This window comes from Sphingobacterium sp. SYP-B4668 (assembly GCF_027627455.1).
GTDB lineage: Bacteria > Bacteroidota > Bacteroidia > Sphingobacteriales > Sphingobacteriaceae > Sphingobacterium.
Map to the genome: position 1 here is coordinate 5,190,430 of NZ_CP115483.1, position 57,671 is coordinate 5,248,100.

General features: G+C 41.0%; 45 protein-coding genes (2 of these 45 only partly in view). 26 read left to right on the forward strand and 19 right to left on the reverse strand.

Translation table 11 applies throughout. From position 1 onward, the window contains the following. The 10 genes from OQ289_RS21120 to nagA form a co-directional block, all read right to left on the reverse strand. Positions 1-2,419 carry the 5' portion of a SusC/RagA family TonB-linked outer membrane protein gene (locus OQ289_RS21120; RefSeq protein WP_270088706.1) on the reverse strand. Its footprint begins 1,046 nt before the window's first position, so the window shows 2,419 of its 3,465 coding nt (coding positions 1-2,419); the start codon lies at positions 2,417-2,419; its stop codon lies beyond the left edge, outside the window. A 108-nt stretch (positions 2,420-2,527) separates the two neighbouring features. Beyond that, positions 2,528-3,751: an exo-beta-N-acetylmuramidase NamZ family protein gene (locus OQ289_RS21125; RefSeq protein ID WP_270088707.1), complete on the reverse strand. Its 1,224-nt coding sequence runs from the start codon at positions 3,749-3,751 to the stop codon at positions 2,528-2,530. A gap of 497 nt (positions 3,752-4,248) precedes the next feature. Continuing rightward, positions 4,249-4,908, reverse strand: a complete 660-nt coding sequence (locus tag OQ289_RS21130) for an N-acetylmuramoyl-L-alanine amidase (protein ID WP_270088708.1) — start codon at positions 4,906-4,908, stop codon at positions 4,249-4,251. Positions 4,909-5,014: 106 nt separating this feature from the next. Further along, positions 5,015-6,637, reverse strand: coding sequence for a SusD/RagB family nutrient-binding outer membrane lipoprotein (locus OQ289_RS21135; protein WP_270088709.1), 1,623 nt, complete (start codon positions 6,635-6,637; stop codon positions 5,015-5,017). Positions 6,638-6,642: 5 nt separating this feature from the next. Beyond that, the gene (locus OQ289_RS21140; RefSeq protein ID WP_270088710.1) at positions 6,643-9,729 is read right to left on the reverse strand and encodes a SusC/RagA family TonB-linked outer membrane protein; all 3,087 of its coding nucleotides are present in this window, start codon (positions 9,727-9,729) and stop codon (positions 6,643-6,645) included. A 472-nt stretch (positions 9,730-10,201) separates the two neighbouring features. Continuing rightward, positions 10,202-11,068 (reverse strand): hypothetical protein, encoded by an 867-nt coding sequence (locus OQ289_RS21145; protein ID WP_270088711.1) that lies wholly within the window; start codon positions 11,066-11,068, stop codon positions 10,202-10,204. 55 nt (positions 11,069-11,123) lie between these two features. Then, positions 11,124-12,986: a SusD/RagB family nutrient-binding outer membrane lipoprotein gene (locus OQ289_RS21150; RefSeq protein WP_270088712.1), complete on the reverse strand. Its 1,863-nt coding sequence runs from the start codon at positions 12,984-12,986 to the stop codon at positions 11,124-11,126. 16 nt (positions 12,987-13,002) lie between these two features. Further along, on the reverse strand, positions 13,003-16,098 hold the full coding sequence (locus OQ289_RS21155) for a SusC/RagA family TonB-linked outer membrane protein (RefSeq protein ID WP_270088713.1): 3,096 nt from the start codon (positions 16,096-16,098) through the stop codon (positions 13,003-13,005). Positions 16,099-16,416: 318 nt separating this feature from the next. Further along, the gene (locus OQ289_RS21160; protein WP_270088714.1) at positions 16,417-18,030 is read right to left on the reverse strand and encodes a glycoside hydrolase family 10 protein; all 1,614 of its coding nucleotides are present in this window, start codon (positions 18,028-18,030) and stop codon (positions 16,417-16,419) included. A gap of 101 nt (positions 18,031-18,131) precedes the next feature. Continuing rightward, positions 18,132-19,265 carry an N-acetylglucosamine-6-phosphate deacetylase gene (gene nagA, locus OQ289_RS21165; protein ID WP_270088715.1) on the reverse strand — a complete coding sequence of 378 codons (1,134 nt, stop codon included), beginning with the start codon at positions 19,263-19,265 and terminating at the stop codon, positions 18,132-18,134. A 121-nt stretch (positions 19,266-19,386) separates the two neighbouring features. Here nagA and OQ289_RS22100 point away from each other — a divergent pair, with 121 nt between their 5' ends. The 7 genes from OQ289_RS22100 to lipB all read left to right on the forward strand — a co-directional run bounded on the left by OQ289_RS22100 (position 19,387) and on the right by lipB (position 26,006). Continuing rightward, positions 19,387-19,527: a DUF6728 family protein gene (locus OQ289_RS22100; RefSeq protein ID WP_333485558.1), complete on the forward strand. Its 141-nt coding sequence runs from the start codon at positions 19,387-19,389 to the stop codon at positions 19,525-19,527. 11 nt (positions 19,528-19,538) lie between these two features. Next, positions 19,539-19,925, forward strand: coding sequence for a RidA family protein (locus tag OQ289_RS21170; protein ID WP_033565640.1), 387 nt, complete (start codon positions 19,539-19,541; stop codon positions 19,923-19,925). Beyond that, the gene (locus tag OQ289_RS21175; RefSeq protein WP_270088716.1) at positions 19,913-20,860 is read left to right on the forward strand and encodes an EamA family transporter; all 948 of its coding nucleotides are present in this window, start codon (positions 19,913-19,915) and stop codon (positions 20,858-20,860) included. Before OQ289_RS21170 ends, OQ289_RS21175 begins: the two co-directional genes overlap by 13 nt. A gap of 99 nt (positions 20,861-20,959) precedes the next feature. Then, positions 20,960-21,670, forward strand: coding sequence for a hypothetical protein (locus tag OQ289_RS21180; protein ID WP_270088717.1), 711 nt, complete (start codon positions 20,960-20,962; stop codon positions 21,668-21,670). A gap of 53 nt (positions 21,671-21,723) precedes the next feature. Then, on the forward strand, positions 21,724-23,829 hold the full coding sequence (gene recG / locus OQ289_RS21185; RefSeq protein ID WP_270088718.1) for an ATP-dependent DNA helicase RecG: 2,106 nt from the start codon (positions 21,724-21,726) through the stop codon (positions 23,827-23,829). A 131-nt stretch (positions 23,830-23,960) separates the two neighbouring features. Beyond that, positions 23,961-25,151, forward strand: coding sequence for a GTPase HflX (hflX, locus tag OQ289_RS21190; protein ID WP_270088719.1), 1,191 nt, complete (start codon positions 23,961-23,963; stop codon positions 25,149-25,151). A gap of 159 nt (positions 25,152-25,310) precedes the next feature. Continuing rightward, positions 25,311-26,006 (forward strand): lipoyl(octanoyl) transferase LipB, encoded by a 696-nt coding sequence (gene lipB / locus OQ289_RS21195; RefSeq protein WP_270088720.1) that lies wholly within the window; start codon positions 25,311-25,313, stop codon positions 26,004-26,006. A gap of 78 nt (positions 26,007-26,084) precedes the next feature. Here lipB and OQ289_RS21200 read toward each other — a convergent pair whose 3' ends face one another. After that, the gene (locus tag OQ289_RS21200; RefSeq protein WP_033565645.1) at positions 26,085-26,495 is read right to left on the reverse strand and encodes a hypothetical protein; all 411 of its coding nucleotides are present in this window, start codon (positions 26,493-26,495) and stop codon (positions 26,085-26,087) included. A 201-nt stretch (positions 26,496-26,696) separates the two neighbouring features. On the opposite strand from OQ289_RS21200, the gene OQ289_RS21205 reads away from it, so the two are divergent. Together OQ289_RS21205 and OQ289_RS21210 are read left to right on the forward strand one after the other, a co-directional pair. Further along, positions 26,697-28,037, forward strand: a complete 1,341-nt coding sequence (locus OQ289_RS21205; RefSeq protein WP_270088721.1) for a hypothetical protein — start codon at positions 26,697-26,699, stop codon at positions 28,035-28,037. A gap of 25 nt (positions 28,038-28,062) precedes the next feature. Then, complete coding sequence (locus OQ289_RS21210) at positions 28,063-28,593, forward strand: hypothetical protein (RefSeq protein ID WP_270088722.1); 531 nt, start codon at positions 28,063-28,065, stop codon at positions 28,591-28,593. 33 nt (positions 28,594-28,626) lie between these two features. Here the strand turns inward: OQ289_RS21210 and OQ289_RS21215 are convergent, their stop codons facing one another. Both OQ289_RS21215 and OQ289_RS21220 read right to left on the reverse strand, forming a co-directional pair. Continuing rightward, a complete protein-coding gene (locus OQ289_RS21215) occupies positions 28,627-29,454 on the reverse strand; it encodes an MBL fold metallo-hydrolase (RefSeq protein WP_270088723.1) in 828 nt (275 codons plus the stop codon). Between the two features lie 48 nt (positions 29,455-29,502). Beyond that, positions 29,503-30,930, reverse strand: a complete 1,428-nt coding sequence (locus tag OQ289_RS21220) for an L-serine ammonia-lyase (RefSeq protein WP_033565649.1) — start codon at positions 30,928-30,930, stop codon at positions 29,503-29,505. A 229-nt stretch (positions 30,931-31,159) separates the two neighbouring features. Here OQ289_RS21220 and OQ289_RS21225 point away from each other — a divergent pair, with 229 nt between their 5' ends. Further along, a complete protein-coding gene (locus OQ289_RS21225) occupies positions 31,160-32,692 on the forward strand; it encodes a glycoside hydrolase family 10 protein (RefSeq protein WP_270088724.1) in 1,533 nt (510 codons plus the stop codon). A 60-nt stretch (positions 32,693-32,752) separates the two neighbouring features. Here OQ289_RS21225 and OQ289_RS21230 read toward each other — a convergent pair whose 3' ends face one another. Beyond that, positions 32,753-34,462: a glycoside hydrolase family 3 protein gene (locus OQ289_RS21230; protein WP_270088725.1), complete on the reverse strand. Its 1,710-nt coding sequence runs from the start codon at positions 34,460-34,462 to the stop codon at positions 32,753-32,755. Positions 34,463-34,582: 120 nt separating this feature from the next. Continuing rightward, on the reverse strand, positions 34,583-35,125 hold the full coding sequence (locus OQ289_RS21235) for a TetR/AcrR family transcriptional regulator (RefSeq protein WP_033565652.1): 543 nt from the start codon (positions 35,123-35,125) through the stop codon (positions 34,583-34,585). Between the two features lie 113 nt (positions 35,126-35,238). On the opposite strand from OQ289_RS21235, the gene OQ289_RS21240 reads away from it, so the two are divergent. Further along, complete coding sequence (locus OQ289_RS21240) at positions 35,239-37,965, forward strand: TonB-dependent receptor domain-containing protein (RefSeq protein ID WP_270088726.1); 2,727 nt, start codon at positions 35,239-35,241, stop codon at positions 37,963-37,965. Here OQ289_RS21240 and pncA read toward each other — a convergent pair. The 3 genes from pncA to OQ289_RS21255 are packed head-to-tail and all read right to left on the reverse strand — an operon-like array spanning position 37,962 to position 40,673. Then, the gene (gene pncA, locus OQ289_RS21245) at positions 37,962-38,570 is read right to left on the reverse strand and encodes a bifunctional nicotinamidase/pyrazinamidase (protein ID WP_270088727.1); all 609 of its coding nucleotides are present in this window, start codon (positions 38,568-38,570) and stop codon (positions 37,962-37,964) included. The two genes, OQ289_RS21240 and pncA, sit on opposite strands and share 4 nt — an antisense overlap. Positions 38,571-38,576: 6 nt before the next feature. Beyond that, entirely contained in the window at positions 38,577-39,257 is a 681-nt protein-coding gene (locus tag OQ289_RS21250) for a response regulator transcription factor (RefSeq protein WP_270088728.1), read from the reverse strand. A gap of 3 nt (positions 39,258-39,260) precedes the next feature. Further along, positions 39,261-40,673 (reverse strand): sensor histidine kinase, encoded by a 1,413-nt coding sequence (locus OQ289_RS21255; protein ID WP_033565655.1) that lies wholly within the window; start codon positions 40,671-40,673, stop codon positions 39,261-39,263. A 208-nt stretch (positions 40,674-40,881) separates the two neighbouring features. On the opposite strand from OQ289_RS21255, the gene OQ289_RS21260 reads away from it, so the two are divergent. Together OQ289_RS21260 and OQ289_RS21265 are read left to right on the forward strand one after the other, a co-directional pair. Next, a complete protein-coding gene (locus OQ289_RS21260) occupies positions 40,882-42,159 on the forward strand; it encodes a DUF4270 family protein (protein ID WP_270088729.1) in 1,278 nt (425 codons plus the stop codon). A 6-nt stretch (positions 42,160-42,165) separates the two neighbouring features. After that, positions 42,166-43,161, forward strand: a complete 996-nt coding sequence (locus OQ289_RS21265; protein WP_270088730.1) for a Kelch repeat-containing protein — start codon at positions 42,166-42,168, stop codon at positions 43,159-43,161. Positions 43,162-43,397: 236 nt separating this feature from the next. On the opposite strand, the gene OQ289_RS21270 is transcribed toward OQ289_RS21265, so the two are convergent. After that, positions 43,398-44,387 carry an aspartate-semialdehyde dehydrogenase gene (locus tag OQ289_RS21270; protein WP_270088731.1) on the reverse strand — a complete coding sequence of 330 codons (990 nt, stop codon included), beginning with the start codon at positions 44,385-44,387 and terminating at the stop codon, positions 43,398-43,400. Positions 44,388-44,544: 157 nt separating this feature from the next. Between OQ289_RS21270 and OQ289_RS21275 the strand changes: the two genes are divergently transcribed. From OQ289_RS21275 to trhO, 13 genes are all read left to right on the forward strand, one after another. Further along, on the forward strand, positions 44,545-46,374 hold the full coding sequence (locus OQ289_RS21275; protein ID WP_270088732.1) for a lamin tail domain-containing protein: 1,830 nt from the start codon (positions 44,545-44,547) through the stop codon (positions 46,372-46,374). Positions 46,375-46,396: 22 nt separating this feature from the next. Beyond that, the gene (locus OQ289_RS21280; protein ID WP_270088733.1) at positions 46,397-47,362 is read left to right on the forward strand and encodes an NAD-dependent epimerase/dehydratase family protein; all 966 of its coding nucleotides are present in this window, start codon (positions 46,397-46,399) and stop codon (positions 47,360-47,362) included. Positions 47,363-47,367: 5 nt separating this feature from the next. Further along, a complete protein-coding gene (locus tag OQ289_RS21285; protein WP_033565660.1) occupies positions 47,368-48,093 on the forward strand; it encodes a YebC/PmpR family DNA-binding transcriptional regulator in 726 nt (241 codons plus the stop codon). A 158-nt stretch (positions 48,094-48,251) separates the two neighbouring features. Then, entirely contained in the window at positions 48,252-49,454 is a 1,203-nt protein-coding gene (locus tag OQ289_RS21290; RefSeq protein ID WP_270088734.1) for a hypothetical protein, read from the forward strand. A 67-nt stretch (positions 49,455-49,521) separates the two neighbouring features. After that, positions 49,522-50,265: a DeoR/GlpR family DNA-binding transcription regulator gene (locus OQ289_RS21295; RefSeq protein ID WP_033565662.1), complete on the forward strand. Its 744-nt coding sequence runs from the start codon at positions 49,522-49,524 to the stop codon at positions 50,263-50,265. 263 nt (positions 50,266-50,528) lie between these two features. Further along, positions 50,529-51,968, forward strand: a complete 1,440-nt coding sequence (locus OQ289_RS21300; protein WP_270088735.1) for a lipopolysaccharide biosynthesis protein — start codon at positions 50,529-50,531, stop codon at positions 51,966-51,968. Continuing rightward, a complete protein-coding gene (locus tag OQ289_RS21305; protein ID WP_270088736.1) occupies positions 51,965-53,047 on the forward strand; it encodes a DegT/DnrJ/EryC1/StrS family aminotransferase in 1,083 nt (360 codons plus the stop codon). The genes OQ289_RS21300 and OQ289_RS21305 overlap by 4 nt, the downstream gene beginning before the upstream one ends. Positions 53,048-53,049: 2 nt before the next feature. Continuing rightward, positions 53,050-53,682, forward strand: coding sequence for an acetyltransferase (locus OQ289_RS21310; RefSeq protein WP_270088737.1), 633 nt, complete (start codon positions 53,050-53,052; stop codon positions 53,680-53,682). Further along, positions 53,675-54,823 (forward strand): TDP-N-acetylfucosamine:lipid II N-acetylfucosaminyltransferase, encoded by a 1,149-nt coding sequence (locus OQ289_RS21315; protein WP_270088738.1) that lies wholly within the window; start codon positions 53,675-53,677, stop codon positions 54,821-54,823. The genes OQ289_RS21310 and OQ289_RS21315 overlap by 8 nt, the downstream gene beginning before the upstream one ends. Positions 54,824-54,847: 24 nt before the next feature. Further along, entirely contained in the window at positions 54,848-55,759 is a 912-nt protein-coding gene (locus OQ289_RS21320) for a glycosyltransferase (protein ID WP_270088739.1), read from the forward strand. 5 nt (positions 55,760-55,764) lie between these two features. Further along, positions 55,765-56,523 carry a glycosyltransferase family 2 protein gene (locus OQ289_RS21325; RefSeq protein WP_270088740.1) on the forward strand — a complete coding sequence of 253 codons (759 nt, stop codon included), beginning with the start codon at positions 55,765-55,767 and terminating at the stop codon, positions 56,521-56,523. Next, positions 56,523-56,738 (forward strand): DUF3820 family protein, encoded by a 216-nt coding sequence (locus tag OQ289_RS21330; protein ID WP_033565669.1) that lies wholly within the window; start codon positions 56,523-56,525, stop codon positions 56,736-56,738. Before OQ289_RS21325 ends, OQ289_RS21330 begins: the two co-directional genes overlap by 1 nt. 86 nt (positions 56,739-56,824) lie before the next feature. Next, positions 56,825-57,671 carry the 5' portion of an oxygen-dependent tRNA uridine(34) hydroxylase TrhO gene (trhO, locus tag OQ289_RS21335; protein ID WP_270088741.1) on the forward strand. The gene runs 134 nt beyond the window's last position, so only the first 847 of its 981 coding nucleotides appear in the window; its start codon is at positions 56,825-56,827; its stop codon lies off the right edge, out of view.

Below are 57,671 nucleotides of genomic sequence, written 5' to 3' on the forward strand. Positions count from 1 at the left end.
AAGTAGCTGGCAGCGATTCTCCAGAGATAATCATATCTTGGGTCGACCTTTGAAACCACTCCCCAGTAACTCCAAGCTTATCATTAAAGAATCTCAAGTCAGCACCAATATTTAAGTGTTCGATATTTTGCCAGCTTAATCCATCTCCCACAGCTCTAGGTGTGCTTAATTCGAAAAAAGGAGTTCCAGCGCCAGAAATCCAACTACTACCGCCAATAAACATTTCGGCTTTATAAAGGCCATTATCTATTGATTGGTCACCAATAGATCCCCACGAAGCACGTAGTTTGGCAAAGCTTAGAATAGGGTTCAGGGATTCCATGAAATCCTCCTTTGAAATCACCCACCCTCCAGAGACAGATGGATACCACTGCCAACGCATATAAGACGGAAATAGAGAGGAAGCATCATATCTCAAATTTGCCTCAACCAAGTACTTATCTTTAAAAGCGTAATTAGTCCTTCCAAAAAAACCAATCTGCGAATCCCAATCTCTATTCCCATTGGCTGTTTGTGTTCCCACCGCAAATGGAAATTGAGGGTTTTCGTTATTCACAACTTGTGTCTTATTCGACCAATGATTATTCCACTTGTTCGTCACCAAGTTAGTCCCAGCCATAAACTTAAATTCGTGCTGATCGTTTAGATTTAGCCGATAGGTTGAAAATGCATTTAAGGTTTGTTTTCTTGCAACATAAGAGCTTTGATAGTAATACGTTGCACTTGGCAACACATAGTCAGTCATTGGAAATTGATAAGCCTGCATACCACCATTATCGACAGGCAGACCATTCTCATCTACAAACACATTATTTCCGCTTGCATCCTTCAGCGGTTCGACTCCATACCAATGTGTCTTACCTTTTACTGCCACAAGCGAAGAGACAGACTCTCGACTATCTGTACTATACGAATAGTCAGCTTGCAAATCCCAATTCTTAGTAAAATTTAGGGTAGTGCCCAGATTCAAGTTCATATATCTTTTAGTATCTTCTGCCGGAGTTGAAGTCCGCGCAGAATATGCTGGATCGATAATATCTTGGCCATTTTCCTGCACGCCTATTGGGAATAAACGGCTCCAACGGTATAAGTAGAGCCATGGGTCTGCCCCGAAACCTGCCGAGTTGTTTGAATTAGGGTACCGCTTCGTTCCTTCAGAATACATCATCCCTCCACGCATCGTAAGAAAATCCGACACTTTAGTTGATACATTTAAAGTAGGGTTGATACGGCGAAAGTCATCTTTGACCGCAGGTTTCATCATTCCTTTTTGTCCAAGGTATCCCAGACTAAAATTATAAGTAGTATTTCCTGATTTACCATTCAAACCTAAATTGTGTAAATGTGAAAACGCATTATTCTTAACCATCGCAGCAACCGGATCGTATATACGATAACCAAATTTCTGCGTGCCATCCCACATCCAATCCCGGCCATATACGACAGGATCATCATTTCCAACCACTCCTCCATACTTATCTTGCCATTCCTTAATTTTTTCGAAACTATTGCGGTCTATACGCCAGAATCCTCCAGCAGGGCCAGCAGTCTTCATATTTTCGTGGGCATCTAGGGTATACTCTAATCCATCAATCCCGGCCACCTCAATTTTCTTAAAAGGGGATTGCCAAGATAGGTTGTTGGAGTAAGTCACTTTGACACCGTCCGTTTTTGCTCCCTTTTTTGTAGTAATCAAGACTACACCAAACGCCGCTTTTGCTCCATAAATTGAAGCTGATGCAGCATCTTTTAGTACAGTAACGGTTTCAATATCATTGGGATTAATCACCATAATACTTGGTACTTCCACATTATCCACCAAGATTAGCGGGTTACTACTTCCATTGACTGAACCAACTTGTCCCCGTATCCTCATAATAGGATCAGAACCTACCTCACCACTTGGCACAACCACCGAAAGACCTGGCACAGCACCCTGAAGCCCTCGTCCTGCGTCCGAGATTGGACGTCCGCCCATTACCTTTTCTACATTTACCGAAGAAACAGCACCTGTCAAATGTGCTTTCTTTTGTGTTCCGTAACCAACAACAACGACCTCCTCAAGCGATGACTCATCCGTCGCCAAGGTAACATTCAAATTGTTCGAAGAGACGTTCACATCCCTCGACTTATACCCGACACTGGTAAACCGAAGTGTACCCCCCAGTGCTGCATTAATCCTATAGTGTCCATTGGCATCTGTCTGAGCGGAAGTCGAAGACCCAACAACCGTTACAGTCACCCCTGCCAAAGGACCGTCTGCTCCTGTCACTGTACCTTGTACAGTATTTTGCACTAGCCTTTCCGAAAAGTAGCCAGTAGCAGCTGATAGATTAGAGAAATTTGCTACTCGATCAGCATGGACATCTGTAGACAAAACTAATCCCAAAGCAACAGAAAAAAGTATAGTTTTCCTCATTCGTTAGTTTGTTAAATAATAGGTTGCAATCATATTTAGTTCAAAATTGTAATAGACCCTGTATCTGAGAACCCAATTCAAACACCATTAATAGGTATTTCTCAACGATTACTCAAAATCCTTATATAACAGATATTTCTTCCGCATCTGTTTGTATTTCCTCAACTCGTCATTCCAAGAATCTTTGATCTCCTGCTCAGTCTTTCCCGCCAATATTTGCTTTCTCAACGCATCTGTACCAGCCAGTTTATCAAAAAAATCAGCCCTTGCAAAGAATTTAGTTTTATCTGGCATCTTGTTATAAAAGTCCAACAGGTACTTTAAGGTGAATTTCTGCTCAGCTGCAGAAAGCTCCCTAAGGTCAATTCCGTAGTTGATGACACCTTTACCTTCTACATGCTTAGACATCCCTGCCCGAGAAGTAGGTGTAAATGTAAAATCACCATATACAGGATTTGTATATCCGATCACTTGAAACGGCCAGTCCGTACCTCGCCCCACTGAAATATCAGTACCTTCAAATAAGCATAAAGAGGTATATAAACGTACAGAAAGGGGATTGGGTAGACTAGGAGAAGGTATCACCGGAAGGTCATACATCATGGAATGATCGTAATTTTCAACCGCTATTACGGTCAATTTGCATTCGACTCCGCTCTCCAGCCATTTCTCTCCGTTGATCATTTTCGCAAGCTCCCCTACGGTCAAACCATGAATCATAGCAATTTTATGAAAAGAAACATTCGACTTGAACTTATCATCCGTACGAACCGGACCGTCTACTTGATCCCCATTAGGATTCGGGCGATCGAGCACAATCAATTCTTTCTTATGTTTAGCACAAAGTTCCATCACCCGATGAAGGGAAGTAATATAAGTATAGAATCGAGCCCCCACATCCTGCAAATCAAATATCATCACATCTATAGACTGTACAATAGAGTCTTGCTTTTCGTTCCCTCCATATAAGGTATAGAGCGGCACACCTGTCTTCCTATCTACATCATTACTCACCTTTTCCCCTCTTTCAACATCCCCTCTAAACCCATGCTCTGGCGCAAATCCGAATTTTAAATTAACCTTCTCCCGCAGTAGCACATCTAATAAATGTTCGTCACCGACAACAGAGGTCTGATTACCCATCAAGCCCACCTTCTTTCCTTCTAAAAGAGGTAAATACACCGATACACGATCTGCTCCGGGGATAATTTTCATTTCGGGCCTATCATTTTGGTCGACCCTTTGCCTGCGCGAATCTTTAGATTTCCCAATACAAGCATAGGTTAATATGCACAAACAAATAGTCCCTAAAATGACGGTGTAGTTTCTCATAATCTAGTGTTAATAAAAAAGTAAATGGTCATTATTATGCACAATTACCTCGCAAACTCTCATAAAACAGAATAAAAATAAGCGAATATTGTCGATTTAAGCAAAATAAAAAATCAAAAATGCATAATGAAGTTTAAATTATTTCCAAAAATAAGAGATGAAGTAACTTTTACAAATAAACCAAAAAATCATAAACAACACAAAATAAGCAACTTAAATAATAAAAAGCTACACCAACAGTGTATAAGAAACACCTAAATGTAACAAATAGAATACAAATAAGAAAATGTAAAATAACGCACAATAATGCACATTCTTTATGCAATCATTTGATGAAGGTTGGAACCTCGCGTCGAAATAAAAAAAGAGTGATTCAATAAGAAAAGGATAGTGGCTTGAAAAGAGGCTTTAAATATTTAATTTCAGGACACCGTAGTAGACAGTATTAGAGAAATGACCCAACATAAAACAGATACCGGAGCCTCATCTGCCAGTCTCTATTTAGAAACCCTAAAGTTTCGAAGGTGTTCGCGGTTCAACTGACTGCGCAACCGCTTCATGAAGTCCAGCCCAGGGTCAGACTTCGCCGTGATGTAGTTCGGATCAACCTCTTTCCACCACGTTGTATTCTTTAGTTGCTTATATTCCAAGTGACCAATTACCATCTCTATGGGATACTTTTGAGCCAACTTATCGATCAGCTGCTTATTGGCCTTAAGCTGAGCATCCGTCAGCGGGTTTTTCTCACTACCTATATTTTCAATTCCAATAGCACAGTAATTCAATCCTATAGTATGCCTAGCAAATACCGTATCCGACAGGAACTGATAAATGGTACCATCACGATCGACTACATATTGGGAGGAGACATTCAATTTACTAGCCTTTGTCAACTCTGGCCGCCCTGGCAACAGTACAGGATTAAACGTGTTAAAAGTCGCCTTTACGCTATTATTTGCGGTCCAGTGCACCACGATTATCTGCGGAGTTATGCTAGCAGTCTCTTGTTTAAGCCCATGCCTAATCTGTAGATATTCCACCGAAAGTCGTTCACGCTCCGCATTCCATGTAATCGGTGTCTGGATAATTTTGAGCTTTTGAGCTTCAGTAGAAAAATACGATAAAATTAGAAGGGTGACGAGCATTAAATTTTTCATATCAATCCAATATACGAAGAAGTTCGTCAATTAACGACCTTCTTCGTACAACTCAAAAACCTTTGCTAACACACTTCTTTATTAATGGATAAGTACAACACTCGTTTTACTTATCCCAAAATATAGGCTTTGCCAAATACCCAACTTTAGTTGCCTCAGGATCTTGCTTTAAAACCTGATCGATGTTATAATTTATCGAATACGATGCCACAGCAAAACGTCTCGGCCACATAGTTGTATTTGGAAATTCTTGGGTAAATACATGTCCGGGACGCTTGAACCCCTTATAAATACCTGTGGCTTCATTATACTCATTAGTAGCATCTGTACAATAATTCATCCTACGAACATCAGAAAATATTTCTGGAGAATAGGACAAGGCAATATACTTTTGGATCATAATGTGGCTCAATGTCAATTGTCCCGCATTCTGCACGACTGAAGTGCTATTTAAGTAAGGTCCAGCATTGAGCCCCATTTGCTCTATATGTGCACGAATCCCTGCTCTATACGCACTCAATGCCGATGCCTGCTCCCCCTTTTTGAGATAAACCTCAGCTTCAATAAATCGCATCTCCGCATTTGTCAACAACAATCCCTTTGCACCTTTTTCAGTATACCATGTTCCAAACACACTGGATGCACCGACAGCCGCTGTATTTAAATCAAGAGGATTTTGTCTTCTCATCACAAAATAATCTGGATTACTAGACAGAATACCCGCATCCGTTATTGTTGCCATGTCAACCCCTTTAGACCAAACAGTATCCAAACGCTTAGTATTCGTCAACGGATCAAGCACCACAATAGCTTTACCTGGAATCAATAATTTGAACCGAGGGTCTTGAACATTATTGTTGCCAGAGGGAGCTCCTGTATAATTATTTAGAATGTAATCGACATATAACTTTGTTACTCTATTTGCACTATTATTTTGATACTGCAGGGAATGAGTAGCTGAACTTTTAGAATCAATTTCATCTTGATACAGATAAACTGCACTTTCCAAATTCAATTGAGGCCCACTTCGAAGTGCATCCAGAACTTTAGCACTATCAAAACTAGATGTTTTAGATAGATGATTTAAGTGTCTAGCTTTGATTCCGTATGCCAGTTTTATCCATTTATCCACATCTCCTTGATACAAAACATCACCAAGGCTCAAAGAAAGCGCTGCATTCCCTTGTGTTTTTTTCAATTCGACAATTCCTTCATCAAGCAAAGCAATAGCTTTTTCATAAATCAAAGAAGCATCATCATATTTAGGATTCATAATTTCAGTATTGAATGCCTCGTCATAAGGCAACATACCATAGATGTCAGCCAGCGTTAAATATCCCCAAGCATACAGAATCTTTCCAACACCTATGTAATGATAAGATTCGGTCTCCTTGGCCTTGTCCATCATCGGCTGTATATTGACTGCGGTATTCACAAACCACGCTTGATAAGGCCAACCTACACTAGCCGGCGTAGAATACCAGCGAGTGAAATTAAAATTATTACCAGTACTTCCTGTTGTGGCCAATTGTCCAGAAAGAAGGGCAATACGCGTTCCCGCACTCTCGTAACCATCGACAAATTGCGCTAAAATAGATGGCAATCTCAAGTCAGGTGTAGGTACAGTCGAATTGGCAGAATTCGGATTCTCATTTACATCCAACCATTTTTCGCAAGAAGACAACATCAAGCTGACTACTAAAGTGTATATAGAGAAGATTTTTTTCATTTTTTTTAGAATTTAAGATTAACACCAAAAGTTACACCCCGCGTATTTGGAACACCTGCATAATCGATACCTACAGAGCCTGAGCCCACAACACCAGCACCTGCAGCGCTAACCTCAGGATCCATTCCCGAATAATTAGTAAACAGGAGTAAATTAGTCCCTGACAAATTAAAAGTAGCTCCTTTGAAAACCTTAGATTTTGCCAAAACCGAAGAAGGAAGATTATATGAAAGATTTACAGACCTAAGTCTAACCCAATTAACTTCCTCTAAGAAATTTGAGGTTTGCTTCACATAGTAGTCTTGATAAAATTTTTGATCAGCGACTACTTCGCGAGAAACTTGCTCAAATTGGCCAGTAGCAGGATTTTTCGCTACCCCTGTCAATGTAATCATATCCCCCCTACCCTCAGTCTGTTTACTTAGGCCAAATTGCGTAAGTAAATATTCTGTACCGTTTAAAACCTGCCCCCCTTTTCTGAAGTCAAACAGGAACGAGAGGTTCCAATCTTTGTAAGTAAAACTATTGTTTAGTCCCCCAATAAAACTGGGCTCTCTATTACCCACGTTATTAGTCTCCAATGCGGATGGAGTTGGCAGCCCCGTATTCCAATCCAAAATGGTATTCCCCTGCTCGTCAGTATTCCATTTTGTGCCGCTAATACCCATAAAATTACCATTTTCAAAAGAAGCAGCCTTCCCTCCGGCAACCTGCACATCAGTGACATACAAAATTGATATATCTCCAGGCAAATCTTTCACAGTACCTTTATTATGGGAAAAGTTCAGATCTATATCCCACTTAAATTCTGACCGTTTAATAGGTGAATAATTCAATGTTACTTCAACACCCTTATTCTCAAGAGTTCCAGCATTGACATATTTCAATATATATCCAGTTGCATTATCAACCCTTGGTTGCAAAATCTGGTCTACCGATCTATTATTATAGTAAGTAAACTCTAATCCCAATCTATTGTTTAAAAATTTCAAATCCGTCCCGACTTCAAACGACTGCGTTTTCTCCGGTTTCAGATTTTCATTTCCTGCCGTCCATTCGTTCCTAAAACCTCCTCCTACGGTCAACTGAACCTCCTTCAAATAAGTGTTAGTTTGATAGGCAGGGGCATCCTTACCAACCTCAGCCCATGATGCCCTCAATTTGCCATAATTGAAAAAATCGTTTTTTCCAATCATCTCAGAAAAAACCAAACTTCCACTGAAAGAAGGGTACATAAAAGATTGATTCTTCTTTGGCAATGTGGACGACCAGTCATTTCTTAATGTAACACCTAGGAATGCAATATTTCTAAAATCGACTTTCGCATCTCCAAAAACCCCAACTCTCCGAATACGAGTTAGATTTGTATAGGAGAATTTATCCTCAACCTTTGCGTTATTTAATGACATAAAGTCGGGTAAAATAAATTTTTGAGCTCTATTACCTGTTACTTTCAATTCTATATCTTCGGTCGCCAAACCGGCCAAAAAGTTAAATCCCCAATCCTTCGCTACTGTTGTATTATAATTCAATAATAGATTATTGTTAAAAAAATTGTATTGCCTTATATTTTCAGACATCATCCCTTTTTGCCAATCTAGTTTTACAGCCGACCCCCGCGAAATTTTAGAGACATAATTACTCGTATATGTATCAATTCCCAATCTATAAGTAAAATCTAACCCCTTAGCTAATTTTGCTGTTGCATAGACAGTTCCTAAAAACCGATTGGTTTTATCGTCTTGGGGATTTCGGTTAATTATCCAATATGGATTATCAGTGTTGTTTTCCAACAAGATATCTGGGAACATGAGATTTTGCGACCCATCAGATAATTGCCAATCTTTCATATCTCTATTTCTAGGCCAAGCTATAATAGACTCCATATAACCCGACCCACTACTTCCCCAAAGCCCAGAACCTGTTAATGTCTTTCGAGTCTTTGAAGTAGAATATGATGTATTTGCACCAATTGTAAAAATTCCATATTTCTGCTCTCCGTTAAACCTAAACGTGGTGCGATTATAATCTGTGGTCGGAACAATTCCAGATTGATCTATATTAGAACCTGATAGATAGAAATTACCTTTTTGGTTACCTCCTGTCACATTAAAACTATTATCATAGGTATAGCCTGTTTTGAAAAAATCTCCCAAATTGTCATACACCTGCTCACCTTCGACAAATGGCTTTCCCCAAGACCAATAAGTCTCTTCCGTATAGTTGTTATTATAATTCGACCCCTGTCTATATTTTGATTGTTGTTCAGGAAGTTTATTGACCCAATTCGCCCCGAACCTAGAGTTCACACCAATCGACACGCCCCCGTCTTTACCCCTTTTTGTGGTAATTACAATAGCTCCCGCAGCTGCACGAATCCCATACAACGCTGCTGCAGTAGGTCCTTTTAACACTGAAATAGACTCGATATCTTCTGGGTTGATATCCATAGCCCGATTCCCATTAGTAGTAGAAATATTCGTACTCCCATCAAAGGCTGAATTATCACCCTGACCCGTAGAGTTGTCCATTGGCATACCGTCAATTACAAATAAGGGTTGATTATCTCGCTCCAGAGACGTCCCTCCTCGAATGATAATAGACGCGGATGCTCCTGGGGACCCTCCCGAATTAGTAATATTAAGTCCAGCTATCTTGCCATTCAAAGAATTAATTAGATTCGGGTTTTTATTTTTCATCAATTCGTCGCCTTTTATATCTTGGACAGCATACCCCAAACTTCTTTTCTCCTTCTTTATACCCAGAGCTGTAACCACTACCTCTCCCAATGCTTCCTCAGTTCCGACCAGCGATATATTGATGCTATTTCCAACACCTACCGTCTGCTGCACCTCTTTAGCTCCAATGGATCTAAAAATGAGTACATCTCCTGGACTTGCTTGAATAGAAAAACTTCCATCGGCATTGGTTTGCGTGCTTATGGACTTACCCTTGATAAGTACCGTCACATTGGATAATGGCGTACCGTCGGTTGAACTGGAAACGTTCCCGGTAACGGTTTTCTGTTGCGCCATCAAACTGGCTGATATGAGCATCAGCCCAAAAAATAATAAGAGTAATTTTCTCTTCATGTTTGACAGTTTGTTTTATGGTTTATTAAAAATAATTCTATGTAGGTCTATAACAGCTCGATTTTACATTCAAGATATTAGGATACACAATTGTATGAAATTATTTTTAAACATTGCACATTCATGCAATATTTACTCAAAAAGACAACCAAATTGTCACAAAAAAAACCAATATTTCATAAAAACATGTCGAAAGCCACGAAAAACCGCATCAACGTCCTTATTCACGCTTCAAACAGAAGAGAGGAGCTCTCTAACCCACTACAGAAATATTCCCCGTTTGGAAACCCAATTACTCGATTTGAATTTGCATTATTTAACCACGGACTCATGACAAAGACAACCATACTTCTAGCAAACATTCTTACCATTCAAGTCCCGCAAAGACGTGACATCGTCATACCTTATGAATCGACATAAAAAAAAGAAGATGCAAAAGCACCTTCTTTCACCAAAAATAAAAACCTCAAGATTACAATACGCCCGCAGATCGTACAGATGCTATCGGTGTAGCAGCTCTAAACCCAGCCAGTGTATGAAGATAAATCCGGCCAATATTAGCATTCCACCAATCGGCATAATCAATCATATTACCCGCACTATTTCTCACCTTTAAACTACCTTGATCAGACCCATCTGCGCCTATCAGCCTAATCCGATAGTCAATGCGGGCACTACCTGAAGAGATCTCCACCGTTTTGTTGACAGTCACTGGCTCCCAACCCGTTGCCTCACCAAAAGCGACAGGAGGTCCCAAATTTGCCCAATCACTTTTCTGATTGGTAGTATTATCTACTATATACTGAAACTGATACTGCAATTTCAGAGATGTAGGTACGCCAGTAGTTTCGTATAGAAAATTAGAAAATTTTACCCAAGCAGTAGTACCTGTAAATTCGGTAGTCACTTTAGGATAAGGCGTCTCATTCTTAATAATTACTGGGGGTTTGTTAAAATCATGAACAACGAGATTGTATTTACCAGCAGGCAGATCAAAACTCTGATCATAGGCAAGCGTTAGACTATTAACAGCTCCTCTATACAGCTTTAGACTAACTGCTCCGGGTTTCGTCGTAAAGAATCTCCCTACCGCACCACTAGGTATAAAATTATAGGTAGACAATGGCGTCGTCTCATTGGTCAATAATTCACCGTTTAACTCGACCTTATTTATATTATTTGCTGTTCCGGTAGTTAGAGGCACCATATAGAAGATTTGGAACTGCGCTGTGGTTTCGTCATCCACTAATGTTGCTTTATATTCTACAACATGTTTTTCACAGGCAGTCGAGAATAGTACACACGTTAGGATTAACAATAATTTATTTAGATTTTTCATTTGAAATATATTTAAATTGCAACAAAAGCTGCGGTATATATCATAAAACACTTCTCTATTTTGGCATATCGCCAGGATAAGCAAACCAAGGTATCGACGTCTGATAGTTGTCGGCCGTACCCGGAATAGGCTTTAATCCTTCCAATGCAGGAAGATTCCACATGTATTCAGAATTAAAACGTGGTCTCAACCTATAACTTGGCGAACCTTCATTTCGAATATCATAAGCCCCTTTTCGACCTTCAACTTGAGCGGGTGCCAGATAAAGCCCCTTATATACTTTAGAGGAATTAGTATCCCATTTTTGCTCCAGTTGCGCTTGAATCCATCCATTTCCGTTACTCGGATACTCTCCATTATAGTCAATATCGTAATGATATTTACGCATATCAACCCAAGCCTCGGTAGCACCCCAAGGATAAAGTGCCACCCATTTTTGCATCATGATATGAGAAAGCGTTAATTCAGACAAACCACCCACAAACGGGCCATTAATGTACTCACTCCCCAATGTATTGAACAGTTCCTTGGTGATTTTATCACCGCCTGTAGGACTACCTTCTTTTCCCGGGTAAATATATCGAGCTGTAGTTTTCACATCTGCGTCAACACCTTTTTTAAACGATTCAAATGCTTCCGACACACGACCTAATTTCCAGTAAGCTTCGGCCAAACATAACTGAATCTCCGCATATGTGGTCAGAATATACGGAGCATCATCTCGATAAATCCAACGGCCAGTTCCATCGTGTACAGCCCCACTAGGTACAGAAGCTATCGTTCTTCCATAAAAAGATGGAGCCTGTCCTACTGGCCCCACTTTGGCCGTAAACGTTCCTCCGTAATACTTGTAAGTTTTTACACTATCTGCATTATTCAGATATAGGTAATTAGGGTTGCTGACCGTCGATAATTTCACAGCCACTCTAGGATCAAAATGCCCTTTAACTTTCAATAAGGTATCTGCTACGATTTGCTGTGTTGCGAGTTTGAAAGGATAGTACGGGTTATTGGTTTCTCGAATCTTATCCCCTGTAGATTGGTCGTATTCAGGCACCGTACCCGTGAGCACCTGCACTGCATACTCATGCTGAAAATAATCATATGTCAAACTTCCTCGCGCGGTACCCCAAAAATTGTTGTAACCCGTATAAGGCGCCCCTTGCGAACCACCTGCGATTTTCAGCGTAGCGTCATCATCCGGACTTTGGAAAGATTTCATAGCTGCCTCGATGAGCTCTTGCGCATACTTATCTTTGAAATCGCTTTTATTACTCAGGGAAGCTAGATTACGTACAATCACTGCGTAGGCAAACTTAATCCACTTGGATTTATCGCCACCATATATATAATCATTACCACTAATTTTCGTTCCATAATTATGATTATCTTCACGCTCTAACAGCTCAACTGCGGTATGAGCCCACCCCCTTACCTGCTCATAAACAGCGTCCTGATAATCATAATTATGAGAGAGAAGTTCCGGCACAAAAGCATCCTTCATTGGTACCTCTCCATGAATCTTCGTCAGGGCATCCCAACTGAACGCCTTAATAGCATAGCCAATCCCCGCCAATGTCCAATCTTCTGCTTCTAAAGATTGATTAATCATATTCTCCAAATTCATTCCTTGGTTCCAATAGACCACCCTCCACATTTCCCCTCCTGCATCACTTCCCAATGAATAAAAGTGATTGGCAAAGGATGTGTACGCTGTTGTCCCCATCATCTGCGTCATGGGACCAATAGCACGACCATCCCAGTATATCCCTTGGTACTGCTGCGTAATATTCGCCAGATACAAGTAGCCTTCCACATAATCGGGTGCATCGATATTTTTATTTACATCTAAGTATTTTTCACAGCTCCCCATTACCAATAGAAAGGGAATGAGTATATATATTAACTTCTTTTTCATGTTTTCCTATTTAACTTTAGTTCAATGTTAGACTCAATCCCACTGAAAAACCACGAGGGTTAGGTATAGACCAAATATCATATCCCTCGCCCCCAGTCCCTCCGGCTGCAGCTGAGACTGTATTGCCCACTGCATCTATTCCCGAATAATTAGTCCAGGTCAACAAGTCATTTCCCACAAAGTAAACGTCCATCGCAGAAATTATCTTCCCACGACTTAAGAACTTTTTCGGAAGCCGATAAGAAAGCCGCAGTTCTTGTAACCTTACATAGTTTACATCTTTCTCTAACCAATCCTCATCTCCTCCTCCAAATATCGTGGTTCCGTAAAGTCGATAATCAACTCCAATATTATTCTTGGTAGGCGTATCTGTATTTTCGTTTCCATCCCTTAACACTCCATTAAAGACATAGGGACCTCTTTCGCGCAAATCGACCGACTCCCAGCTTGTCCCATTCGTCATCATCGTCCGTTTGGTACCATTGATAACGGTTGCTCCAAAGCGCCCAGCAAACAGCCCAGAGAGTCGAATATCTTTGTAGGTCAATGCGGTCGTCACACCGAATCTAACTTTAGGTTCTCTATCACCAATTACAGACCATTGAGCTTTAGTGATAGGCAGCCCTGTACTTGGACTGACCAACACCTCTCCCTTGTCATTTCTTTCGTAAGCTAATCCCGTCAAAGTAGTAATAGGTTGTCCCACCATTATACCATTACGCACATTTCCTGAATTCCAGGTATATGCATTATAATATTCTGTCACATTTTCTGGAAGATACAAGACTTTAGACTTTCCTTGTGAAGCGTTAACACCTAGATTCCAAGTCAAGCCATTCGTTCTCTTTATAATATCTCCATCTATATGACCTTCCCATCCCCAAGTCTTAAACGTCCCCACATTCATATTGTTCAATACAAATCCAGTTGCATAGCTCAATCTAAAACCCTTTACAATCTGATCGGCATTTCTCGTCCCGAAATAGGTGAAACTCGCATTGACTCTATTGTTGAACAATCTCAAATCTATACCACCTTCATGTGCTGTCGTCATTTCTGGCCGTAGATTTGGGTTAGGCCCAGTAGTCCCATATTGAAACCCTCCACCTGTTAATTCGCTATATACAAGCTGAGGTGCTATTTCAAGAGGCCCTGCATCCTTACCCACTTGCGCCACGGACCCCCTTAGCTTAACATAGTTAATCGCTGGGATAGCTTTCATAAATTCTAAATCAGATAGAATGAATGACCCCTCAATAGCAGGATAAAAATAGGTATTGTTGTTCGTCGGTAAGGTAGACGACCAGTCGTTACGACCTCTTAGCGTAATGAAAGCAATATTGTTGTATCCAAACTCCATTTGTGCAGAAAGAGCTTGTATCCGCCTTTTCGTATTTCTTTGAGACCCTGTTTGAGTAAGCGGATTCGTGTTGTTAATCGACTGAAAATCTGCGACAGTAAAGCCAGTACCATTGACTGCCGATCGTGTCACGCCATTTTCCATCTGGTGATACCCCACCTGTCCTGAAAAGGAAAGCTTATCATTTAGGAACTTATTATTATATCCCGCTAGGATATTGATTGTAGGGTCCGAAAAATTGGCTTGTACTAAATTATATTGCCCAACTCCAGCATTTTTATTCGCATAGTAAGGATGAGTGGATGTTTCAAAAGTCTGCATTCCGACATCCCAACCAACTTGTGCGCGAAGAAAAGTGTTTTCAATAGGCGTAAAATTCATCGCAATATTACTTAGAAATCGATCTGATTTGTCATAAAACTTATTCTTATTCATCGCAAAAAGCGGGTTTAGAAGATCTTCATCCAAATAATAGTCTGGCTTTCTCATATGACTCCCATCAGCAGCAAGATAATTGCTTACATCATCCACTATCGGCCACAGCATGGCCCGATACAATGGTCCATCAGTCCCTCTCAGCACTTTATCATTCCCGATTTTAGTATACTGCATCGAGCCTTCAAATTTAAGCCATGGGGTTACCACAGCTTGCCCCGACAAACTTAAACTGGTTCTATCATATCCAGTACTCTTCAATACACCATCTTGCCCCAGCTGTGAGAAACTAGCCCGTATTGTTGCTTTCTCCGACCCTGCATCAACCGAGACATTATGCCTTTGCTGTGTCCCAGTTTGAAGTATAGCGTCAATATTATCGTACAATCGCATCCCCTCTGGATACAGACCTCCGAAACGAGCAGTATTATAATAATTTGTAGTTCCATAGTTACCATTGGCATATTTGGTCTGCATATCCGGATAGCCGTATGCTTTGTCCCATTTGAAATAATTACTGTAAGTAATAGTTCCTTTACCTGCTTTACCTTTTTTTGTGGTGATAATTATTGCACCATTGGAAGCATCAGAGCCATATAGCGCAGCAGCTGCAGCACCTTTCAAAACCGTTATAGACTCGACATCCTCAGGATTAAAATCACTCCCTCTAGATGCAAAATCAAGATTTCTGACGGAATAGGTATCCCCACCGCCACCAGCCATACCCAGCGGATCGAATGTCGAATTGTTCATCGGCACACCGTCGACAACATAAAGAGGTTGGTTATTCCCTGATATGGATGTGATATTTCTAAGTACTACCGTTGATGACGACCCTGGAGATCCACCCGTAGAAGTAACATTAAGTCCCGGAACTCGTCCAGCAAGAGCAGAAATAAAGTTCTCTCTCCCCGACTCGCTAATCGTTGATCCGTCAATTTGCTGTACAGAAGAACCAATAGCACGGCTCACCCGCTTCATGCCAAACTCCGCTGTAACCAGCACTTCATCCAAGGCTTGTTCGGACAAAGCCAGCGATACGTTGATACTGTTCCCAGCACTTACCGTCTGTTGCACCTCTTTAGCTCCAATGGATCTAAAAATAAGCACGTCCCCAGGGCTTGCCTGGATAGAAAAACTTCCGTCCGCGTTCGTCTGCGTACTCGCCGACTTACCCTTGATAAGGACCGTCACACTTGATAATGGCGTACCGTCGGTTGAATTGGAAACTTTCCCCGTCACGGTTTTCTGTTGCGCCATCAAACTGGCTGATATGAGCATCAGCCCAAAAAATAATAAGAGTAGTTTTCTCTTCATGTTTGACAGTTGGTTTTTAGGTTAATAAAAAACTTGATAGGAGCAAAAGGTTAATGTGGCTTTTGTTCATATACTCAGGCAATTAGTCTCACAATGTTATGAAATAAATTTTAAAAAATGCATTTTTATGCAAAACTTTATTAAAAATAATAACAAACAAAAGCAAATGCATTTATTTGGACACATCACATTGCTATCAAAAACTAACCTAAACAATCAAATTCAACGATTAAACATAAAAAAGCCTGATAATTTAAATTATCAGGCTTTTTTCTTCAAAAACGCAAAAATGTCACAACGGCGCAAAAAAATGCAAACCTATTTAACTTGATATATCCCCATCTCTCCTTCGTTTTCCAATGGATCTACCGCTTTCACAACAATCATCTTCAATTTCTTCCCGTTTTGTTCCTTTGCAAATTCTTTACTCAATACATCCGGCATCACTATATCATATTGCCACACCCCTCCATAATTGACATACACCAACCATTTGCTTACCTGTGCAGAGCGTGGATGCGACCATTTTACAAATACCGAGGTCTTATGAGATTCGCCATGCACAAATGGAGCTGACAAATAAAAAGAAGTCAACCAAGGAGTCCTTGGAACCAACGCCTCTTTACGATATGGCCCTTCAGACACCGCATTGGTCATTCCCGGATTTTTGGTCAGTCCAGCTATACTCCAATGAATTGCACCAATACTATTGGGTATTTCCTGTCTCGTGACTGCGATTTGACGTACAATTTCACTTGAGTATTCTGGCGCTCGTTTACCCACCGTATTAATCCCCGGCCACAAGTGGCGGCCCATGGTATTTTCACTCTGCCACCAACGTAATAAAGTCGTAAAACTTTGCTTCGCTGGCTCTATTGGCCAATACAGCTGTGGAGCGAAGTAATCAATCCAACCTTTATTTAACCAAAGTTTGGCATCCGCATACAACTGGTCATATTGACTAGACCCCTGTATTCCTGACGGGTATCCGGGTTTCCAAATCCCAAAAGGGCTAATACCAAATTTCACGTGATTTTTTTCAGCCTTGATTTCTTTGTAAATTCGTTCCACAAACGTATTCACACTATTTCTCCGCCAATCGGCACGTGATAGTCGTCCACCACTCTTAACATAAGCGTTCCAACTCTGTGTATCAGGAAAATCCTGCCCTCCATTATACTCCGCATAAGGATAGAAGTAATCATCGAAATGGACACCATCAATATTATACCGTTTGACAATATCCAATACTACTCGCGATGCATGGTCCTGCGTAGATTTCATTGACGGATCGAACCAATAGTATCCCTGCTTCAATTTGACAACTGACTCTGGCATTCTCTTCACCATAGACGACTCTGTCACCTGACCACTTGTCCCGTGATGTGCTCGGTAAGGGTTGAGCCACACGTGAAGCTCTAGCCCTCTTTTATGTGCCTGTTCCACCCAAAATTCCAATGGATCGTAATATGGAAAAGGCGCCTGGCCTTGTTGCCCAGTCAGAAATACCGACCAAGGTTCATACGCACTCTTGTACAATGCATCTGCAGCTGGACGCACCTGAAAAATCACAGCATTGAAGCGATTGGCTTTCAAAAAGTCAAGAAGTGAAATTGCTTCCTGCTTCTGCTCCTCCGTAGACAGGTTATTCTTACTTGGCCAATTTATATTAGCCACAGAGGCTACCCAAGCCGCTCTAAATTCACGCGGTATCTCTGGAAGATTTATTTGCTCCATGTCAATTTTCTCTTTCTCTTTTTTGACAATTGGTGCCTCTACTTTAGAAAGTTCGACAGGAGTAGTATCTATCTGCACCACCGTTGTAGGTGCGACAAGTACAGGCTGGCTTTTGCCTCTTTTCTTTGATGAACACGCACTTATCACAGCGACCACCAAACCCAACACAATAAAATAGACTACCTGTTTCTTCATATAATTTCAATAAACGATGCCAGAATCGACAAAATGTAAATGACAAAACTACACTTTTCGACGTTAACCTAAGATCAAAATCTTAAATTTCAAGAATCAAGCTATTGAAAGACAGGAACTCCTTCATAAAATACTTGCTCTAGATTAAAAGAATCATCAAATACAATAATATTTGCACGCGCGCCTTTTTCTATCCTTCCCAAATCTGCACGTCCGATAAGATCCGCAGGATATTGTGTGGCCATCCGCAATGCTTCATCCAAAGGCACCCCCACTTTATTTACGGCATTCTTCACCGCCCCAAGTAGTGTTAATGCGGATCCAGACAACGTCCCGTCTGGAAGTACATAATGGTCTTCGTTCAGTATATGACGGTAGATTCCCTTATCACATGGAGCTACCGCATCTGTAATCATAAAAAGGCGGTCCCCCATCAAGCGTTTTGCCACTCTAGCGGCTTCAAAACTCACATGTATCCCATCAAGAATAATACTTGCCTGAGCTTGGCCATGATTAAATACCGCCCCAGGAAGCCCTACCTCTCGATGGTGAAAACCAGACATTGCATTAAAAAGATGCGTCGCTGCAACAATACCTTGGTCAAACGCGCTAGTGGCCTCTTCAAAAGTTGCATCGCTATGTCCCGCACTTATTCGCACACCCTTTTCAAGCAAAAGCTCTAGGCTATCGGTATCCAACAATTCAGGAGCTACAGTCATCATCTTGACCAATCCCAGTTCATCTTCATTCAACAAATCCGCTATTCTCTCCTTACTCGGCGTGATTATTAGCTCAGCTGGATGCGCCCCTCGCTTCTTAGCATTCAAAAAAGGTCCCTCCAGATGCAATCCCAAAGCAACTTTAGGAGGATTTGCATTTACAATAGCGATAGCTTGTTTAAAAACATCAATGGTATTTGTTGCCAAGCAAAGAAGATAAGATGTACAACCTTGCCCCAATAATGTTTGGTCAATCTTCTGAATGGACTCACTGCACAGCTCCGCAGAAAAAAGCTGATCTCCCGCACCATAAATTTGTAAGTCAATCAGCCCAGGCGCGATATTAGCTCCTTTAACATCTACAATAGTTGCATCAGGAGGAAGCATATCAATTCCCACGACCTCAGCAATATGCTCATCAGTTAGCAAGAGAACCTGATCTTTTAGTACTTGAGTTCCCGTATAGATAATTCCATTAATAAGTGCTGTATCCATTTCTTGATTTTTAATTATCATTTTTTTAATAGGGCTGCAATAAAGGAACCAACCATCCCCCAATTCTTTAGATCCGCGTACGATTCCATTAGATATAAAGATAGCCATTGGTAATATCAATTAAGGTCCGTAAATTAGCATTATGGATTCTTTTAACAAAAAAGATAGCGAAAAACCTGTCAATTCAAACATGAGATTAATGCGTAGCATTAATATTATTGCAATTTCGATTTTCGTTCTCGCTATTCTTTTTAAGGTCATTCAATATCTCTTTTTTAAATAACCGAACGATAAATGTCACAGAAAATCATTTTAAATACCGAAAAAGCACCATCGGCCATCGGCCCTTACAACCAAGCAATCAAGGCAGGAAATACACTATATGTCTCGGGACAAATCCCACTCATTCCAGAAACGATGGAATTAGTCTCAACAGGCGTCCGGGATGAGGCACATCAGGTCCTCAAAAATGTAGAGGCCATTTTGAGCTACGCAGGCTACACGTTCAAAGATGTTGTAAAATCGACGATTTTCCTAAAAGATATGGATGATTTTGCCACCGTAAATGAAGTTTATGCACAATACTTCACACTAGACCAACCGGCACGTGAATGTGTTGCTGTGGCCACGCTCCCAAAACACGTTAATGTAGAAATCTCCGTCATTGCTTGGAAAGACTAGCGAACAATCATCCACAAGATAGCGAAAGCCGCGAAAAATACTTTTTAGCGGCTTTTTTAGCACCCGTGATATGGGGATTCATGTCCGTACCCGTCAGACTGGTCAAAGCTTGGCCTGCCGAAGATATTCTATTTTACAGGATTCTAGTTGCCGTGGTAGTATTATGGAGTTTTATCTTCATCTTCAGAAAGAAAAAGCTACATCAGGACTATTTTCATTTTCGCTCTTTGCCTCCCCTGGAAAGGAAAAAGGTCATTTATCTAACGCTAATGGCTGCCTTCCTTATTTTCGGAAACTGGTACACCTATATTTACTGCATTAATAACGTAAGTGTACAGGCAGGTGCTTTCGCCTATATACTCTGTCCATTGATCACGACCGCAGCAGGGTACTTTCTCTTAAAGGAAGAGCTTTCAAAAATCAAAAAAACTGCACTCTTTTTAGCCTTTGGCAGCGTGATTATGTTGGCTACAGGCTCATTGACCGAAGTCCTATGGTCCATCACCATTGGCGGCCTATATGCTTTTTACTTGGTCATACAGCGTGTGGTGCAGGGCTTTGACAAACTCAATGTCCTCGCCATACAGATGGCTATATGTACATTGACCGTCATCCCAAGCGTATTGACCAATCCCCACCCCATCCCAGATACCCCCTCATTTTGGATTGTCATTGCCACCATCGCAATTGCCTTCACGATTATCCCTTTGCTATTGAGTATGTACGCCTTAAAAAGAGTATCTTCTTCTACTTTAGGCGTGATGCTATACGTCAATCCTATCATTGCCTTCGTCTTGGCCATTACCTATTTTCATGAAACCATCGACTCTTATAAGTATTGGGCATATGGACTATTGGTCATTGCCGTATTTTTATTTAATTCGAAAACACTATTTCAACTCGTCAATCCACCAAAAAAGCAAAATAAAAGCTAGAGGAAAAAGCAACAGTCTTCGCACATGAACAAAAATCCATGCCCGACTGTAGCGTGTCTTCAGCATCTAGCGTTATACTCTTAAAACCTATATTATATTATGAACAAAAAAAATATACTTGTCCTACTTGTCCTACTTGGCCTCACTTTTACATTTCTATTTACCAGCTGCAAAAAGGAAGACTCTTATGAAGAGCTGTCCAGGATTGCTGACCTCAAATTACAAGAAGCAGTCAAGCTCACACAAGATCGCCCTTGCGGAGATATAGACGAATGGAGTATAGAAACACTATACTACAGGTATGTACCCATACATCCAAGTTTCAAACAGGAGTACGAAAATCTAAAGGCCGAATATACGACCCTCCGTCAACGAGCGGACAAAGCCTTTAAAGGTCCTGTTCCTTACAATACTGCCCTGGTCGACATATACACATACCTCCCCCCACATTTTGGACTTCGCTGCGTAGAGGGCAAGATGAAGGTTATGATGGCGAATGACCTCAGCTTATCAGAAATCAATACGCGCCTTGAACAGTTACTCCCCGAAATTTTGAACTTTTTCAAAGAGGAGAGCTGTAGTGACAATACCAAATGGCATATATTGACCATCCGTAAAGACTGTGAGTTTATTCCCCTTGTCACCACCCAAACCCCTAATTTTAGAGTATTTGGAGAGAAAATGGAACGTTACTCCCAGTTATATCAAGCCAAAAGAAATTTGGACACTACCATGAACTGCCTAACCGTCAATGACAAACCCGCTAAAGGCGTAGTCTGTGAAAATGGTAAGCCTGTATTACAATACTAGTCTATTTTAAAGCATTTTTCTTAAATTAGCCACTTAGCGAAATAATACTTGCAGTGGCTGATTTAAGTTTAATTACTCCTATTGAATATCTGAAAGGTGTAGGTCCTCAAAAGGCGGACATCCTTAAAAAAGAGTTACAGGTTTTTACCATTGGTGACCTATTGGAGTATTACCCTTTTCGTTATATAGACCGGACTCAATTCCACAAAATCAACAAACTTCATCCCGATATGATCGGCGCTCAAGTACTCGGGAGATTAATAGGCCTCCAAGAAGTTGGCGAGAAGAGAGGCCGAAGATTAGTAGGCCAATTTAAAGATGATACCGGATCTATAGAGTTGGTCTGGTTTCAGAGCCTTACTTGGCTAAAAAAATCCTTAAAGGTGGGCAGCCCATATATTCTCTATGGCAAGCCAACCACATTTAACGGGCACATCTCTATCACCCACCCCGAAATGGAGTTGTACAATCCACAGGAAAAAAAAATCGGCAACCAAACATTACAGCCTGTTTATTCATCCACCGAAAAACTCAAAAAATTTAATCTGGATACCCGTGGTCTTCAACAACTACAGCAGACAGCACTAGAGACCGTATACAAAAATATTACCGAAACCATGCCTGCCCATCTGACCTCTGCACATCGACTGGTTTCCTATCCTCAAGCTCTATTAGCTATCCACTTTCCAAAGTCAGAGTCGGAACTACAAGCGGCTATCAGAAGGTTGAAATTTGAAGAGCTCTTTTTTATACAACTGCGCTTGCTTAACAACAAGCAGCTTAATACCCTTAAATTCAAAGGGCACCGTTTTGATCAAGTCGGGGACAAATTCAACATCTTCTTCAATGAAAAACTTCCATTTCCATTAACCACTGCCCAGAAAAGAGTTATTAAGGAAATCCGCATAGACACCAACACCGGAGCTCAGATGAATCGCTTGGTACAAGGCGATGTGGGCTCTGGAAAAACAGTCGTTGCACTGATGACTATGCTACTCGCTATAGATAATGGATACCAAGCCTGTATGATGGCTCCGACCGAAATTCTGGCCACTCAGCATTATGTTGGCATTAAGAAACTTTTGGGAGAAGGATTTGTCAATATAAAATTGTTGACCGGATCAACGTCCACTAAAGACAGGCGTATTATCCATCAGGAACTGGAAGAAGGAACGCTCGACATATTAATCGGTACCCATGCCCTTATTGAAGACAAGGTCAAGTTCATGAACATTGGTTTTGCTGTCATCGACGAACAGCACCGATTCGGAGTAGAGCAACGTGCAAAACTATGGCGAAAGAATGTCATCCCTCCTCATATGTTAGTCATGACAGCCACCCCCATCCCGCGTACATTAGCTATGACCATGTATGGTGACCTTGACATCTCGGTTATTGACGAGCTTCCGGCAGGCCGCAAACCTATCAAAACAGTACATTTCTTCGAAAGCTCCCGACTGCGCATGTTTGGATTCATGAAAGAAGAAATTGCGAAAGGACGCCAAGTATATGTCGTATTCCCATTAATCAAAGAAAGTGAAAAACTGGACCTCCTCTACTTAGAAGCGGGTTTAGAAAATCTACAACGCGAATTTCCCCTTCCCCAATACAAAATAAGCATTGTCCACGGTAAAATGCCTGTAAAGGATAAAGACTTTGAGATGCAGCGCTTCATTAAGCACGAGACCCAGATTATGGTCGCTACCACCGTCATCGAAGTCGGGGTCAATGTCCCTAACGCGTCGGTTATGATTATTGAAAATTCCGAACGATTTGGCCTCTCACAGCTGCATCAGCTCAGAGGAAGGGTGGGACGCGGAGCCGAACAATCCTACTGTATCCTCATGTCGGGCAACAAGCTTAGCAAAGAGGGAAGATTACGATTGGAGACAATGGTCCGTACAAATGACGGCTTTGAAATAGCTGAAGTTGACCTTCAACTACGAGGACCGGGAGACATCTCCGGCACACAGCAGTCAGGTGTCCTAGATATGAAGATTGCCAACCTCGCTAGTGATCAAGCCATTTTAACGGAAGCCCGTAGTACCGTAATCCAAATATTCAAAGAAGACCCGCAGCTGCAACATGCCGAAAACATTTTACTTAGGGATTATCTACGCCAACGTAATCCAGGAATCTCTTGGGACAAAATTTCTTAAAAAACGCTTATCTTTGTAACGTGTTCAATGCAAGAAACCCTTGAGCATGGGATGGATGAGGAATGCCCCTAGAGATATTAGGTCTACTTAGTTAAACTTTCCTACACTTACTTTACACGAAAAACCATCATATGGCTTGGACTAGAATACACGACACCGCTATAAAACCCGAAACAGCAATACTTGTATCCGTAATTACACCTGATACAACAGAAGCAAAAGCACGGGAATATTTAGAAGAGCTTCAATTTTTAGTGGAGACTGCCGGCGGTATTACCAAAGGCATTTTTACCCAAAAACTGTCCTATCCTGACAAAGCCACTTTCATCGGAAGCGGCAAGATGGATGAAATCAAATCATTTGTAGACGCCGAAGAGATCGATATTGTTGTGTTTGATGACGAATTGAGTCCCTCACAACTCCGCAATATCGAAAACCACTTTAAGGTAAAGATATTGGACCGTTCTAACTTAATATTGGACATCTTTGCTAGCCATGCAAAGACCGCACAAGCAAAGACTCAGGTCGAATTAGCCCAACTACAGTACCTTCTGCCGCGATTGACACGTATGTGGACCCACTTGGAGCGCCAGCGAGGCGGCATCGGGATGCGTGGACCTGGCGAATCTCAGATTGAGTCCGATAGACGGATGATTTTGAACAAGATATCCCTCTTCAAGGAGCGGCTCAAATCTATCGACAAACAGAATGAAACCCAACGTAAAAACAGAGGAGAGATGATTCGCGTTGCGTTAGTGGGCTACACCAACGTTGGGAAATCGACCATCATGAATATGATATCCAAATCAGATGTACTGATCGAGAACAAACTCTTTGCAACACTAGACACAACTGTCCGTAAAGTTGTCATTGACAATCTCCCCTTTTTGCTATCAGACACTGTCGGTTTCATCCGTAAGCTTCCGCATCATCTAGTGGAATGTTTCAAATCGACATTAGACGAAGTCCGTGAGGCCGACGTGCTGATTCACGTTGTAGATATTTCGCATCCAAATTTCGAGGACCATATCCATGCTGTCAACGAAACGCTGAAAGACCTTGGCGCATTAGACAAGCCTGTCGTGACTGTCTTCAACAAGATAGATGCCTATAAGCCAGCCGTCGAGGAGGGAGATGAAGGAGAAGAACGGCAAGTAACACTGGATGAATTCAAAAATAGCTGGATGGCAAAAAACTCTGCCCCTGCCATTTTTATCTCCGCTACACACAAGACAAATGTAGAAGAGTTCAAGCAACAGCTGTATGATATTATCGTCAAAATGCACAACGATAGGTATCCATATAATAACCTGTTATATTAATTTTGGGTTCTACGGCATGGGGGATAGGCAATAAGCTTAATTTCAAACACAACGAACCACCTATTCCCGATGACTTATCATCAGACTCTTTATTGAAACAAGCTGGATAAAAAAATAGTTATTTACATCAAAAAATAAACGGCTTATAGCACATTGCCGATGAACAAAAAAGTACAATATATCGACTGGGGCCTAGTAGATTACCAAGATGCTTGGGATAGACAAGAAGGAATTTTTAAAACTTTGCTGGACATAAAACATCAAAATCGTGTGCAACATACGGACCTTCCCACGGACAATTACTTGATTTTTACCGAGCACCCACACGTATATACCCTCGGGAAGAGTGGCCATGTAGACAATCTATTATTGGATAATTTAGGGTTAGTTGAAAAAAACGCTACTTTCTATAAAATTAACCGAGGAGGGGACATCACTTACCACGGCCCTGGACAGATTGTAGGATACCCTATCCTTGATTTGGACAACTTCTTTACGGATATCCACCTATATCTCCGTACACTCGAAGAAGCCATTATCCTGACACTCCAAGACTATGGAATTGTAGCTGGACGCTATCCAGGATATACGGGCGTGTGGTTAGAACCTGACAATGATAGAGCACGAAAAATTTGCGCATTGGGCGTCCGCGCCAGTCGTTGGGTGACCATGCATGGCTTTGCATTCAACGTCAACACCGACCTAAGCTACTTTGGCAACATTGTTCCATGTGGAATTGACGACAAGGACGTCACCTCTATGGAGCGCGAGCTAGGTCACAAACTGGAAATGAATGCGGTAAAAGACAAACTAAAAGGACATATCGCTGACCTTTTCCATATGGAGCTTGGCTAGGAACCCCTCAACAGTAATAAAAAGCAATCCAAAACCGACTTTTCTTTTAATCCAATGGGCGTTGAAAAAAGCAACGTCCTACAGCCCTTTCAAGCTATTCAATTGCTCCACAACACTTAGCTGTCTTTCCAAAGAAGAGATTGTCTTTTCCTGCGAGCGCACCGTTTGCTCTAAAGCAGCAATTGCCGTCTGCAATGCCTCTACGACACTTAAGCCACTATTACTGCCTGCAGCGACCGGAAGATATTGTTCTCCGCCATCTCTCACCACATTAGCCGTATACATTTCACCCACCCCCGTCAATAACCAAGTCGGGTTCACTTTGTTATATTTAGATAAAATAACAACCATTGCATCCGAGCTTAAAGCCGAAGATTTTTGAACGCCCTTAAAATTTGCATACGAAAGGCCTAAATCTTTAAAAAAATCAACTTTATTTCGCCCACTTTCTTCCGCAATTAATAGTACGCGTTCTTTTACACTAGACATTATTTTATCTTTTTATTTGCATAAGATAAAATTATATCTTATGTTTGATTAACAATTATAAAATACTGGCCTTAGCAGAGGGCCATACTCAAATTAACAATTATAAACCGTCCATGATCAAAATTGATCACCACACATGGAAATGCAAATTTTAATCGTGGTAAGCTTCATATGACCGATGAAACAAAAAATTATTTATAGATGAAAAATACGCAAAAGAAACTAAAAGCAAAACATTTTAGGTATTTATCAAAAGATATCATCAAAAATCCAATGATTTATATTCGAAATTTTTATCGATATAAAACAGACATCACAAATTGGAGAAACCATATAAACCTATTTGTACAGGCAGGAGGCTATCCCGAAATGGCTAACACCCGACATGCCGAGAACGGCTTCCAATGCAAGCAAATGATCGAACAAATTGAAGTCGCCTATGTCATCTTCAAACAATGTCGTATTCCGAAACAAGCCTACCCATTGCAATTTGTAGCGCAACGAGAAGATTATTCTAATTATATCCTCCACACAGAATATACTAGGAACGGAAAACGGGATGTCCAAGATATCATCAGTAAATTCTTCTCGTACCAGAGTCTAGACAAATGGTACAGGACAATGGACGAACTCATGACCAATATGTCCAAAAGGGAATCTGACAACTATGACAAATTTGGAGATAAAATTCTTGCAATTAAAGAGTTACTCATTCGCCTAGCCTTCGCCCTCCACTACATTTACGAAGATGAGCATTTGTTGGTTCTGGTACCTCCTTACGTCAAAGCCGACCCAACACCTGCGCATGACACTACAGATCCGCTATCTAAACTTGGCGAATTGGTACACGTCGGCATAGGTGAACAATACGAAGAGAAAGAAAAGACACTTGATAAAGACCAAGAACAACAACTCCCGTTGAGCTGTCCATCCAAATTCCATCCTAAAAAAAGGGTCACAGTACCTCCTTGGCTAGCTCCGCAACCGTATTCCACAGAAGCCCTTCGCGCATTCTTTGATAAGGATGATTTGCTAGGGTGGCGAGACAATATTCGGAATTGGTATCAAGCAATAATCGCCCAGGAGCAATACTGGTCTACTAACCGCGATAAGAGATTTTCCGGAGCGAATCTATTATACCTGTATTCCTGTATACATTCTTTCCTCGAAATGTTCTTTGATGAATTGACTGACGATCATATTGTACAACAGGATTCTAAAAGCAAGGATACCCTGGCCATTTTTCAAGAAACTCCGTCAATCCATATTCATCATAAAAACGGCAATATTGTATTCTACTATATCGACTCAACCGAAATCGAGAACCCATTTAATGCGATTCTAAATTCCTTACAGCCCTTTAGCAATTATGAATGGGAAGAAATTTTATATGCATGGTTAGAATATGGTTTGTCGCACAATGGATATTCTGGTAAATATCACGAATACAGTACATTCATTTATCAATCCTTAACCAAAATAATTGAACTGAGCTATATCCTAGCCTTCGCCGACGAAATAGAATTTATCATCGCCGAGTAAATATTCTCCACGAAAAACAATTAAAATGAAAAGTCAAATTGACCATCGATATTTCGCTTATTTATCTAAAAGCGAGTTAAAAAACATCAACAAAACAATAACTAACAACACTTTTTCTGTGACAGGAGATATCGAAAATCTTCAACAAGATATACAAAAGATGTTTCTACAATCTACAACGGCCAAAGAATTACATCTAGACAACAGGTCTTTAACTTGGACCCACAAGAATATCAAAACCCAAATCGAAGTTGCTCACCTTGCTCTCTTGACGTATAAGTTAATTCCATATAAAAAACCTTTCAAACCCAACAGAAATCACGCGCTTCTTAGTGGGCATTTGGACGTGGACAAAGTAATAGCACCTTCAAAATTTCTACGCATTTTTTTTGGTTTCAAAACCTTCGCACAATGGAGCTATTTGATGGATCAGCTACTCGCATGCGCTTTTGAAAAACTTTTCATATTCGACATTATCGACGCAAATGATTTATTTATCTGCAAAGCCTTGCTGACCAAACTTCCCGTTATAATGCGAGACTTTCAAAAAGGGTAAATCTATTTGGTACAATTATACCTCCGAGGTTTACTAAAAAAGAGCATTCTGCTGATAAGCTAGTGGACGGCTTTCTATGTCCAAAGGACGTCCTGTCAGAATATGGGTCACATCAAATAGCTCTGTCTCTTCGTATCGCGTAGCGATAGAAAGCTTGATATCAGCACAATGCGAGCAAAATGTATCCTGCACCAATGTTAGGCTATTATTCTCACCAGAAAGGTGTCCCAGAATCAGGTGCTTGAGACGGGTAGTTCTATTTTCTAAAAAGAGCTCAAGAGCCACCTTGTTAGAGATGTGTCCCCAACCACTGCTGATTCTATTTTTCAAATAGTACGAATAACGTCCATTCCGGAGTAAATCTTCATCATAATTAGATTCCAGTAACAAAACATCCGAATCTCGGATGACCTGCTTCACGTGGTCGCAGCCTCGCCCCAAATCCGTCAATATACCAATATTCACTTGCCCATCTGTCACTACAAAACTACACGGCTCCTTTGCATCGTGATACTTGGGGATTCCTCTCACCAATATATCTCCAATACGGACCTCTGCATCAGGCTTAATAATATGGACCAAATGCTCGGGAAGTTGCAACTTCGAGCCTTTATAGGTCCCTTCCGTTAGGTAAACTCCAATTTGGTATCGTTTGCAAAAGACCGAAAGCCCCTTGATATGATCGGTATGCTCATGGGTAATGAAAATAGCTTTGACTGCCGCAGGGGACAACCCCAAATTAGCCATACGCAATTCCACATGTTTGGTATTGATGCCTACATCTACCAAAATCACATCGTTCCCTTTCGCTACATAGTAACAATTACCATTCGACCCTGAAGCTATAGCTGCATATTTCATTATTAAAAAAGATAGTATATTTCAAAACACCATAAATATCATATAAGACTAACATTCAGGCAAACTTAATGGGATATGCACTGCAAGTCCTCCATCTGCCGTCTCCTTATACTTTACATTCATATCTTGTGCCGTATCCCACATCGTCTTGACTACCGCATCTAGGCTTACCTTAGCTTTGTCTGGGTTAGACCTTAGTGCCAATTGTGCTGCTGTAATCGCCTTTATTGCACCCATCGTATTACGCTCAATACAAGGCACTTGCACAAGACCTCCAATTGGATCACAAGTCAACCCTAGATGATGTTCCATTGCGATTTCCGAAGCCATCAAGACTTGCCGTTGCGATCCACCTAAACATTCCGTCAATGCGCCAGCAGCCATTGCTGATGACACCCCAATTTCCGCCTGACATCCTCCCATAGCTGCTGATATAGTAGCGCCCTTCTTGAATATAGACCCAATTTCTGAAGCCGTAGCTATAAATTGGATAATCTTGTTATCATCGAAGCCATTGTGAAAAGTAATAAAATACTGTAATACGGCCGGAATCACTCCTGCTGCACCATTAGTTGGAGCCGTAACCACCCGTCCAAAAGACGCATTTTCTTCGTTTACAGCCAAAGCAAAGCAGCTTACCCAATCCAAGATGTAATCAAACTCCTTCCCTCCGGCCCTAATGGCCTCGACCCAACTACTATAATCGTTATAAGGACGACCACCAATAAGTTTGCGATTCAACTTCGCTGCCCGACGCTCGACATTCAATCCACCTGGCAAGATGCCTGAAGTATGGCAGCCTCTGTATATACACTCGTGGATGGCCTTGAATATATTCAATACCCCATCTTTAGTTTCCTCTTCCGAACGCCAAGCAGTTTCATTCTCCAGAACCAAGTCCGAAATTTTCAATCCCGTGCGCATGCAAGATACCATCAGCTCTTGTGCTGTATCAATCGGAAAGGGTAAATCAATTTCAGATAAGAAACTCGAATCATCTCCCTCCTGCACGACAAATCCACCGCCAATCGAGTAATAAGTCTCACTAATAGCCTTTCCATTTTTCAAAAACGCTTGAAAGGTGACCGCGTTAGGATGAAAAGGAAGGCTTTCTTGAAACAAAAAAAGCAGATCTTCTTTCACCTCAAAAGGGACCTTATGAATACCCGCCAAGAGAATTTCATGTGAGCTCTTAATCCGCTCCACTATAGGTGTCACTTGATCGACATCACAGGTTACAGGATCGTCCCCATTCAGTCCCAAAAGAATCGCAATATCAGTCCCGTGTCCTACACCAGTCTTGGCGAGCGAACCATACAATAGGATTTTAATGGATTCTACATCCGTCAATAGCTTAAGACCCGTCAATATTTTTGTAAACCGTTGCGCAGCACGCCAAGGCCCCAAAGTATGTGAACTGGAAGGTCCAATACCAATCTTAAACATGTCAAATATAGAAATCCGCTCGTTAGCCATTTTTTGATTTATAATTTACCCGCCACAAAAATATGATATATTCTATTAGAAATATCATATTGAAACGCTTATTTTAACACCACTTTTTACCATATTTTCAATCCTACCCCACATCCTATCAAGAGCTTCCAAAAATTAACACTATTTAACACCCCCTCCTCTAGACGTAACAGATGAGTTACCACATGTTTGCTATCTTTGGCAGCTTATAGTGTAGGGGATCGAAAAAATGTTATACTTCCAAAGGGCAATCATACTCATCTTATTCATATTTAGCAACCTTTATTTAGCATTAGGGCAAACGATCCCTAAACGTGAACTAAGAGGGGTTTGGATTGCAACTGTCGCCAATATTGATTGGCCCAGTCGGGACAATATCAATCCCGAGAAGCAAAAGCAGGAACTTATAGATATATTAGACAATCATCAACGAGCAGGCCTCAATGCTGTATTTTTTCAGATACGACCATCTGCCGATGCCTTTTACGCAAAAGGCAGGGAACCTTGGAGCCGCTTCCTCACGGGTTATCAAGGACAGGCACCTTCCCCTTTTTACGACCCTTTAGAATTCGTTATTCAAGAAGCACATAGACGCGGAATGGAGCTCCATGCTTGGATAAACCCCTACCGTGCCTCCACGACGTTAAGAGCCGATCATTTTTCAAAAGATCACATCACCAAGACTAAACCAGAATGGTTTTTTAAGTACTCCGGCAAATACTTGTTCAACCCAGGACTTCCCGAAGTACGTGAATATATCATTGATGTCATCATGGACGTAGTCAAAAATTATGATATTGATGGAGTACATTTCGATGACTATTTCTACCCCTACCCAGATGCACGCAATACACCGCTGCCCGACGCGACTACTTTTCATCAATTTGGAAAAGCCTTTGCAAATATCCATGACTGGCGTCGTGATAATGTTGACATACTAATTCGAGATTTAGGGCTAGCCATAAAAAAAGAAAAACCCTATATCAAATATGGCATTAGCCCCTTTGGGATATGGGACAACAAACGAGATAACCCAGAGGGATCCGAGACATTTGGATTGAGTGGCTTTCGAACCCTCTATGCTGACGGTGTTAAATGGATGAAAGAAGGATGGATCGATTATATTAATCCACAAATTTATTTCCCCTTTAACAACCGCGCCGCCGCATTTGAAATCCTGTTGGATTGGTGGGAAAAACACACGTATGGTCGACATTTCTACGTTGGTCATGCAGCCTATCGCGTTAACGAAAAAAAACCTGGGTGGACCGACAAAGGGCAAATTCCCAAGCAGATACGACATCTAAGAGCTCATCATGAAGTGCAAGGCAGTATTTACTTCAGTTCCAAATCCCTTACAGACAATCTTGCTGGTCTTCGGGACTCTATGCAGTACAACCTATATCAGTATAAAGCCCTCCCCCCTACGATGGACTGGATTGATAGTATCCCCCCCAGTGCTCCTTTTGGGCTACAAGCTCAGCTCGCCAGTGACTTCCGGTCCAATACATTAAAATGGCAAAAATCTGATGAGGGTCAAGAACAAATCTATGGATATGTCATCTACCGGTTCGTACAAGGTGAAGAGATAGACCTCAACAGTGCAGCACACATCCTCGCAATCTCCTATGACCGCGACTATCTACAATACACGGACAACTCCCTCTCCCCGCACACCCACTATCTGTATATGGTAACGGCTATTGACCGAATGAAGAACGAAAGCAAAATATCCAACATCAGGGAGGTTATCGTCCCTTAAAAACAAAAGGTGGACTACTTCGAAAAGCGACCCACCTTTATCTATTCTAACAACCTGCTCTTAAATACCTGCTCCGTTTTTATAATCATCACTAATAGTCACAGGTAATTTCCCTTGTGGCTTTATCTCTCTAAAAATAGCTCTTACCGCAGCCTTTTGCATGAAGCTGTCATTCTGATATCCCATCAGGATAGAAGGACTCTTCTCTACTCCCGCAAGGCCAGCCATCGCGTATGGATTTGTAAACAAGCAAGTGATGACCTTTCGCTTAGCAACTTTCGCAATCATTTTATTGACATCAGCGCTAAAATTCAGCTCACTTCTTGGGCGAGAGCGGCTATCGTGAATTGCCAAGATCAGTTGCTTATATTCTTTGGCGTCTTTAAAAACTTTGTCCAACTGCTCTCGGGTCTCCTCACCTTTTACATAAAAAATATGTACGTCATTCAATCGGGCAGACATCTCCCTTTCAAAATCTTGTGCCGTAGCTGTCCCTACGCTTATAATTGCAGTCTTTTCCTTAGGAAGGAATGAATACAAACGGTTGTTACCATTCAACAATGTGATAGATGCATCAGCCAAACGTTGTACCAGATGCTTAGCACTACTCCTGTTCAAATCCTCATACAAGTAGCTCGTGTTAATGACTCGTTTGCGGTTCAGGCCTACCCAGTACTTTGAAGCCAATACCTTCTTCACCCGAGCATCCAAATCCGCCTGTTGAATCCGTCCCTCTTTCACCGCTTGTTCTATCAACCCTATAGCACGTCCACTATTCTCTGACACCTCCAACAAATCATGACCGGCGATGATTGCTTGGACATCAGCCTCTCCATTTGGAAAAAATTTCTTAACACCACTCATGTCCATCGCGTCGGTGACCGTAAGACCTCTAAATCCAAGCTCTCCCTTAAGCAATCCCGTGACTACTGGCTTGGAGATAGATGAAGGCATATTCGGGGTAGGATCTAGACTTGGAATATTCATATGTGCCACCATGACTGCAGGAGCACCTTCATTGATAAGCACTTTAAAAGGGTACATTTCCAATGTATCCAATCGCTCCTTACTAAATGTAAGTTGGGGAAGGTCATGATGCGAATCTACGTCAGTATCACCATGCCCAGGGAAATGCTTAAGCGAGGCAATGATCCCTCCATCGACCATTCCGTCCATATAAGCTTTGGCTTTCCGTACAACGTTGTACTTATTATCACTAAATGATCTAAAATTAATAACTGGATTCTTTGGATTATTATTAATATCTACTACCGGTGCAAAATTGAAGTGCATACCGATCCGATTAAAATCCTTAGCAACCTCACGTCCCATCTGATAGAGTAAAGTCTCGTCCTGTATGGCACCTAAAGTCATCTGATAGGGATAGGAAATTGTAGAGTCTGGCATGCGCATCCCCAATCCCCATTCTCCGTCAAATGTAATCAAGAGAGGAACTTTAGACAGTGCTTGATATTGATTGAACATATTTGCATGCCTGACGGGGCCACCTTGAAAAACCACCAGCCCACCCAACTGTTCCTTTTGAATGACCGTCGCGACCGAGTCAATATAACGCTGACCAAGATTAGTATGCGCCCGCACTAAAAATAATTGAGCAATCTTTTCCTTAGGGGACAGCGTGTTGAATACCGAATCCACCCAACTGTGCTTCTGGTTGATAAAAGTCACAAATTGGCTATTTGACTGCGCCAATGCAATTATCGACAAAAACATCAAGGCGATGAGCGCACTTATCTTTCTAACTATCATATGTTTTAAAATTAATTAGGTACTGCGAATTACGATAATTTAAATCGATTATAAAAATAATTTATGCGTTTTTAAAAAAAAGTGTCGCACAAAACCGCATGTTATTGGAAAAAAAACCTGCTACAGCAAATTATATTTTTTTTCTAATAAAAAGGCCAAATCCAAAGACTGCTCAATCTCTCCACTCGCCTCTTTCTTCCAAAGAGAATCGATTACAATTAATAAAAACTGAGCTTCTAATTCTGGGCTCTCATATCCTAATTCTGTAAAAGCTCTTATAATGATGGGGTGTACCGGCTTCATGAACTGCTCATGTTGCTGTCTTGAAAAAGAATTATGAGACAATCGCTCCTGTAGTTTCCAAAAGATAGGCTCGTCTGCCACAAGCTTACTTGGTAGAAAAATCATGTTTTTGAGGAAGTCTTTTGGATTTTTGTAGGTCATCATTCCTTTGTGGTGCAACAATACTCTACGGTACCCTGATTTTATTAAATGAAATAGCAGCGAATCTTTATTCCCAAAATGCTTAAAAATTAGGGCTTCTGAAACCTCAGCATTCTGGGCAATAATTTTAGTAGACGTATCGGCATATCCCTTTTCAGCGAATAAGGCCAACGCCTCCTTCATAATTCGTTCTTTGCGACTCATCGCATTCTCTTTCATGTATCTTTATTGCTATGATCATACAAATATACCTATTCTTTTTATATTCGCATATGTAAAGCCGTAGACGTCTATCATACACTTTCAACCTAATTGACTATCAGAATCTTTCCATGAGACCATACCTTCTAATGAGTTTATTTGTCCTCCTGTTTTCATCCGCATCAGGGCAATTGAAAATTTCAGGTAAAATCACTGATAAGATGACATCTCAACCAATTGTGGGAGCCAGCATCACGTTGCTCAATACACAAGATTCTTCCCTATACAAAGTACCTAGTGATATTGTCGGGAATTACGTCATTGACAAGATAAAAGCTGGCGCTTATATTATTAGCACCAATTTTATGGGGTATCGTACAGACGTACGCAAGTTAACATTGACAAGTACTCCCCTAACAACAAATTTTCAGCTCGAATCGTCTGAAATCATTCTTGACGAAATCGAAATCTCGGCCGAGACAGTCTCTTTGAGAGGCGACACCATGGAATTCAATGCCAACAAATATGCGACAGCCCAAAATGCTGATGCAGACGAGCTTGTGAAACAGATTCCAGGGATAGAGATAGACGAAGATGGAAATGTAAACGCTCACGGGGAAGCCGTCACAAAAATAATTGTTGACGGAAAAGAATTCTTCAGTACGGACCCCAAGATTGCACTCAAGTCACTTCCTGCAGATATAATAGACAAAATCCAAATCATTGATGATAAGACCGAGCAGGCCAAGTTTTCGGGCTTTGATGATGGCAAACGCAACAAAGTAATCAATATCATTACCAAGCCCAATCGCAAACAAGGGTATTTTGGAAAAGCAAATGGAAGTGTTGGAAATGACCACAAATATGCCACCAATGCCAATGTCAATAGATTTCGAGGCGAAAAAAGATATGCCTTGTCCGGGATGGCCAACAACAACAATGAGACGAACTTTGGTGAGCAAGGAAAAGGAGGCAACAGAGGCGGCAACTCAAATATAGAACGCGGTCTATCCAAGACATATGCCCTTGCCACAAACTTCAACAACAGCTATCTCGACAAGAAAATGCAAATAGGTGGCGACTACAACTTTAGATCCTCTTCCACCAATACCCACAGTCTTACGAATACGAGTTATATATTAGGGCCTCGCGCCAATCAAACCAGCAATCAATCACAAAAAGGAGAAAGCAAGGGTATCAATCACAATGCGAGCATCCGACTACATTGGGACATTGACTCTACCCAACGATTGGACATCAAGCCCTCTTTCTCCTATTCTTCGAATCAACGCGGCAATCAAAATAGCAGTTTCACTTTTAATGAACTGCGCGATACGATTAATACCTCCAACCGATCAAATGTAAATAAAAGTCATAATTTCAATTTCTCAGGAGATATGACGTATATGATTCGACTACGAAAACCGGGGAGGACTGCATCCGTCCATATCAATGGTAATCATTCCTCCAACACAAATGACGGAGAATCACTCGCATTAAACCGATATTTTAAAGATGCCCTTCTGAATCGCATCGACACCAACAATAATCAGAGCATGACAGATGGGTATGGCAATGGTTTAAACGGACGCTTGTCCTTTACCGAAAACATATCCAAGCTAAGTAGGCTTCAACTCAATTACAACTATCGCAATACAGTAAATTACTCCGACCGACGGACATTTGAATTTCTCGCAGAAACAGGACAACTTGGCGAATTGAATGAGCGCCTCTCCAATGAATTCCGCAACGACTACGACTTTCACAGTGCGGGCATATCGTATCTCTTTTCAAAAAAAGATAGTCTGACTATCCAAGCAGGAAGCAATTATCAATATGCCAAACGTAAAAATGATAAGACATTTCCAAAAAATGTCGTTACTTCCTCTGCATTTAAAAGTTTCCTCCCTGAGCTAAATATCACCTATCATATCAGCAAGGAAAAAAGAGTAGAACTCAAATACAATACGGCTACCAATGCACCATCCATCAACCAACTTCAAGACTATATCGACAATCAAAATTCACTACGCATCCAAAATGGAAATCCAGAGCTCGATCAGGAATACCGACACAGCGTACGTTTAGAATTCAAAGATGTTCAAAAATCTAGTGGCCGAAGTTTCAATTCCAGTTTAAACTTCGATTATACCCAAGACAAGATTGTCAATTCCATACTACTGACAGATACTGCCGTACAGATTACCAATGATGTCATATTGGGAGCCGGGGGACAATATATCCGTCCCGAAAACATTGATGGAGCTTATACCGTGCGGATGGACAATAGCCTAGGACTACCCTTGAAAAAGCTCAAATTAAACCTGAATCTTACCAACAACATTTTTTATAATAATAATTACTCCGTATTGAATCAAGAACTATTAAATTCCAAATCCTATGGAATCCGTCAAAGAGTCGGAATATCAAGCAATTTCGGAAAGAAGACAGTAATTGGTCTATCTTACAACGGCAACCTGACATTTACGGAAAATCCAACTTTACAAGTCAAAAAATATAATATATACAACCATACCATCAACAATAATCTTTCGATTGATTTATGGAAGAACTTATTTGTAACCTCTCATCTTAACTATATGCTGAATGGAGGAATCCAAGGCTCTTCGGATATAGAAACCGTCATTTGGAACGCATCCCTTGGAAAGCGTTTCTTTCGAAAGCAGAATGCCGAACTATCTATAAAAGCCTTCGACATCTTCAACAAATCAAAAAATGTGAATAGACGAATGAACGAGTTTTCGATATCTGATGTGCAGTCTAATACCTTAACCCGCTACTTTTTACTGAGTTTTACCTATCACCTCCGAAAATTTGGTGGAAAAAAAGAAGGTTAAATCAATTGCCCCCTTTGCTTGATGAACTCTTCACATAGCCGTTCAAAATTCTGCTGATCGATTGCCTTCGTAGCTGCTTGAACAATTTTCGTATCAAATCCAAGTGTCAACGCATCCATCGCCGTATAATACACACAATAGTCGGCCGCTAGTCCACAAACATGTACTTCGCTAACTCCTCTATCTTTTAGATATCCATACAAACCCGTATTACGCCTTCGTCCATTATCATAAAAACCACTGTAACTATCTATATCTACATCCATACCTTTTCTAAATATAGCCTCGATTGCTCTGCTATCCAACACAGGAGATAACGAAGCTCCTATTGACCCTTGCACACAATGATCGGGCCATAGCACCTGTTGCATTCCTTCCCAATCGATAATTTCGTATACCATTTTCCCTTCATGCTGAGAAGCAAAACTACTGTGCGCCTTCGGATGCCAATCCTGCGTTGCAACCACCAATCCATACCCAATTTGAAGGTCGTTGATGACAGGTATGATTTGATCACCATCCTCCACGGCTAAGGCTCCGCCTGGCAGAAAATCCATTTGTACGTCCACTATAACTAAAGCTATTTTCTCACTCTTAAGATTCATAACACATTACTGTTCAATGGTCAACATATATCCAACACTCCTAATATTCACAATTTTAATCCGAGAATCCTTATTTAAATATTTCCGTATTCGACTGATAAACACGTCCAAGCTCCTACCGGTAAAGTAGTTGTCGTCACTCCAATACGCTTTGATAATCTCTTCCCGTGGCACCACCTGATCTCGGTTTTCCATTAGTTTTCGCAAAAGCTCACTTTCTCGAAAAGACAGCTTCTCCTCTTGATTGCCAAAAGTCAACACATGCTTGACGTGATCCAACATGTAGTACTCTCCAATCCGAAGTCGCGGTTTAGTATTCGGCTTTTGCGTGTTTTTTAACAAAGATTCAATCCGTACAATCAACTCCTCTATTTTGAACGGTTTCTTAATGTAATCATTTGCGCCCAAATGAAATCCAGCAACAACATCTTCCGTCTGCGTCCTTGCCGTCAAAAATATTACAGGCAATGCATGTTCCTCTTCCCTAACCCTCCTCACTAAGTCAAAACCATCCATCACCGGCATCATCACATCTACCAGCATTAAATCTGGCATCCGATACCTGAAGGAATTCATCGCCTCCTGCCCATTCGAACAATGTGTCACTTGAAAGCCGTGCATAGTCAATGTATCTTTCAAAATCAAGGCCAAGCTCTGCTCATCCTCTACATATAAAATATTGATCATATATTATTCTTTTGGAAGTGTAACCGTGAAAATACTACCCTTGCCCACATCGCTACTTACCGCAATCCGTCCCCCGTGTTGCTGGACGATTTGCCTTACGTACGATAAGCCTAATCCGAAGCCCTTCACATCATATAGATTACCTTCAGGCACCCGAAAAAACATCTCAAAAATCTCTCTGTGGTACTGTCGAGGTATTCCCTTACCGTTGTCTTGGATCTCAATCTCAATTTCCTGACCTATATCCTTGACTCGAATGACAATCTCTACCATTGCACCAGCGTATTTAATCGCATTGTCCAACAAATTATTAAAGACATTCCTAAGATGGGCTTCGTCAGCAAGGACCAAAACAGAGGAGGATTCACTTTCCAAAGATACATTCACATCCTTCTTGGCCCCTAACCGCGCAGTATCAACACAATGTTGCAATAAAAACAAGAGGTCTACCGATTCATGATTTAAGCTCATCCCTCCACGTTCATCGATATCCATCTGCAATACTTTTTCAATCATATCTGAAAGATGTTCCAGTTCATTCTTTGATATCTGAAGATATAGCTCCATCTTCCGCTGATCGTCTTTAGCTCCATAAGATTGGATAGATTCTATGGCTGCCATCACCGTCGATAACGGCGTTTTCAACTCGTGCGTCATATTATTCACAAAATTCTTACGTAGTTCAGCCAGCTTGTTTTGCTTGAAGATTGTTAAGATAAGGTAAGCAAAAGATCCTACCAACGAAGCCACTAAAAGAACTGCGACCAAGAGCTGCCACCCCATATCAAACAACAAATGTCGCCACGGCTTGTCAAACTTGACCACGACGAACTGTCCCTTTTCGGGGTTGACAAGCGTAGGCCGCGTCCACATCAATTTGTTCTTCTTGGTATATCCCCTAAATGCAGTAATGTCCTCTCGCTTCAGCGTCAGTAATTCTACATCAAACCCAATATTGATTCCCTTTTCATCCAATGCACTTTCAAACTTCCGCTTTACTGTATCAAGCAGGTCAGGCGTAAATTCAAAGTCACGAAACAGATAGGGCGGAATAATCTGAGAAGGACCGTCCTCCTTTTTGTCAAAAGATCCGGCCTTATCTTCTGTCTTGGACCTCCAATCTTCAAATGCCGTACGCAATGAGTCAAAGTTTATAGACGGATATCGTTGATGGAGATAGGCGACAAACGACTTTCGTGCCATACGCTGCTTCAAGGCTGTTGAGTCTCCCCCATTTTTATTGATCGTATTTTGGTACACGTCCTGAATGACATTAAACATACCCCTTTCAGCAGTAGACAGAAATAAATCCTTTCGATTTTGGTAACTTCCATACAGCCATCCGGAAAGGACTAAAACCACCCCTAACGCCGTCAGGATGATCAATGTGATCAACAATTTATACCTTTTCAGCATAATTAAAAACAAATTTAAATTAGTAGCTTTGCTCCACGGTTATCAATTAACCTAATTTAACAAAATATAACACTGATTAACAGTGGGCAATCATTACTTTTGCGTCATTGCGTAATTTTTTAACATGAGTCATTTTTTTAAAAGGAGAAATATAAGGTTTATTTTACCAATTCTATTTGTAGTCGCTTTAAGTTCATGCAATAAAGATATGAGCATTTCGCTTGACGGCAACGATGATAACCTAAACCTTAGCGTACAAGAAGATTTCGAAATCCAGGTTTCTACCTTTCAGATCGATAATTTGCCCAGCTCATCGACAGGAACACTGCTCGTCGGAAAATCAACCTCAGCAAAGACCGGTTCGGTCAGCTCGAGTAGCTACTTCCGTTTAGGGTTGGGAGATGTATCATCGACGATGCCTACAGATGCCATATTTGATTCGCTTACCTTAGTCATTAAACCCAATCGTGCTCGATATTTTTACGGAGATACGACCGCCAATCAAAAAATAAGTGTACACCAGGTTACGGAAAACATTCTTTTGAAAGATATCACCTCAGGAATGGATAGCCATCTCACTCCTGTTTTTGTGACAGGCCCTACACTATTTGGGAAACAATCATTTGCATACAACAGTACCGCATTAGGCGAAGTTACATTTGCTCCAAAAGTGCGCTCTATGGATACATTGTCAATTAAGTTAGACCAAACCTTAGGAAGCACCTTGTTTGATATGTTCAAAAATAATGACGTCAAACTAGCCTCTAACCAAAATTTTCAGGAATTTTTTAAGGGGATGGTTATTGTCCCAGCAACTAGCAATTCGGCCCTTATTGGTTTTAGTGACACTCTTGCTGTAAAGGTAAACTACTCATACATTGGTGCTGATGGCTTCAAGGCCAAAGCAGCCAAGACGTTTACGATTGACAGCCGCGCCTATCAACACAATAACATTACTTTTGATAGGACAGGCACTGCTTACGAAACATTGACCTACACTAATAAAGAACTAAAAAGCGAAGACACCAACAACGACGTATTTATACAAGGTGGTACCGGTGTTGTAGCAAATATTAAGATTCCTTCGTTAAGAGAGTTCATGGCTGACGAGACAATATCCATTAACAAGGCACAGTTGACAATCGAAACACCGACACTATCCAGTGGGCCGTACCCAACACCGCCAACAGTCATGCTCATGCTGGCCAATATCAACGGAATACCTGTCAATGCACTTAACATACCCTTTACGACAACAATTCAACATGCTCAGTATATTAAAGGTAATGACACAGGTACCAACGGAAAATATGTATTCGACATGATTGAAGTATTGAAAAATATAAATTCCGTAAACTATTATGACACGTCGTTATTTTTGACGGTATCTTCTCCTAATTTGTTCTCAACGACCAATTCGATGGAAATTGCCAAAGAAAATAACAAACCAAAAGTAAAATTAAACATCGTATATACTAAATTTTAACAATTTATGAACAAGAAAAATTGGCTAACCTTATTCTTAGCCTGTACTATTGCTTTAACGTCTTTTAATTCTTGTAAAAAAAGTGATGATGAAGATAGTACCACAGATAACGGGCCGACGGAGTGGGTAAAAGCTTCAGCATTTGACGGCGATCCTCGCAGTGCTGCTGCATTTTTCTCGATAGGTGATAATGGATTTATCACAACCGGTATTTTAAAAACTAATGAAAGAGTAAAAGATACTTGGGTATTTGACTCGAAAGCCTCTACATGGACTAAAAGAGCTGATTTCCCAGGAAATGCACGTAACGCTGCTGTAGGTTTCTCTATCGACGGAGTAGGATACGTAGGTACAGGATATGATGGAACAGATGCATTGAAGGATTTTTACAAATTTGATGTTGCATCTAATACATGGTCTCCTATCGCTCCTCTTCCTGCTGATGCAGAAGCAAGATATGGCGCAGTAGCATTCTCTCTAGGCGGATTTGGATATGTAGGTTTAGGTTCTACTAAAGCGGATAAAACCTTAAAAGATTTCTACAAATATGACCCGACTGCTAATACTTGGACTGCAGTAAACACTATTTTTGAAAACAAAAGAGTAAATGCCTTCTCATTTGTCATTGGCAATAAAGCATATGTAGGTGGTGGTTTTGATAACAATGCTTTTCCTGAAGATTTCTATTCTTTTGATGGAACAAAATGGGAAAAACTAGGTAATATCAAAACGGATGATATCGATGTAACCCGTCAAAGTGCTTCGGCATTTACCGTTGGGCAGACAGGATTTGTTGTAGGTGGTAGAAAATCTTCCATATTGAATACCGTATGGAGATACAATCCATCCAATGATTCATGGGAAAGCAAACACCAAGCATTCCAAGGTTCTGCACGTGAGGGAGCAGCAGCATTTTCTGTAAATGGAAAAGGTTATGTTGCGACCGGAGCTAATGGTTCTTTCAAATTTGATGACAACTGGGTATTTACACCAGTAAGATAAGAGAAGCTATATCAGCATAAAAAAGGGAGAACGAAATCGTTCTCCCTTTTTTATGTCCAAAGAATTTGGCAAGTCTACTCTTCCACAACTCGGAAGTTTTTAGATATTAGCAGAAACAACCTCTTTCACTGACCGAAGGGATTTGGATAAAGCTTGATAATCGGTCAAAGAAAGCAAAAAAAAGAGCGACATATAATTAATATGCCGCTCACTATTTCTTGTAAATAACTACGTTATTAAATCAAGCCTTTTTGGTTCAATAGTTCAGCGATTTGAACGGCATTAGTAGCAGCTCCTTTTCTAAGATTGTCGGCCACTACCCACATATTGACAGTCTTATCTTGCGACTCATCACGACGGATACGTCCTACAAAGACCTCGTCACGTCCATGTGCATCCTTAGGCATAGGGTATGCTAGATTTGCAGGATCGTCAATTACAATAAGCCCACTTTGTGTTTCCAAAGCCGCTCTGATACCGGCTAAATCAAATTCGTTTTCAAACTCGATGTTAAGAGACTCAGAGTGACCTCCCACTACAGGAATACGCACAGTCGTCGCTGTCACACGAATACTATCATCTTGCATAATCTTATTCGTCTCCTGAATCATCTTCATTTCTTCCTTGGTATATCCATTATCTTGGAAAACATCAATATGCGGAATTACGTTCAAATCGATTTGGTATGGATAAGCTTTCTCACCATCTATCCCTGCACGTTCATCATTCAACTGTTGCACAGCTTTAACCCCCGTACCGGTTACCGATTGATAAGTTGACACCACAACGCGTTTTACCTTATACTTATCATGTAGAGGCTTCAATGCAACTACCATTTGGATAGTCGAGCAATTTGGATTTGCAATAATTTTATCATCTGCAGTCAACACGTCTCCGTTAACTTCCGGGACAACGAGTTTTTTTGTTGCATCCATCCGCCAAGCAGACGAATTGTCGATAACGGTAATTCCCGCTGCTGCAAACTTAGGTGCAAATTCAGTAGAGGTACCTCCTCCAGCTGAAAAAAGAGCCACGTCAGGTTTCATCGCAATAGCCTCTTCAGCGGTCACAACTTCGTACTTCTTACCCTTAAACTCAATCTGCTTACCCTTACTCTTCTCTGAAGCGACGGGGATCAAAGTGGTTACCGGGAAATTACGCTCTGCCAGAACTGTTAAGATTTCTGACCCAACAAGACCTGTTGCGCCAACTACTGCAACTTTCATAATAATGTGTTCTTTTTTAAATGTTATAAAATCTATTAATTTTTACTTAACTTGGTTCTTTGTCCAATCCCAAACATACAAATTTAGCCGAACCAAAGCTATATATATTTTAATTTTTTCAACTTTTCAGGAGCAATATTGAGAATTTTGACATAATATGAACGGTACAATAGAAATAACTCAAGACTTTAGAAGTTCTCTGCTTATTATCCTATCTTTCATACTCGCGAGTATCGCCCAAGCCCAAGAAAAATTACATCCTGATAAATTGTTTATCAATAGCCTCTTTCAAGATGATTTTGAGAACCCTTCACTGGACAAGTGGTCGTCGCCAGGAGCCTACACCGTTATTAGTAAGATGCTAAGAGTCCGTAATAATTCATCTTCTCCGACCCATATCAAGAGTAAAATAGTACCAGCCTACGGCATGATGTATGAATTAGGTTTTAGTACAGAAATACCCCTAACCTCCTCAACCTTTTTTAGATTTTATCTCTCCGCTGACAACCTTTCGTTAACGAACGACCATCAGGGCTATCACTTACAGGTAGATGGAGCCTCGGGACTTCATACCTATAAGCTTTATCGTCAACAACATACGTCCAGAACCTTGATTTTCCAAAGTAGACCGATACCCAGCCCGCCCGGCGTACTTTCTGCCCAACTAAAAATTAGTAGGGACCAGCTGGGATATTGGAAAATCCTAGTCAAAACACCAGCCGATCGAGAGTATGTCCCGCTCTCAAACTTCACGGAGCACACCCTTACCCAAGACCTCTCCTATCCATTGCATCCCTACATTGCACTATCCAACCATTTTATCCCAGAACATCGCTCCTCCCTAAGCTATCATTACATCCGCATAAGCCCTTATTCTTCCGAAAACACCATGACACTTCATAAAGCTGAGGTCATTAAGGAAGATGAAATCCTACTGACCTTTTCTGATTTTTTGGATAGTACACAAATGAAAAGTCCATCCCATTATCAACTCTCCCCCGCAATTCCCGTCAATCGCATCCACGTGCAAGATTCGACCGTGCGGTTATCGCTAGACAAACAGCTAGATAGACAAGGGGTACAGCTTCGTATTAAAGATGTAACCCAATTCACTGGACTCACCTTTGCCTTAGATAGTATCATTAAACTATCTTATACCCCTCCTTACCATGCACAACTAGGCGATATTATCATAAATGAAGTTCTTTTCAACCCTCGACAAGGCGGTGTAGATTTCGTAGAAATCTATAACAACAGCGCTCAGGAAATAGATCTCACCAACTGGACTTTAGGAAAGTATGCGATAGTTGATACCATACACCGAATACCGAGCGGAAGCTATCGTTATATCACGACCAACACGGCTACCATTCAACAACACTACCCAAATGCTCCGGAAGAGAATGCGATTCAGCTTGCCCAAATGCCTTCCTATCCCAATGAAAGAGGAACCGTCACCCTATATTACCAAAATAGGATGATTGACAGTTTGAACTATTCGCATGACATGCACGCGCCTTTTGTAAGCAATCCCAAAGGAATATCTTTGGAGCGGGAATCTTCAACTCAACCAACCAATGCTCCTGGAAATTTTCGCTCTTCGGCCACAATTGGTGACGGAGCGACCCCCGGTTACAAAAATTCGCACGCAGATGCCAATTATTTCAAAAAAAATACTTTTTTTCTGAGCACTCGAACATTCTCTCCTGATGGGGATAGTCGAGAAGATTTGCTCGAAATAAACTATGAAATAATGACGCCCAATGCGATGATAAACATGACTGTCTTCAATGATAAAGGAAGAATAATCAATCGATTGATACGAAATAAAAGTATCGTTTCTTCGGGCACGATACACTGGGATGGACGAGATGAAAACAGTCAGTTGTCCGCTCCTGGCATCTATCTTTATATGATCGAATTATATGACAATCAAGGCCTCCTGAGGACTTTTAGAGGGAGTTTTGTGCTTGCATCCACCCAGTAAATTTCTTGACAAAGGAAACAAAATGAGTATCTTTGCAGCAATGAAAGATCGCGTAATAATTATTGGTGCCAACGGTCAAATAGGGACCGAGTTGGCCCTGGCATTGAGAGGGAAATTTGGATACGAAAATGTAATCACTTCAGATATACGAGCGCCGAAAACACTGGCTGAAAATGAAGTTTTCGAGACCATCAACGTATTGGACAAAGAAGCCCTCAGTGCACTATTTGATAAATACCAACCGACTCAAATTTATCTCCTTGCGGCAATGCTTTCAGCAACAGGCGAGCAATATCCGCAGAAAGCTTGGGATCTCAATATGAACGGACTCTTAAACGTACTAGACCTCTCATTACAACATAAAATTAATCGTGTTTTTTGGCCAAGTTCCATCGCTGTATTTGGTCCACATTCACCTAAGACTGATACCCCGCAATTTTGCACAATGGACCCCAATAGCATTTATGGAATTAGTAAGCTTGCGGGAGAGCGTCTATGCGAATATTACCACGAAAAATTTGGGCTTGATGTAAGAAGCGTACGCTATCCTGGAATCATTTCGTGGAAAACCGAACCAGGAGGAGGTACGACAGACTATGCCGTACACATCTTCTTTGAAGCATTGAAGAACGGCACCTATGAGAGCTTTCTTTCAGAGAACACGGCCTTACCAATGCTCTATATGGAAGATGCCATTAGAGGCACCCTAGCATTAATGGACACACCAGCGGACCAATTGACAATCCGTTCAAGTTACAATTTAGCGGGTATCAGCTTCACTCCAAAGATGATTGCTGAAGAAATTAAAAAAATTCTTCCTAATTTTACGATTACTTACGCCGCGCATGACCCTCGTCAAGCCATAGCAGACTCTTGGCCTGCAAGCATTGACGATTCATCTGCCCGTAAAGATTGGGGATGGACGCCTAAATTCGATTTAACCGAAATGACGGCTGACATGCTCCAAAACCTTAAAAACAAATCATAAAAAAAATGGGAAGAGCTTTTGAATTTAGAAAGGAGCGCAAATTTAAACGCTGGGCTAAAATGGCCGTCCAATTTACGCGTTTAGGAAAAGAAATTGCTATCGCAGTAAAAGAAGGCGGACCTCACCCAGAAAGCAACTCACGCTTACGTACAGCAATTCAAAATGGTAAAGCGGTCAACATGCCGAAAGACCGTATAGAAGCTGCAATCAAGCGTGCATCCGAAAAAGATGCAAAGGGATACGAAGAGTATGTCTATGAAGGATATGGACCACATGGTGTTCCAATATTAATCGAAACCGCAACCGATAATACCAACAGAACTGTTGCCAATATTCGCAGTTATTTCACAAAAGCTGGCGGCACTTTGGGGAAAACGGGGTCTTTGGACTTTATTTTTAATCGAAAATCAATTTTTAGATTCGACGCACAGGAGCATTTGGATGTAGAGGAGCTCGAGCTGGAATTGATAGACGGTGGGCTGGAAGAACTATATCTCGAGTCAGATGAAGAAGGTAATGACGTTGTCGTCGTACAGACCTCCTTCGAAGACTTCGGCAATATGCAGCGGTTGCTTGAAGAAAAAGGAATTGAAATAAAATCTGCAAAATTAGAACGCATCGCCCTATCTCATTCCCAAATTTCGGAAGAAGACGCCGTCGATGTCATCAAATTAATCGACAAGATCGAAGAAGATGATGATGTACAGGCTGTATATCACAATATGGAATAGTATAAGGTGCGAAGCCTACATGTAATAAGGAAAGAGGGACTATTCCCTCTTTTTTCTTATTACATTGTTCATTTCCGACATTCAAAAGAAGATAAGCTGGCCATGAGGGCTTTATCATCTTGACAAAAAAGGATACATTTGTATAAACACTCTTTCATATGACTTTTGAAGACTTTTTTATTAAGAAGAACATTGATCTCAACGCTTTGAAGCGCGCTGATGCCATTCTCTATGATGAGTTTCAAAAGCACTATGCCCTAATGGGCGAAAAGAGTTTTGATCACACCAAAAAATTTTGGTTCAATCGACTTCGAAAAGATTACAAACTGCTAGAATCTACAGCGCAGCAACCGCTTTCTAAGAATACAACGGTACCGATAGCGCAAGCGGAGGAACAAGTAGCAACGACGACTTCCACTGCACCAAAGCCTGCAGGATTCCAACCTCGATTCAAAGCTGGAGCCACCAGTGTCCCTAAACAAGAGGAAAAAACAGACAATACCCAACAGGCACCGGCAGAAAGCAACATACCAGCTGAACCAACGCAGCAGACTGCCAAACCGACCGGCTTCAAACCTCGGTTCAAGGCTGGTGCAACCACTGTCAATAAACAAGGGGATAAAACAGACAATACCCAACAGGCACCGACAGAAAGCAACATACCAGCGGAGCCAACGCAGCAAGCTGCCAAACCGAACGGCTTCAAACCTCGGTTCAAGGCTGGAGCCACCACTGTCGATAAACAAGGGGATAAAACAGACAACACCCAACAGAAGCCAACAGAAAACAACATACCAGCGGAGCCAACGCAGCAAGCTGCCAAACCGAACGGCTTCAAACCTCGGTTCAAAGCTGGAGCCACCACTGTCAATAAACAAGAGGATAAAACAGACAACACTCAACAGGCACCGGCAGAAAGCAACATACCAGCGGAGCCAACGCAGCAAGCTGCCAAACCGACCGGCTTCAAACCTAGGTTCAAGGCTGGAGCCACCACTGTCAATAAACAACAGGATAAAACCGATAGTATAGAGGACGCAACACCTCCAATATCTGCAAACCCGAGTAATGAAGTCGTCTCTCCTTCCTCTTCCCAACCCCCAAAGCCCCTTGGTTTCAAGCCCAAATTCAAAGCAGGAGCCACTAAGGCTCAGCCAGCTGTCCTCCCTGAATCTGCTATAGACCCTGATGCTATGACTTCAGCAGATTCTGGCAGTACAACCTTGGACAAATCGGCAAACGAAAATCCAAAAGACGCCGAGAAGTCCACATCAACCAGCCCTTTAGGCTTTAAACCACGTTTCAGGGCCGGCATTACCAAAATTGACAAGTCTAATGAAGATTCTTCATCGGAAGATTGATTTTTTCGTGAAAAAATCTAGAATACAAAGAAAAGCTTTAACTTTATAACAATAATCAGCTATAAATATGTTAAAAGAAGAAAGACAAGCCTACATTATACATCAAATCAATCTCCATAATAAGGTATTATCTTCGGACCTGAGTGTCCAATTAAATGTATCTGAGGATACTATTCGTCGGGATTTGAACGAACTTGCAGAAAATGGACAGGTGTTGAAAGTTTATGGAGGAGCTCTTTCCAAGTCCTTTCAATTTCCTTTTCAAGATGGGAATGTGTATGCTAAAGAGTCAAAAAAAGGCATCGCACGCAAAACTATCTCACTCATCCAGAATGGAATGACGGTACTTGTAGGAGGAGGCACCACCGTAATCGAATTGGCTCGAATTATCCCAGAAGATATACAATGCACTTTTTTTACAATTAGTCCTCTTGTGGCGCTAGAATTGGCAGAAAAAGAGAATATAGAAGTTATTTTAGTAGGTGGTAAGCTTTCCAGAAACACGAATATTGTGACAGGAGCACAAGTCATCAATGAGCTATCCGAAATCAAGGTCGATCTTTGTATTTTGGGGACTAATAGTCTATCAATAGATGATGGTATTACAGATTCCGACTGGGAAGTCGTTCAAATCAAACGTGCGATGATTAAATGCTCCCATAAAGTTGCCATCTTGAGTATTGCTGAAAAACTAAATTCAAATCAAAAAATGAAAGTTGCACCTTTACGAGATGTCTCTTTCCTAGTCACTGATTTAGACCCAGCGCATCCATCTTTAAAAGAATTTAACAAAACGATTAAGGTAATCTAACGCAACGCAGATATTTCAAGCTCAAGAATGACATTGGCTTGAAATATTGCGACCAATCCAGGGGCCATCATTCAAAGAAAGGAATTAGAGATTTTAAAAGACAAGATTCGCAACGAAAACGAATGGTATCAACAAAGGGAAAGAAAATATATCCGAATAGGCTCGTCCATTCTTTGTATTAAAACCGTTTCCACATCGAAAATGACTCCTCTCTTTTTCGACAAGCCTCTCCTTGTGTTTATTTGTGTTTAGCGGGAAAGATAATGTCTACAAAAAAAAGTGCAATTTCGGGAATTTTTTGGACGTTGATAGATGCTTTACTTATCAAGGGAGTTGGCTTTGTAACCACCTTGATATTAACAGACTTGCTGTCACCCGATGATTACGGTCTGATTGGGATGATTATAGTTTTTGTATTAGTCGGCAACTCCTTTGTCGAGAGCGGAATGACCGCTTCACTTATTCGGACTAAAAATGCAGACTCTGCAGATTATTCCACTGTGTTTTTTCTCAGCCTATTCAGTGCAATAGTAATCTACGCTATTCTTTTTTTTGCAGCACCACTCGTTTCCACTTTTTACGACAAGGATATTCTAACGCCTATCCTTAGGTGGTACGGCCTCACCTTTATAATCTCCGCCTTCTCTTCCGTCCAATTGACCATGATGACAGCCAAAATGGAGTTCAAGAAGATTACAAAGCTAAATATACCAGGAGCGGTCCTTGGAGCAATAGTTGGTATCACGATGGGTTATCTTGGATATGGTGTATGGTCATTAGCAGCCATGTTTCTAGTCACACAAGTCGTGCAGACCATCTTTTTTTGGTCTTTTTCAGATTGGCATCCAAACTTAATCTTCTCGAAAGAAAAAGCAAAATTCCACTATATATTTGGCTACAAACTAATGTTATCAGGACTTTTGAACACCGTCTTTAACAATATTTACAACATTATTATTGGCAAGTTCTATTCCATAACTTTACTTGGTTACTTCGAGCGATCAAGAACCTTCAACGAGTACCCCACCAACATTATCACTTCCATCGTCTCCAAGGTGACTTATCCGCTCCTTGCCAATATAAAGAATAATCGAGAGGAACTATCCAATGCTTATCAAAAGATATTGGGACTCTCCTTTTTCATTACCGCCCCTCTCATGTTTGGTTTAGCGGCAGTCGCCCATCCCCTATTTCAATTATTATTCAATGACAAGTGGCTACCAGCTGTCCCCTACTTTCAAATCATAAGTTTAGCAAGCATGTTTTACCCGATTCACTCCATCAATCTGAATGTGCTGAAGGTATTCGGTAGGACAGACTTATTCTTAAAATTAGAAGTTATCAAAAAGATTATAACTGTAGTCGTCATTGTACTCTCCATACCTTTTGGAGTGATGGGGCTCGTCTGGAGCAGCGTCATCCTATCTGTCATTGCCCTACTTATCAATACGCACTACAGTGCAAGCATGATTGGTTATTCTACCCAAAGGCAACTTTTGGATATGCTCCCCACTCTTGTACTGTCCGCTCTATTGTATGGCCTTGTATCCTTGACAATATATTTTCTGTCCGATTCGCCTTTAATATTACAGATTTTAGTTAGTTTTATACTCGCTATTACTTTTTATGTTGGTGCAAATTTTGCGTTCAAAACACCATCATTTATGTTTGCGCTCAAATTAGTTAAAGAATACAAGCCATGATTCAAGTTACCAAACCGTTTCTCCCACCCATCGACGAATACCAACAATATGTTGAGCAAATTTGGAAGAGACAATGGCTAACCAATATGGGCCCTTTGTCTAGCGAATTAGAAATGCGTCTTAAGGAATATCTAGACCTGAAGCATCTCCTGTTTGTCGCCAATGGCACCGTTGCTCTGCAAATTGCAATCAAAGCCCTAGAGTTGAAAGGCCAAATCATTACGACTCCTTTTTCATTCGTTGCTACTACAAGTAGCATTGTGTGGGAAGGATGTACACCTGTTTTTGTAGATATTGATAATAAATCACTGAATATCGACCCTGAAAAAATCGAAGCCGCGATTACGCCACAGACGTCTGCAATCCTAGCCACTCATGTATATGGCAATCCCTGTGACATTGATCAAATCGAGCGTATCGCGAAAAAGCACAAGCTAAAAGTCATCTATGATGGTGCACATGCATTTGGGGTAAAATACAAAGGCAAGTCGATCTTTGAGTTTGGAGATATCAGCATCTGCTCATTGCATGCGACCAAACTATATCATGCCACCGAAGGAGGTTTGATTATCACAAAAAGTCCCGAACTCTTAAAAAAAGTAGCATTAATGCGTAATTTTGGCATCTCTGGTTTTGGCACCTATGGCGATATCGGAATCAATGGCAAAAATTCCGAATTCCATGCCGCGATGGGGTTAGTCAACCTCGCCCATTTGCCGGCTATATTTAACAAACGGAAAGAACTTTCAACAACTTATTTGCGCAATTTAAAGACCCTTAGAGCCACATACCCTATTTGGAATACCCAATCAGCTCCCAATTTTGCCTATTTTCCAGTTATACTTGAAAGTGAAGAATTCTTATTGCAATTAGTAGAAGAGCTCAATAAAAATCAGATATTCACACGCCGGTATTTTTATCCGTCGCTAGCAAGTTCCCTTCCTTATCTGGCTCCATCAGCGTTTGCAATTACCGATGATATCTCGAAAAGAGTACTTTGCCTACCTCTGTATCACGATTTGACTATAGAAGAGATTAATCTGATTACAAGAATTATACTACGTGTACAAAATAATTAATCATGGTCATCATTGGAGCAGGTGGATTTGCCAAAGAACTTCTGCAGGTACTTGAAGAGTCGGACAACAAACAATCGATTTTTTTCTTTGACAATACAACAAAAGATGGTCCTGACAAATTGTTTGATCATTATACAATATTAAAGACCGAAGAATCACTTCGTCTACATTTCCAGGATCACAGCCCTGAATTTGCCCTTGGCATTGGCAACCCTAAAACACGAGAACGACTTTATCAGATGGCTATCTCCCTAGGCGGAAAAGTTTCCACTGTGATTGGAGACAGGAATACGATCGGTAAACACGTCTCCATTGGGCAAGGACTCACCGCCTTAAATCACATCGCCATTTCCAATGGCAGTATGATTGGCGAAAATGCACTCCTCTATTACGGAGTAGTAATAACTCACGACTGCAAAATTGGAAACTTTGTCGAATTGTCACCAGGAGCGACCTTGCTTGGACATGTTTCCATTGATGATTTTTCACAAGTTGGAGCAAATGCCACCATTCTACCTAAGGTAAAAGTAGGCAAGCATGTCGTTATAGGTGCCGGGGCTGTTGTTACAAAAGACGTCCCGGACTACCAAACAGTCGCAGGTGTACCTGCCAGAATAGTTTCAAAAAATGGATAATCACATCAGGAAAAACATACACTTCTTACATGACGATAAGTTTACGGATGGTGCGATTGAACAATTCGACAGCTATTTTCCAGGCCAAAATTTGTACATCATATTTGCCTCGGATATTAGCCGTTTGAGATATACCCATCCCAATACCAATTGTCTTATTCTAAATCTTAGAAATAGAAAGAATACAGAAAAAATACTAGCCACCATCACACAGTATAGTTGCACGAATCTATTTATCCACTATATTGACAGCTACAAAGCTGTAATGGCACTCTCCGTATTGACTAAATATGATATCAAAGTCTATTGGATATTCTATGGAGGCGATTTATACGGTTATCTTCAAAAGCACAAGGATTATCCGCTTTTTGATAGAGAAGAAGATCAGCCACGAAAGCCCCTAGGCGCCAATTTGATCAAATCCTTGAAATACCTTATTTGGTTTGGAGTGACTCCTGACCATGCCATCCAAAAATTATTTCTTAAAATCAACTATTTTTGCTTCTGGAACGAAAATGACTTTTACTTATTCAAAGACAACTTTGAAGTCAAAGCCGCTTTCAAATCCTTTATTTATTACAAGGCCCTAGGTGTGGCAAGTGAAATCACAAATACAGAACGGAAGTACATCTTAATCAATCACTCTGCCTCTCCAACTGGCAATCACTTAACACTCCTCACTACATTACGAAATATCGACCTCAAAAAAATTGGCTTAACACCGTTGTTACCACTCAGCTATGGTGATATGGAATATGCCCATAACGTATCGACCGCCTTCCAACAAAACTATGGAGATAGCGTAGAAATAATGAAGGAGTTTGTGTCAATAGAAACCTATCAATACAAATTGTCACAGGTTAGATGTGCCGTCTTCGGAATGAGAAGACAGGAAGCCGCTGGCAATATATTTCAGCTTCTTAATATGGGCGCGCGCGTTTTCCTTCGAAATGAAAACAATCTACTGAAATGGTTAAAAGATCGTGATTTTATCATATTCAGTATCGAAAATGACCTCAAAAGCGAAGAAAACCTAGACCAACTAAATGACGATGAAATCGCGCATAATCGAGCTTGTTATCAGCGATACTTTAACTTATCTGCGTACAATCATATGATGGAACATCTTATAGAAACTTAGAAATCCAGCTTCTTAAATCAAACCATGGAAACCTCTCTAGCCCCTATAGTCCTCTTTGTTTACAACCGTCCGGATCATACCATCCGCACGCTTACTGCCTTGGAGCAAAATACCCTTGCAATGGCTTCCGATTTGTTTATATATGCAGATGGCGCAAAACCTGACAGTAAACAAGAAAAGATTGGACAAGTACGTGAAATAGCCGCCTTACCCTGGAAGTTCAAAAGCGTGACTATCATTGAAAGACAGGAGAATTGGGGGTTGGCCGCAAATGTAATCGATGGCGTCAGCACCATCGTTAACCAATTTGGCAAAGTAATCGTACTGGAAGATGATTTAGAAACCTCTCCCTACACCCTCCAATATTTTAACGATGCTTTGAACCGCTATCAACATGAAGAGAAAGTAATGTCCATCAGTGGCTATAACTATCCTCTAAAAAATGTAAAGACGCTCCCAGAGACATTCTTCTTTCGGGTCACCAACAGCTGGGGCTGGGCAACATGGAGTCGAGCTTGGAAGTATTTCAACCCCGATATAGAAACGCTGATAAGCTCCTTAGATACAGCCGCAATTCACCAATTTAGTATAGAAGGGAAAGAAAACTTTTGGAAACAGGTCCAACAATTCAAATCTGGAAAAATCAACTCTTGGGCAATAAGGTGGTATCTATCCGTCTTTCTACAAAAAGGCCTAACCCTGTATCCTCGGCATTCTTATATTCAAAATATTGGCACTGATGGCACAGGTACCCATTCCGATACCGAATCCACTTATGTTGTATCTTTGTGCCAGCAACAAGCCCACTTCTTTCCACAGCAGATTGAAGAATCGGCAGAAGCCTATGCTGCTATTAAGGACTTTTATACTCACCGTAAAGGAAACTTATGGCAACGAGGAGTTCGATATTTAAAAAAAATCAGCAATTACAGATAATAAAGATGCCTACGAATCTGCCAAAAATATCCATCATTACCATTGTATTCAACAATGTAAAAGATATTGAATACACCCTTGCTTCTGTGTCACGACAGACCTATCCCAATATCGAGTATATCGTCATCGATGGACTGTCTACAGATGGTACCTTAGAGGTAATCCACAAGTATGCACAAGATATTGATATTTTGATTTCTGAAAAAGATAGCGGTATTTACGATGCCATGAACAAAGGTTTGGCCCGAGCAACAGGCGATTATGTTTTATTTCTAAACTCCGGAGACGAACTCTATTCCCCCACAACACTATCCGATATTTTTACACATGGTGACTATGCCGACATATACTATGGAGAGACCAAATTGGTAGATGAAAACCGCCATATATTAGGAGATAGAAGACACAAAACCCCCGAACAATTTGATTGGAAAAGCTTTAAATATGGCATGAATATATGCCATCAGGCCATCTACATCAAAAGAGCAATTGCAGAGCCCTACGATACACAATACCAACTCAGTGCAGATATTGACTGGGTCATTCGAGCGGCTAAAAAAGCAAGGACCACTGTGAATACTCATCAATATGTGGCCAAGTATTTAGTCGGTGGTATGTCTCAAAAAAGACATAAACAAAGCCTTAAAGAGCGATATGCCATTTTCGCGAAACATTATGGAAAATTTACGAACCTATTCAACCATCTTGTAATCGCACTCAGACTACTCTCGTATCGAATTAAGAACGGTAAAACCCAAGACTAATGATGAATCCAGAAATTTTGACAGAACTGGCAAATACCAGAATGCCATTCGGCAAATACCAAGGAGTCCTACTCTGCTATCTCCCAGAAGCCTATATCGTATGGTACAGACAAAAAGGATTTCCAAAAGGTAAACTAGGCGTACAATTAGCCACCTTATATGAAATCAAACTAAACGGTTTGGAATACCTATTAACCCCACTCATCAAGAAGTGACGAGAATCGCGTTTTTCCTTCGTATAAATTGTTTATCTTTGCAGCACTAATTTAGTTCACATTAAACGCCGTTTGCAGCGGTATCAATGAATATCATGACATATCAAACTTTACTGTACTACTGTTACAGCCCTATTGAAAATGCAGAACAATTTGCAGCTGACCACTTAGCATTCTGCCAATCCTTAAATCTTGTTGGACGTATTATTGTTGCAGACGAAGGTCTGAATGGGACAGTGTCAGGTACACAAGAATCTTGTACCGCCTATATGGAGGCTGTCTATGCAGATGGGCGCTTCAATAAGACCGAATTTAAGATTGATGACGTTGATGAGCCATCGTTCATCAAAATGCACTGTCGCTATAAATCCGAAATCGTCCATTCCGGGATGCGCAATCCCAAAGAAATTGACCCCAATCGTCAAACAGGGATTCATTTAGAACCCAAAGATTTTTTAGAAATGAAAGACCAAGACGATGTTGTCGTATTAGATGTCAGGTCTAATTATGAACACACGGTCGGCAGATTCAAAAATGCGGTGACATTGGATATCGAGAATTTTCGCGAATTTCCAGAAAAAATCAAAGAACTTGAACAATACAAGGGAAAGAAAATCCTCACCTATTGTACCGGTGGGATAAAATGCGAAAAAGCTTCAGCTTTACTACTAAAAGAAGGGTTTGAAGATGTCTACCAACTTCATGGGGGGATTATCAAATACGGAAAAGAAGCTGGGGGAGAAGATTTCCAAGGACAATGTTATGTTTTTGATAATCGAGTCACAGTTGATGTCAATTCCGTCAATCCATCGATTGTCTCCACCTGTCGAAATTGTGGTACCACTACCGCTAAAATGATAAATTGTGCCAACCCTGTCTGCAATGAGCATTTTACTCAATGTGATGCCTGTGGCGTGGAACTAGATGGTTGCT

What these genes read in the sequence shown, in the direction of transcription:
- OQ289_RS21125 (WP_270088707.1), bottom strand. Translation starts at nt 3,751, where the DNA reads ATGAGAAACTACACCGTCATTTTAGGGACTATTTGTTTGTGCATATTA.
- OQ289_RS21130 (WP_270088708.1), bottom strand. Translation starts at nt 4,908, where the DNA reads ATGAAAAATTTAATGCTCGTCACCCTTCTAATTTTATCGTATTTTTCT.
- OQ289_RS21135 (WP_270088709.1), bottom strand. Translation starts at nt 6,637, where the DNA reads ATGAAAAAAATCTTCTCTATATACACTTTAGTAGTCAGCTTGATGTTG.
- OQ289_RS21140 (WP_270088710.1), bottom strand. Translation starts at nt 9,729, where the DNA reads ATGAAGAGAAAATTACTCTTATTATTTTTTGGGCTGATGCTCATATCA.
- OQ289_RS21145 (WP_270088711.1), bottom strand. Translation starts at nt 11,068, where the DNA reads ATGAAAAATCTAAATAAATTATTGTTAATCCTAACGTGTGTACTATTC.
- OQ289_RS21150 (WP_270088712.1), bottom strand. Translation starts at nt 12,986, where the DNA reads ATGAAAAAGAAGTTAATATATATACTCATTCCCTTTCTATTGGTAATG.
- OQ289_RS21155 (WP_270088713.1), bottom strand. Translation starts at nt 16,098, where the DNA reads ATGAAGAGAAAACTACTCTTATTATTTTTTGGGCTGATGCTCATATCA.
- OQ289_RS21160 (WP_270088714.1), bottom strand. Translation starts at nt 18,030, where the DNA reads ATGAAGAAACAGGTAGTCTATTTTATTGTGTTGGGTTTGGTGGTCGCT.
- nagA (WP_270088715.1), bottom strand. Translation starts at nt 19,265, where the DNA reads ATGATAATTAAAAATCAAGAAATGGATACAGCACTTATTAATGGAATT.
- OQ289_RS22100 (WP_333485558.1), top strand. Translation starts at nt 19,387, where the DNA reads ATGGATTCTTTTAACAAAAAAGATAGCGAAAAACCTGTCAATTCAAAC.
- OQ289_RS21170 (WP_033565640.1), top strand. Translation starts at nt 19,539, where the DNA reads ATGTCACAGAAAATCATTTTAAATACCGAAAAAGCACCATCGGCCATC.
- OQ289_RS21180 (WP_270088717.1), top strand. Translation starts at nt 20,960, where the DNA reads ATGAACAAAAAAAATATACTTGTCCTACTTGTCCTACTTGGCCTCACT.
- hflX (WP_270088719.1), top strand. Translation starts at nt 23,961, where the DNA reads ATGGCTTGGACTAGAATACACGACACCGCTATAAAACCCGAAACAGCA.
- lipB (WP_270088720.1), top strand. Translation starts at nt 25,311, where the DNA reads ATGAACAAAAAAGTACAATATATCGACTGGGGCCTAGTAGATTACCAA.
- OQ289_RS21200 (WP_033565645.1), bottom strand. Translation starts at nt 26,495, where the DNA reads ATGTCTAGTGTAAAAGAACGCGTACTATTAATTGCGGAAGAAAGTGGG.
- OQ289_RS21205 (WP_270088721.1), top strand. Translation starts at nt 26,697, where the DNA reads ATGAAAAATACGCAAAAGAAACTAAAAGCAAAACATTTTAGGTATTTA.
- OQ289_RS21210 (WP_270088722.1), top strand. Translation starts at nt 28,063, where the DNA reads ATGAAAAGTCAAATTGACCATCGATATTTCGCTTATTTATCTAAAAGC.
- OQ289_RS21215 (WP_270088723.1), bottom strand. Translation starts at nt 29,454, where the DNA reads ATGAAATATGCAGCTATAGCTTCAGGGTCGAATGGTAATTGTTACTAT.
- OQ289_RS21220 (WP_033565649.1), bottom strand. Translation starts at nt 30,930, where the DNA reads ATGGCTAACGAGCGGATTTCTATATTTGACATGTTTAAGATTGGTATT.
- OQ289_RS21225 (WP_270088724.1), top strand. Translation starts at nt 31,160, where the DNA reads ATGTTATACTTCCAAAGGGCAATCATACTCATCTTATTCATATTTAGC.
- OQ289_RS21230 (WP_270088725.1), bottom strand. Translation starts at nt 34,462, where the DNA reads ATGATAGTTAGAAAGATAAGTGCGCTCATCGCCTTGATGTTTTTGTCG.
- OQ289_RS21235 (WP_033565652.1), bottom strand. Translation starts at nt 35,125, where the DNA reads ATGAAAGAGAATGCGATGAGTCGCAAAGAACGAATTATGAAGGAGGCG.
- OQ289_RS21240 (WP_270088726.1), top strand. Translation starts at nt 35,239, where the DNA reads ATGAGACCATACCTTCTAATGAGTTTATTTGTCCTCCTGTTTTCATCC.
- pncA (WP_270088727.1), bottom strand. Translation starts at nt 38,570, where the DNA reads ATGAATCTTAAGAGTGAGAAAATAGCTTTAGTTATAGTGGACGTACAA.
- OQ289_RS21250 (WP_270088728.1), bottom strand. Translation starts at nt 39,257, where the DNA reads ATGATCAATATTTTATATGTAGAGGATGAGCAGAGCTTGGCCTTGATT.
- OQ289_RS21255 (WP_033565655.1), bottom strand. Translation starts at nt 40,673, where the DNA reads ATGCTGAAAAGGTATAAATTGTTGATCACATTGATCATCCTGACGGCG.
- OQ289_RS21260 (WP_270088729.1), top strand. Translation starts at nt 40,882, where the DNA reads ATGAGCATTTCGCTTGACGGCAACGATGATAACCTAAACCTTAGCGTA.
- OQ289_RS21265 (WP_270088730.1), top strand. Translation starts at nt 42,166, where the DNA reads ATGAACAAGAAAAATTGGCTAACCTTATTCTTAGCCTGTACTATTGCT.
- OQ289_RS21270 (WP_270088731.1), bottom strand. Translation starts at nt 44,387, where the DNA reads ATGAAAGTTGCAGTAGTTGGCGCAACAGGTCTTGTTGGGTCAGAAATC.
- OQ289_RS21275 (WP_270088732.1), top strand. Translation starts at nt 44,545, where the DNA reads ATGAACGGTACAATAGAAATAACTCAAGACTTTAGAAGTTCTCTGCTT.
- OQ289_RS21280 (WP_270088733.1), top strand. Translation starts at nt 46,397, where the DNA reads ATGAGTATCTTTGCAGCAATGAAAGATCGCGTAATAATTATTGGTGCC.
- OQ289_RS21285 (WP_033565660.1), top strand. Translation starts at nt 47,368, where the DNA reads ATGGGAAGAGCTTTTGAATTTAGAAAGGAGCGCAAATTTAAACGCTGG.
- OQ289_RS21290 (WP_270088734.1), top strand. Translation starts at nt 48,252, where the DNA reads ATGACTTTTGAAGACTTTTTTATTAAGAAGAACATTGATCTCAACGCT.
- OQ289_RS21295 (WP_033565662.1), top strand. Translation starts at nt 49,522, where the DNA reads ATGTTAAAAGAAGAAAGACAAGCCTACATTATACATCAAATCAATCTC.
- OQ289_RS21300 (WP_270088735.1), top strand. Translation starts at nt 50,529, where the DNA reads ATGTCTACAAAAAAAAGTGCAATTTCGGGAATTTTTTGGACGTTGATA.
- OQ289_RS21305 (WP_270088736.1), top strand. Translation starts at nt 51,965, where the DNA reads ATGATTCAAGTTACCAAACCGTTTCTCCCACCCATCGACGAATACCAA.
- OQ289_RS21310 (WP_270088737.1), top strand. Translation starts at nt 53,050, where the DNA reads ATGGTCATCATTGGAGCAGGTGGATTTGCCAAAGAACTTCTGCAGGTA.
- OQ289_RS21315 (WP_270088738.1), top strand. Translation starts at nt 53,675, where the DNA reads ATGGATAATCACATCAGGAAAAACATACACTTCTTACATGACGATAAG.
- OQ289_RS21320 (WP_270088739.1), top strand. Translation starts at nt 54,848, where the DNA reads ATGGAAACCTCTCTAGCCCCTATAGTCCTCTTTGTTTACAACCGTCCG.
- OQ289_RS21325 (WP_270088740.1), top strand. Translation starts at nt 55,765, where the DNA reads ATGCCTACGAATCTGCCAAAAATATCCATCATTACCATTGTATTCAAC.
- OQ289_RS21330 (WP_033565669.1), top strand. Translation starts at nt 56,523, where the DNA reads ATGATGAATCCAGAAATTTTGACAGAACTGGCAAATACCAGAATGCCA.